Source organism: Mycobacterium sp., assembly GCF_049647605.1.
Classification (GTDB): domain Bacteria; phylum Actinomycetota; class Actinomycetes; order Mycobacteriales; family Mycobacteriaceae; genus Mycobacterium.
Map to the genome: position 1 here is coordinate 1 of NZ_JBARXZ010000031.1, position 57,671 is coordinate 57,671.

Here is a 57,671-nt window from a genome sequence, read left to right on the forward strand (position 1 = left end):
GCGACCGCTCCAGCGTCTCCAAAGTCTCACGCTCGGCCGCCGTCATCGACAGGGCCGCTGCTGGTGATGCGCTCACCCACGAAGAATACCGAACATGCAGTTAGCTATTTGCGTGACACACCACTAGGTGCACCTGCTACCCGCGTGAAGGCCGCCGACGTGACGTGTCCGGTGTTGAATGTCAGCGCCGGATCAGATCGCAATGTTGCGCAATGGATTTCACGACGCATCGCCCGTCGTTACGGGGCCCAGCATCAGATACACCCCGGGCTGCCGCACTGGATCATCGCGGAGTCCGCGGTCGAGACTGTTGCACCGCCCGTGCTGTCCTGGCTGGGGCGTACAGTCTGACGGGTGGCTAACCGCGACCACGGCGACCCCGGTGATGCGCCGTCCATTCCTCCCCCGCTGACCGAGGCCGTCAACCCCGTGCGGCCGTCGGCCGCCGAGGAAGCCCGCACCATCGCCGCCTCCACCAACACCGGGATCCTGGCTTCACTGACCGGCGACGGTGACCCGTGGGCATCGCTGGTGACCTACGGGCTGCTCGACGGCTCCCCCGTGCTGTGCGTGTCGTCGATGGCCGAGCACGGCCGCAACCTGGCCGGCGATCAGCGTGCCAGCATCGCCGTCGTCGCTCCCGCCACCGACACCGATCCGCTGGCCAACGCCCGGATCACGCTCGCCGGTGTGGTTTCACAACCGGTGGGCACCGAGCTCGAAGCCGCCCGCGCCGCCCATGTGGCCGCCGTCCCCGCGGCCAAGTACTACATCGAGTACAGCGACTTCGCGCTATGGGTGTTGCGCGTTGACCGTGTCCGCTGGGTCGGCGGTTACGGCCGGATGGATTCTGCTGTCGGCGCTGATTACGCTGCGGCCGAACCAGATCCGGTGACGCTGCACGCTGCCGGCGCGATTGCGCATCTGAATGCCGACCACGCCGATTCCCTGGCGTTGATGGCTCGAGCTCTTGGCGGCTTCCCCGATGCGACGGCGGCGCTGTGCACCGGGGCAGATCGCTACGGGTTGGATCTGAAGGTGACCACCCCGCGCGGGGTGGCCTACACCCGGGTGGGTTACCCGCAGCGGTTGGATGCCGTGGGTGAGATGCGTGCGGCATCAGTGGCTTTGGTGGAGGCGGCGCGGGCGGGCCGGTAGTCGTTCCACTCAGGCTGAATCCGCGTCTCCATGCTTTCGAGTGCGTCTCACTGATCGGGACGGTGCTCGGCCGAGGCGCGGAAGGCCTGCACCGGTGAGGCGGTGGGGTCTTCGGCAAAAATCTGGATGCCGATGTGGTTGGCTCCGGCCGTGAGATGCTCGTTGATCTGGGCGTAGATCGTTTCCGGGGAGCCGTGGGCGACCAGGGCGTCGATGAGTGTGTCGCTGCCTGATCCGTCGACATCCGCCTCGGCGAACCCGTGCCGCATCAGGTTGTTGGTGTAGTTGGCCAAGCCGAGGTAGAGATTTCGGACGGCGGAGCGGCCGATCGTTCGCGCCTCGCCATCGTCTTCGGTCAGCACTACCTTGTGCTCGGGAGCGAGGAAGGCATTGCTGCCCAGATTGTCTGACAACCCAGCTCTTCGAGTTGCGGGGCGTATTCGATACGGGGTGCGTCGCCCAGTGCGGGATTGAGCCACGCTCCGTAGGTGCCGAACTGCTCGTACACGTCAGTTGTCTCCTTCGGAGTCGCGCACCAACAGGCGCTGCGGTGATCGCGGCGGGGCCGGTGCCCTGTTCGGGGTTGATGCGGGTCGGACGGATGGTTCTGCGTCACAACCTGTTCCGGGTCACGTATTGGCCGCGGCCTGCTGTCATCCTGGCGGTGGGGTGGTACTGAAGATCGGCCAACAAATCTCTGTGGCGGTGAAGTTGTAGGGTTCCGAAGGCGTGGAGCCGAGGTAGTGTTCGCGGATCGGTCCCTGATCGCTGATCAGATGCTCGTTCACATGTATTCCCAGAGCCCCGTAACTGCGGTCGATGCCGTCGTGACCGCCGGAGTGGGTGAGCACCGCGAACTCGGCCTGAGGCAAGACCTCCGCGCGGACGCCCTCCGGAGGCTGCGCGGACTGCGGCGCGGGAACGAAGAGAGTCGCCGATCCCCGAGATTCGAGGAACAGCGCTCGGTCGTAGAGACCGCCCGGCACGAACCCGAGAGGTGCGCTTCCTGCCGTCGCGACTGCCTCCCGCAGCGTCCCCAGCGCCATCCCGAACCAGCTGTCGATCTCGGAGACCTCGATGATGGCGCCGACGGACCACACCGCGAACGCCGGCTTGAGCTGCAACTCCACGTGGGCGGGAGTGGTTACGGGAGAAAGCAGCTCGCGCAGCGCGCCAACGGCGTCACGTGTCTGCTGCAGCTGCTCCTCCATCTGTTCGAGATGGGTGGTGATGATCTCGGTGCGGGCCGCGGCGTCTTCTGTGCTCAGCAGCGCCTTGATGTCGGGAATGGACATGCCAAGCGATCGGAACCGGCGAATGATGTGGGCATGATCGACCTGGCCGGTGTCGTAGAAGCGGTAGCCGGTGTGAGAGTCGATGTGGGCTGGTTCGAGAATGCCGATGTCGTGGTAATGCCGCAGCGCCTTCCTGCTCAGGCTGGTCATCACCGCGAAGTCACCGATCGAAACCCGTGCGCCCATGGCGTCCTCCTCTGCGGTCTGTCGCCCGCCTATTGGCTAGGACCATCGTGCAGTTTCCCCCTAGGGCAAGGTCAAGATTGCGGGCGCGAGTTCAACAATTCTCCGGCCGGGGGTTGACCTTCCCCTTGGGGGAAGATCCACCGTGGGGTCATGACCACAGAATGGGACGCACTCCCGGACACCATAAAAACGTTCATGACCGCGCTCGACGCCCGAGAGGTGGACCGAGCGCTGGCCACACTCACCACCGATGCCGTGGTCACCGACGAAGGCCACGACTACAAGGGCCATGACAAGATCGGAGTCTGGCTCGCCACCTCGGTCAGTGAGTACACCTACACCACCGCATTCACCGGCGCGACCACCACCGACACGACCGTCGACGTCGGGCAGCACCTGGAGGGCAACTTCCCCGGCGGGGTCGCCGACCTGCACTACCGCTTCACCCTCGACGGCACTGTGATCAGCCGGGTGGTGATCGAGCCATGACGCGGCGTTGGTTCATCACCGGCGGCACGCCCGGCAACTTCGGGATGGCGTTCGCCGAGACCGCACTCGAGGCCGGCGACCGTGTGGCACTCACCTCCCGGCGCCCGCAGGAGCTGGACACGTGGGCGCAGCAGTACGGCGACCGCGTTCTCGTGGTGCCGCTGGAACTCACCGACGCCGCGCAGGTGCAGCGTGCGGTGCATGCCGCAGAAGAGCACTTCGGCGGCATCGACGTGCTGGTCAACAACGCCGGCCGCGGTTGGTACGGATCGATCGAAGGGATGAACGAGTCCTCGTTGCGGGCGATGTTCGAACTGAACTTCTTCGCCGTGCTGTCGGTGACGCGTGCGGTGCTGCCGGGGATGCGTGCCCGCGGCAACGGGTGGATCATCAACGTGTCCTCGGTGGCCGGGCTCGTATCAGCGCCCGGATTTGGCTACTACAGCGCGACGAAGTTCGCCATCGAAGCGATCACCGATGCCCTGCGCGACGAGGTGGCTGCGCAGGGCATCTCCGTGTTGACGGTCGAACCAGGAGCGTTCCGCACGAACGCCTACGCCGGCTTCGCCAACGAGCCGGTAGCGGAACCGATCCCGGAGTATCACGACATGCTGGAGCAGGTCCGCACCGCCTTCGTCGAGATGGACGGGACGCAACCCGGCGATCCGCACCGCGGCGCCCGTGCGGTGATCGCGGCGATGGCTCAAGATCCGCCGCCCCGCCGGCTGGTCCTGGGAAACAGCGGCTACGACGCCGTCATCGATACGCTGGAACAGACCCTAGCCGACATCCGGACCAACGAAACTCTCTCTCGCAGCGCGGATTTTCCTGCCCACTCGGCACGCTGAGCGACACACACCCAACCCGGCCCGCCGATCTCAGTGCGCAAGCTGACCGTGGTCGGGTGTGGCGCACGGCCCCACCAGGTAGGTCTCGATCATCGACCCTTCGACGGCCGGCGCGTGGTGGACCACTCAGGTGCCGACGGTTCTGAATGGGCAGTTACACACGTGCGCCCAAATCAGCGCCCAGACACTGCCGATAGCAAGGCCTCGATGGTCCGGGTGGCTGGGACCGCCAGGCCGTGGCGGTCGGCAGCCCGGACCACCGCACCCGTCAGCCCCTCCCATTCCAGTTCACGCTTGCCCCATCGATCCACCAGCATCGAGGTCTTCGCCTCGTCGGCAAGCTTGTCGAGCCAGGCAAGAGTTTCGGCCACTGTCTCGGCCGGCAGCGCGGCACCTTCGGCGCGGCCCACTTCCGCAGTTTCGTCGAGAAGCAAGCGAGTCAGCTTGTTGATCAGCGGATCTCGCAACACCTCACAGGTGCGTCCGGTCAACGCTGTCAGGGGGTTCACGCTCGCGTTCGCCAAGAGTTTGCCCCAGGCCGCGGTAGTGAAGTCCTTCTCCTGCTCCACCTCGAGATCAGTCGGTGAGAACAAGCTCGCCACCTGCTGACCGGCTGCGGTATCCGGCACCACGATGTCGCGGCCCGTCCGCCGGACGATCACCTCACCACCGGGAGCCCGGTCGAGGTTGAGGTAGATCAGCGCCGGCACCACCACCCCCGGTGTCGACCCACTCAGTCGCTCCTCGTGGTCGATCCCGTTCTGAGCGGCGATCACAATGGTCTCAGCTCTGCTGAGGCGCTTCAGCCATTCGGATACACCGGCGCTGTCCTGAAGTTTTGTCGCCACGACAATCCAGCGCACCGTTGACGCCACCTGACTGGGGTCAGTGACATGCAGGCACTCCGCGATTTGTCTTGTTCCATCGGGCCTCATCACCGCCAAGGGGCGGTCGGCGACAAAGTAGGGGTCGCAGGCCAGCACTGAGAGACCCGCGTTGGCCAGCGCTACGGCCAAGGCCGTCCCCACTGCTCCGACTCCTACTACCGCAACGTCGACCTGTGCGTTCGCGTCCATAGTTGCCCTTTCCCGACGGTCGCAATATTGTGACACCAACCACACTAATTGTGACACAATACAGCTGGCCGACGAGGAGCGACGTTGCACAGCAAGACCGAGATCCCAGATCTCTCGCGTCGGCGCAAGGTCCGGCGGCGGGTGACACGATGGTCAGATCTGGAGCCTTACCTAGGTTTTCGACGCCCTAGCGGACTGTGGCAACGTCGCCCCCTGGATCGGGCGCAGACCATCGGCGATCTACGTGAGGTCGCCCGGCGCCGACTGCCAAAGGCTGTCTTCGACTTTGTCGACGGCGGTGCCGAACAGGAAATCAGCATGCGGCGCGCGCGAGCCGCCTTCGACCGGGTCGAGTTCTCACCGCGTGTGCTCCGCGACGTCAGTTCGGTGGACACCTCAGTGACGATCCTCGGCGAGAGCTCCGCGCTGCCACTCGTCCTCGCCCCGACCGGACTGACCCGGATGCTGCACCACGAAGGCGAGATCGCGGTGGCCCGGGCGGCCGCACGCGCAGGTATTCCATACACCCTCTCGGCGATGGGCACCACGTCCCCGGAAGAGGTTCACCGGTGCGCACCGCTGGCGCGTCAGTGGTTCCAGACGTACCTCTGGAAAGACCGGGATGCGACGTCGGCCTTGGTCGAATCAGCCATGAAGGCGGACTTCGAGGCCTTGGTCCTCACCGTCGATACTCCGGTCGGTGGCGCACGCATGCGCGATGTGCGCAACGGGCTGACCCTGCCGCCATCCCTGAGTCTCCGCACGTTCGCCGGGATGGCGATCCGCCCGGGCTGGTGGATGAACATCCTGACCACCGATCCCCTGAAGTTCGCGTCCATCACCGGATTCAACGGAACCGTCGCAGAACTGATCGCGCAGATCTTCGATCCCTCCGCCGGCCCCGGCGACCTCGCATGGCTACGGTCCCAGTGGTCGCGGAAGTTGATCATCAAGGGCATCCAGAGTGCCGAGGACGCCCGGATGATGGTCGACCTCGGCGCGGATGCGGTGGTGGTATCGAATCACGGCGGACGTCAGTTGGACCGCGCGCCGACTCCACTTGAGCTCTTGCCGGAGGTTGTTGCCGCAGTTGATGGCCGCTGCGAGGTCATGGTCGACACCGGCGTCCGCAATGGAGCCGACCTGATCGCCGCACGCGGCCTCGGCGCCTCCGCGGCCATGGTCGGGCGCGCCTATTTGTACGGACTGATGGCCGGCGGCGAGGATGGCGTCGACCGTGCAATCAACATTCTGCGCACCGAGACGGTGCGCACCATGCAACTCCTCGGGAGGAACACGCTCACCGACCTAGAACCGGGCAGCGTTCGAATCCGCTCTGCCAGTGCAGAGTAACGCGGCGGTCACGAGGTGCGTCGCGTGGCAGATCTGTACCGGCGGCACTGCGCATTGCGGCCCGAACGGCCGGGCGACTGTCTCCGTCGGGCCAAGTCATCGCGCTACCGCTTCCCTCCATTGATGACAGCACGATCCAGGGGCCCGGATTCAGCGAAGCTGTTCCACCCATCACAGTTGCTTAGATTCGTTGTTTGTGTCACATTACCGATCAGATTGCATCACAATACTGAAGACAGTGTGCCGAGGGTTTCCGCACTGGGCCCTGCGCTGACTTCACGGTTTGGTTCAGGAGAATGCCCATGACAAGAACAGATCCGGCCACCGCCCCGCGGCCGACCATGAAGCGGGTGGCGCTCGCGAGCTACACCGGCACAGCGATCGAGTTTTACGACTTCTACATCTACGGCACCGCCGCCGCGTTGGTGTTTCCGAAGATCTTCTTCCCCGCGCTCGGCGAAACAGCAGGAACGGTGGCGTCATTCGCCACCTTCGGAGTCGCCTTCATCGCCCGGCCGATCGGCGGCGCGGTATTCGGACACTTCGGAGACCGCTTGGGACGCAAGCGGACTCTGGTGGCAACGCTGCTCATCATGGGCTTGGCCACTCTCGGAGTGGGCTTGCTGCCCAGCGCAGCCTCCATCGGTATAGCAGCACCCATCATCTTGGTTCTGCTCCGCCTCCTGCAGGGCTTCGCCGTCGGTGGTGAGTGGGCTGGTGCGGCACTTCTGACCGCCGAGTACGCACCCCCCAAGAGTCGCGGAGCCTACGGTATGGCGACCCAGCTCGGTCCGTCCACGGCGTTCGTGGCGAGTTCACTGACCTTCCTGATCACCAATGTCACCCTCGGCGACGACAGCGAAGCGTTCATCGAGTGGGGGTGGCGTGTGCCATTCCTCTTCAGTGCCGTCCTGGTCATCATCGGCCTCTACGTCCGGGTGTCCATCGACGAGACACCGGCATTCAAAGCCGATGTGCAGCGCGCCAGCACTCCACTACCCGCCCCGTTCTTCGACCTGATGAAGAACCAGTGGAAGCGGGTCCTGCTCGGCACGGGCGCAATGACCGGCGTATTCGCGTCGTTCTTCCTGTCGGCGACCTACATGATGTCCTACGGCACAATGCAATTGGGCCACAACCGCACCGAAGTCCTGACCGTCGGCATCATCGGCGGCGCGGCCATGGCGGTCACCACGGTGATCTCGGCGATCCTGTGCGACGCCTGGGGCAGGCGGAAGCTCATTCTCATCGGCATGGGGCTGTCCGTGGCCTGGGCGCTGGTGCTGTTCCCGCTCGTGGACACCGGCAGCGTCTTCGCGTTCGGTTTCGGCGTCAGCGTGATGTTCCTGCTACTGGGTATCGCTTATGGCCCCGTGGGTTCATTCCTCCCCGAGCTCTTCGAAACGCGTTACCGCTACACCGGCGCCGCACTCTCGTTCAACCTCGCCGGGGTCGTCGGTGGTGCCGTGCCGCCATTGGTCGCCGGAGCCTTGGTGGCGAGCTTCGGCAGTATCGCCGTGGGCGTTCTCCTCAGCGGGCTGGTGTTCCTCAGCGTCGTATCAGTTGCGCTGCTACGCGACCGGCCCCAGACTTCACTGACCGACACCCATCCCGTGGAGCCGACGGCTGTCGACGAAGCACCGCGCTGACCCCGAGCGGTCGCAATCCCGGGTGGAAGACACAGCAGCGGTCGTGACTTCCACCCGGGATCTCGCCGCATCCCCCCACGTTCATGGTGAGATGCTGAGACCATGGCTCGACTCTCTGACAACCCCTCCGCATCCGACGAGGTCGCCAAGCAACTGCGACGAGAGATCCTCAACGGGGACATGCAGCCCGGCGATCGACTGCGGGAGGAGGACCTCAGCGCCCGCTTCCAACGCAGCCGCTACACCATCCGCGCGGCGATCAAGATCCTCACCGACGCCCGATTGCTCGAACATGAACGCAACCGCGGTGCCATCGTGCCCCGGCTCACGCGCTCCCGGGTTGACGAGGTCTTCGGCTACCGATCGGCACTCGAACTCGGCAGCCTTCGGATTGCACTGCAGCACAACGCTGATTTCAGTCGGGCAGAGCGGGCCTTCGACAAGATGGCTTCGCTGCCGCCCGATGTCGAGTGGCAGGAGCTCACCGAAGCCCATGGCCGCATCCATGCGGAGATCGTGGCAGCCTCGGCCAATTCGCGGTTGATCTCGGCCCACGCCGGCTGCCTGGACGAGCTGCGCTTGCTGATCGTAGTTCTGCGCCCCAATTTTGCGCTCGACCGCTTCGTCGAACTGCACCGGACCATGCTCGACGGTTTGCAGGTCGGCGGCGACACCGCGTTCGAGGCCCTCAGAATCGACTTGGAGGGCGATGGTTACCGCGCCATCTTGGCGGCTCTACATCAGCAGAAGGTCGATGCACGAGACGGGTGGCGCGACTGATCAGCCACGCCGCCCGCTGACCAGCAGCCTGGGCGCGGCTCAGGCTGCCAGACCTCGGCCGGAACCGCTTACTGCCGCACACGAATGACCTTCAGTGAAGCCACTATTGCCTCGGTGCCGATCAACGGATCAATCCCCCAGTTCCTGGCGTCGCGATGGACGTAAAATCGACATCTAACCCAAGTCGGGGAAGTTCGAGGGAGGCCTGCCATGGCGGGCACAATTCACCGGTTGGAGATCATCGCGGCGTCGTCGTTGGCGCCGCTGGCATTCGTGACGCTGGTGGCACCGAGCCAATCCAATGCCGCTGAGTGCGGCTGGGGCACGGTGTTGGATCCAGCCACCAACACCTGTGTGGCGGCGCCACTTCCGCCGCCTCCGCCACCGCCTCCACCGGTGTGGAACGGTGACCTCACTCCAGGCTTCGGCGTTGGGGTATGCATACCGATTCCGGTGCCGTTTGCACCGTCGGTGTGCGGTGGAATCTAGCCGGCCCAGCTCCGCAGCAACGCCCGGGTCCGAGCGCGCCCCTCCGGGGACGGGTCGAACGTCGCACCGACGAATTCATCCACCCCAGCAGCACGCAACGTCTCCAACCGTTCGGACACCTGGGCCTCGGACCCGATCAGCGCCGCGTCCTCGGGCCCGGCGAAGCCCTCGCGGTCCAGCATCGCCCGATACGACGGCAGCTGCCCGTACATCGAAAACTGCTGAGCCGCCAGAGCCCGAGCCCCCGCAACATCATCCGTGACACTCACAGGCAAGGCTGCCACCACTCGCGCAGTCCGCCCGACTTCCTCTGCCGCAGCACGAATCACCGGACCGATGTGCTCCCCCAACGTCGCGGGTCCCGTCATCCAGGTCACCGTGCCGGCAGTTCGCTTACCGGCCAGCTTCAGCATCTGCGGCCCCAGGGCCGCAATGTAGACATCCGGCGCCGGAGCATTCGGCACCATGACAGATCCACGGGTGGTCACCAGCTCACCCGTCGCATCGGCGGGCTGACCGGACAGAAGCGGCAGCAACCCGTCCAGATATTCATTCATCCGCCGAATCGGCTTACCCCACGAAATCCCCCACATGCCTTCGGTCACGGCGGCATGGGTCATGCCGATGCCGAGCGTGAAACGGCCTCCGGCAATCGCATTCAATGTCAGAACGCGTTGAGCCATCAGCATGGGATGTTGGTTCTGGATGGGCAGCACGCCGGTGCCCACCTCGATATCGGGCACCTCCCGCATCCCCACCGCCAAAGCGGTCAGCAGGTCCCGTTCGTAGGGCATTTGGGTGCTCCACACCCGAGCGAAGCCTTCCTCACGCAGCATCGCGAGCTGAGCGACGTAGGCGTCGATGGAGAACGGGTCACCGGTGTACTCGAGAACGCTGATCTGCATCTCTCCATGATGACTCACCTAGGCTGACACCATGGCGAAGCTGCCGGAAGAGTTCACCGAAGCCAAGGTCGCCCACCTGGCGACGGTCGGCCGGGACGGCACACCTCACCTGGTGCCGGTGGTGTTCGCGGTACTCCAGGACACCATCGTTACGGCCGTCGATGGCAAGCCCAAGTCCACCACCCGGCTCAAGCGCCTGGCCAACATCACAGCCAACCCGAAGGTCAGCCTGCTGGTCGACCATTATGACGACGACTGGACCCAGCTGTGGTGGATCCGCGTCGATGGCCAAGCCACCATCACCGACAACTCCGAAGCACTCCACGAGCTTCGAACCAAATACGATCAATATCAACAGGTCCCACTCGACGGCCCCGTCATCGAGATCTCCGTGGAACGCATCGCCACCTGGGGACTAGCCTGACGGGCATGTACGTTCCGCCGGCAAACCGCCTCGACGACGATCAGGAGATCCGCGCGCTGGTCGCCGCGGTGGGCACCGCCGACTTCGTGACCGTAGCCAACGGCGTGCCGGTCTCGACGCTGCTACCGATTCTGTGGGACAACGGCACCGTGATCGCTCACATCGCCAACGCCAACCCGCAGTGGCGCAGCATCACCGACGGTGACCCCGCCCTGCTGATCTGCACCGGGACCCAGGCCTACATCAGCCCGTCCTGGTACGCCGCCAAGGCCGAGCACGGCCGCGTCGTCCCCACCTGGAATTACAGCGCGGTGCACCTCACCGGAACCGTGACTCTGCACGAAGACCCACAGTGGCTCCGTGAGGCCGTCGACCGGCTCACGAAAGCTCACGAAGCCGGCCGGGAACAACCGTGGCAGACCACCGACGCACCCGAGCCGTTCATCGACGGCCAACTCAAGGGCATCGTCGGCATCGAGGTCACCGTCCACACCGTCGAGGCCAAAGCCAAACTGAGCCAGAATCGCTCGGAAGCCGACCAACAGGGTGTCATCAACGGACTGCGCGAAGACGGGGCAACAGACATGGCAGAAGCGATGGATGCGCGGTGACCCCGCCGGGATGTGAGCTGCAGGGCCGGGTTTGGCGGTCCGGAAAACTGCAGGAAGACTTCGACTTCGACCGTATCTCCGACTATCTCACCGAACCGGACACCCTGGTGTGGGTCGACATGTACGACCCCGACCACGACGCCCTGCAGGCGCTGGCTCAGGAATTGAGCCTCAATATCTGGGCGGTCGAAGATGCCGTCGCCCCCTCGGAACGCGTCAAGGCCACCGTCTACCCCAGCCACACCTTCTTCACGGTGTACGCCGTCGACATTGCCACACCCACCGACGAGCCAGAAGGCTTGCTGACCAAACACCGCATCTCGGCGTTTGTCCTGAAACAAGCCTTGGTGACGGTGCGTCTGACGCCGCGCTGGGACATCGACGAGGTGCTGCACCGTTGGGATGACCTCGGCGGCCAGCAGTACGGTGTCGGCGCGCTGGTGCACGGGCTGCTGGACGTCGTGGTGGACGGGCACTTCGACGCGGTACAGGTACTCGATGACGGCATCGAAAGCCTCGAAGACGCCCTGTTCGACCCGCCGAAACGCGACGCCAACATCCAGCGCCGCAGCTTCGCCCTGCGCAAAGACCTGGTGAACCTGCGCCGGGTGGTATTACCGATGCGCGAGGTGGTCAACACCATCCAGCACCACCGCGCCGAGAACCACCGCGCACCCGAACTGGACCCGCTGTACACCGATCTGTACGACCACGTCCTGCGTGCCTCGGAATGGACCGAATCACTGCGCGACATGATCACCACGGTGTTCGAGACCAACCTCTCCCTCCAGGATGCGCGCCTGAACACGGTGATGAAGAAGCTCACCGGCTGGGCGGCCATCATCGCGGTGCCGACGGCCATCACCGGCTTCTACGGGCAGAACGTTCTCTACCCCGGATTCAACAGCGCGGCAGGGTTTGTCGTCAGCTCGGCACTGATCGTTCTCCTAGTTGTCGTTTTGTATGTGATGTTCCGTCGCCGAGACTGGCTCTGAGGTTCGCTAAGGTGCCCGGCATGGCGTACACCCGCTATGTAGCGCTCGGCGACAGTCAGACCGAAGGGCTCTGGGACGGTGACGACAACACCGGCCTGCGGGGGTTCCCCGACCGGTTGGCGGCCCGGCTGAACGTTCTCTATCCCGGCCTGCAGTACGCGAACCTGGCGGTGCGCGGCCGCACCACCCGCGACGTCCTGGACAACCAATTACCCGCCGGGTTGGCCATGCGCCCCGACCTGGTGACGGTCTGCGTGGGCATGAACGACATGGTGCGCCCGGGCCGCTGGTTCGACACCGCACTGGTAGAGCTGGAGACGGTGTACACGCGGCTGGCCGAGACCGGCGCCACGGTGGTGACGACGACGTTTCCCGACGTGGCCAAGATCCTGCCGGTGGGTCGGGTGCTGTCGGCACGGCTGCAGCAGATCAACGCCGTGATCACCAATTCGGCCGCACAGCACGGCTTTGGGCTCGTCGATCTGTTCACCGCGCCATCGATGATGGATTCCGAAGTGTGGAGTATCGACCGCATGCACGCCTCGCCGTACGGCCACCAGCTGTTCGCCGACGCGGCCGCCGAAGCGCTGGAACTGCCTGACAGCAATCATGATTGGGCGATAGCCCGTGGCGCAGGACAGCAATCGGGAACCACCGAACGCATGCGTGCGCAGGCGCAGTGGACCCGCAACATGCTGGCGCCATGGATTTGGCGCACGCTGCGCAGCCGCCCACCCGGCCACGGCAAATCCGCCAAGCGTCCCGAGCTGCGAGGGCTGGACGAAATCCGGCGGTGATCTGATGCCGGCCAACGCATCCACAGCGCGCTTGCACGATTCTGCGTTGTAACAACAATCCCCAGTTCAGCGACGAGTTGGTAGCGAACCACTACCATCGGTGGTCCACCTCAGCGAAGGGATGGTCACGTGCGTACAACGCTTCGGTTCGCCCTCGTCGTCGCCGTCAGCGGCCTCGTCACCGCCACCAGTGCCTCCGCCACCGCGGCAGTACCCAGCCCGACGGTCACCCAGGTGGTACCCGCGGCAGCCGACGTCGTGGGCATTGCGCACCCGGTGGACATCACCGTCGCCGGCCCGGTGAACCGCCGCGCGATTGAAGACTCCATTCGGGTGCTCGATCCGAAAGGCATTACGGGTCAATTCGATTGGTTGGACTCCGACACAGTGCGTTTCACCCCGGACGAATACTGGCCCGCGCACTCCACCATTCGGCTTTCAGTCGGGAACACTCCCCTGAGTTTCAACACCGGGGCTGCTGTACTCGGTGTCGCCGATATCTCGGCGCATACGTTCACCGTCAGCATCGACGGCGTGGTGGCCCGCGAGATGCCGGCCTCGCTGGGCAAACCGAAATACCCGACACCGGTGGGATCGTTCACCGCACTGGCCAAGGAACGGGACGTGGTGATGGATTCACGCACCATCGGCATTCCGCTGGACTCGCCCGAGGGCTACAAGCTCGACGTCGACTACGCCGTGCGCGTCACTTGGGGCGGGGTGTACGTGCATTCAGCGCCGTGGTCGGTGGGCTCCCAGGGGTACGCCAACGTCAGTCACGGCTGCATCAACCTGAGCCCGGACAACGCGGCCTGGTACTTCAACACGGTGAGCGTGGGCGACCCGATCATCGTCAACGCCTAGCAGTACCGGCGCACCAAATGCCGCGAGGCTCAGCTCGGGCGTATTCGCCCAAGCTGAGCCTCACTCGGCTTCGTGAACAGAGCCCGCATCCGTTCCGTGGAGTCCGGCGCTCTGAATGGAGAATGTCTAGGCGGCCGGCGCAGTGCCGGGCACCCAGACCGAGGGATCCTGCGGCGGCAAGCTGGAGCACTGCGCCGCAACTGCCTCTGCTACCGAGTCCTGTGTGCTGAACAACGCGGCATATTCGGGGAAGAAGGAGGCGAGTTCGTTGACCTCGGCCTGCCGGTCAGCGGCGTCCTTCTGCAGGAACAAGTTCATGTGGTAGATCGCATGCTGCTGAACCCACGGTGTCTCTTCGCTGTACTTCCACACGATCGCGTCGTATACCGGCTGATCTGCAATCTTGGTCGCTGCCATCAGCTGATCCAGTGTGCAATGCGTGTCCAACAGCGCCTGGGGCACTACATTCGAATCCTCTGCCAGCGCCACCCCGGCACTCGACGAGAGCACCACAGCAGCACCCACCGCTGCGATTCCGATGAAACGCCCGGTCTGTTTTGCAATCTTCGCCATGGTCCTGGACCTTAACAGCTGCCAGTAAAGCAAGCTCGGCGTATCGCTGGAGCGCATCCGGGTAACTATGCGCTGAGGACGACGGCAGCGCGATAGACGATGGCGAGTTTGTCGTAGCGGGTGGCCGGTCCGCGCCACTCGCCCTGGCCTCGAAGTCCGGCCTCGCTTCGGTGACCCAATCCTGTCGGACCCTTCTGCTTTGATGGGGTATTCCTTTGATGGGGTATGTCTTCCACCGCAACACCTTTGACCGCTGCCGGGATGACTCCCGGTAAGCGGCTCGAGGTGTTGTTCGACGAACTGGCCGAGTTGACCGGACATCGCAATGCGATTGACGGCCGCATCGTGGAAATCGTCGCCGAGATCGACCGTGACGAGTTGTGGGGTGCCACCGGGGCGCGGTCGGTGACGGCGTTGGTGGCATGGAAGGTCGGAGTGTCTCCGACCACTGCGGCGACGATCACCGCTGTGGCGAGTCGGGCCGGGGAATTCCCGCGGTGTGTGGCCGCGCTGCGCGACGGGCGGGTATCGCTGGACCAGGTCGCGGTGATCGCCAAGCGGGCCGCCGACGGATCGGACGCGCACTACGCCCAACTGATCGAACACGCGACCGTCACTCAGATCCATACCGCCGTCGCCCTGGAACCACGCCCCGAACCCGAACCCGAACCCGAAGCTGCGCCAGACCCTGAAGCCGAACCCGAATCTGAATCCGAACCCGCGCCGGAGCCCGAACCGCCGGAACCCGAACCGACGCGGTCACTGACCAAAACCCCCGATGAGCAGGGCTGCACCTGGCACATCACCCTCCCGCACGACGAGGCAGCAGTCTTCGATGCCGCCCTGGCCTCGCATCAGGATGCACTGGTCGCGGCGTGGAAACGCGACCACGCCGACAGGCCATCGGAGACCACCCCGCCCTTTCCGAATCCGGTGAACGGGTTCATGAGCCTGATACAGGCCGGCTGGGACACCGACGTCTCCGCCCGACCCCACGGGCAACGCACCACCATCGTCGTCCACGTCGACATCGAGGCCAAGGTCGGGTCGCTGCATCTGGGTCCGCTGCTCAGCACCGCCGAACGCCAGTACCTGAGCTGTGATGCCACCTGCGAAGTGTGGTTCGAACAAGCCGGCCAACCCATCGGAGCAGGGCGGGAAACCCGCACCATCAGCCGCCGACTCCGCCGCGCCCTCGAACACCGAGACCGCTGCTGTGCGGTACCCGGCTGCGGTGCCACCCGCGGCCTCATCAGCCTCACCGGACCCGCCGAACACCTGCTCGTCACCGACGCGTCGGGCCGCAAGCTTGAATCCAGGTCCTTGACCCGACCCCCGACCACACCCCACCCAACGTTCCACCATGCCCCGGCCCCACCGGCGAACACGCCAACTGGTGGTGGTACCGACCATTCCAACCGAGGCCATCGACCGACGACAACCTACCCGAGGCACGCCCGGCATAGCCGACCTCGGGTCCGGGGTCACAGGATCGCACTTCGGGCGGCAAATCGCTGCGCCACCGACGAACTCACCGGTGAGATCACCAAGAGTTCACCGAGTGGACCTGCGCTGCTACCCAGACGATGGGATCATCCGTCAGATGGCCACTGAGAACCCACAGACCATCGCCTACCCCGCCCCCGGTGCGCGCTCCCGGCGCCGCGGCGAAGATGCGCTCGCTCCCCACGTGATCGTGCTGTTCGGTGCCACTGGCGATCTCGCCAAGCGGAAACTGCTGCCCGGCATGGCATACCTGGTGAAATCCGCTCTGGCCCCCAAGATCCGGGTGGTCGGCACATCTCTGGAGGATTTCACCGACGAGGAGTTCCGGGCATTGGCCCGGGAGGCCATCGAAGACTTCGGCAGCCACCAACTCACCGAAGACGAGTGGGCGACCTTCGCCTCACAGGTCAGCTACGTGCCGCAGGGCGCCGGGCCGGAGGCACTGGCGGCCGCAGTCGCCTCGGCCGAGTCTGAACTCGGCCCCGACGTGCAGCGCCTGCACTACCTGTCGGTGCCGCCGAAGGCCGCGCGGGCGGTCATCACCATGCTGCGCGACGCCAACCTCGTGGAACGTTCCCGGGTGGTGATGGAGAAACCGTTCGGCACCGATCTGGAAAGTGCGGTGGAGCTCAACGACTTTGTGCACCAAACGTTTCGGGAACGGCAGATCTTCCGTATCGATCACTTCCTGGGCAAGGAGGCGGCCCAGAACATCCTGGCGTTCCGGTTCGCCAACGGGCTGTTCGAGCCGATCTGGAACCGCAACTTCATCGATCACATCCAGATCGACATCCCCGAGACGCTCGGGCTGGATCAGCGCGCCAACTTCTACGAGAGCACCGGAGCCTACAAAGACATGGTGGTCACTCACCTGTTCCAGGTGATGGCGTTTGTGGTGATGGAACCACCGACCGCGCTGGAACCGCGGGCGATCAGCGAAGAGAAGAACAAGGTGTTCCGGTCGATGCTGCCGATCGACACCGCTCACGTAGTACGCGGACAGTACGCGGGCTACCGCGAAGAGCCTGGTGTCGCAAGGGATTCCGATACCGAGACGTTCATCGCACTCAAAGTCGCGATCGACAACTGGCGCTGGGCCGGCGTTCCGATCTATCTGCGGACCGGTAAGCGGATGGCCGAGGGGCAGCGCATCATCTCCATCGCCTTCAAAGAAGCGCCGCGCACCATGTTCCCGGCCGGATCCGGCGTGGGCTCGCAGGGACCCGACCACCTGACCTTCGATCTCGCCGACTCGTCGAAGGTGTCGTTGTCGTTCTACGGCAAGCGCCCCGGGCCGGGGATGAAACTCGAGAAGCTGTCCATGCAGTTCTCCACCAGGGAGACCGAATACTCCGACGACGTGCTCGAGGCCTACGAGCGGCTGATCCTGGATGCGATGCGCGGGGACCACACCTTGTTCACCACCGCCGAGGGCATCGAATCGCTGTGGGAGCGCTCGGAGCAACTGCTCGACGATCCGCCCCCAGTCAAGACCTATCCGCAGGGCACGTGGGGGCCGAACTCGATCCACCAGCTGATCGCCCCGAACAGCTGGCGGCTGCCGTTCGAACGCATCTGGCGGGAACGCAAAGACTGACCGCGTCGACCGGGCAGCACGGCGGCTGCCCGGTCGAACACATCTGGCGGAAAAGAAAGACCTGACCGCCCGGCAATGTGAACCTCGACACCCATTGACTAGAACGTGTTCTAAATTGGAAGGTGACCTGCCCCGACCACCGCCGCCCGGGAGTGCCATGAGCAGCGCCAGCTTCGATCTGTCAACCGTCTTCGCCACCGTCGCCGGCGCGATCCCCGATCACACGGCCGTGCTGTGGCGGGACCGCCGACTGACGTATGCGCAGCTGGACTCCCGCGTCGACGGAGTGGCCCACTACCTGAATTCGGTTGGGCTGGGCTGCCGTACCCACCGCGACGAACTGCAGGGCCACGAATCCGGGCAGGACCATGTGGGCCTGTATCTGCGCAACGGCAACGAATACCTCGAGTCGATGATCGCTGCATATCGGGCGCGAGTGGCCCCGTTCAATGTGAGCTACCGCTACGTCGAGGAGGAACTGCACTACCTGCTCAACGACTCCTCGGCCACCGCGTTGATCTATCACGCCGAGTTCGCGCCACGGGTCGCTGAGATCCGCGACCGGCTGCCCAACCTGCAGGTCCTGATCCAGGTGGCCGATCACTCGGGTAACCCGCTGCTACCCGGCGCGGTGGACTACGAGTCGATCATCGCGACCCCCGCGCCGGTCGAGGGTCTGCCGACACCGGACGGTGACGACCTCTACATCCTCTACACCGGCGGCACCACCGGGATGCCGAAGGGGGTGCTGTGGCGTCAGCACGACATCTTCATCTCCGCGATGGGTGGGCGGCCGTTCGGCAGTACCGCCGCCATGACGTCGTACGACGAGATCGCTGAGCGCGCCAAGGCGGCCGCCGGCGCGATGTCGATCCTGATGCTCCCGCCGTTCATGCACGGCGCCGCCCAATGGGCGGCGTACAACATCATCACCATGGGCGGCTGGATTGCCATCCCCGACGACGTCGAAAAGTTGCGTGCCGCCGACGTTTTGCGGTTGGTTGAGCGGGAGAAGGTGCTCAGCATCCCGGTGGTCGGTGACGCGATGGCCCGGCCGCTGATCGACGAGATAGAGACCGGCGACTACGACCTGTCGAGCCTGCTGTCGATCACCAACGGCGGCGCACCGATGTCACCGACGGTGCGCGAGCGCATCCGGGCCGCGCTTCCGAATTTGCTGCTGATCGACGCCGTCGGGTCCTCCGAGGCTGGGCAGCAGATGAACACGGTCGCCGGGGACGAAACGGGTACCTCACCGGTCTTCAACCCGCAGCCCGACACCGCCGTCGTCGCCGCCGACTTCAGCCGCGTCCTGTCCCCCGGCGAGGGTGAGGGTTGGCTGGCACGCCGGGATCTGATCCCGCTGGGATACCTCGGCGACGCCGCCAAGACGGCACGGACGTTCCCGACGATCGACGGGGTGCGCTGGTCGGTTCCTGGCGACAAAGCCCGCGCCCTCGATGACGGCCGGATCGAACTGCTGGGCCGCGATTCGGTGACCATCAACTCCGGCGGCGAGAAGATCTTCGCCGAGGAGGTGGAGCGGGCGGTGGCCGCACACCCGCACGTCTACGACGTGGTCGTCGCCGGCCGCGCCTCGGAACGCTGGGGCAGTGAGGTTGTCGCCGTCGTCCAACTGGTCGAGGGCACCGAGGTCACCGACGACGAGCTGATCGAGGTTTGCGGGCGCATGATCGCGCGTTACAAGATCCCGAAAGAGTTCATCCGCACTCCGAAGGTGATGCGCTCCCCCGCGGGAAAGGCCGACTACCGGTGGGCCAAAGCGATTGCGGAGGACGCCGCCGCCCTCTGACAAAGCTGCCCTTTGACAAAGCCGCACTCTGACACTGCCGCACGACACCACCGGTGGTCGTCCGGAATCGACAGGCGGACACCGCCGCAATGTCATCAGGACCGGCGGTAGACACCCTTCCCGGTGACCAGCGGCATGTCCAGCGCGGTCCGGATACCGGCCGGCGCGGCCACCACGTCGGGGATGGCGTTCACGATCCGCCCGGCCGCGATCTGGATCGCCGCATAGTTGTGGTCACCGCGGCTGCTGCTCGGGCAGATGTCGACGGCGTACGACGGTTCACCGGTGATCTCGACACGGTAGGAGCCGCCGGCCTGCGCCGGCTGCGCCCAATCCGGTCGCAGATCACCACGCACCCGGGTGACGTGTTCGACCACCACCACAGCTCTGCCGTCGACCATGCCGTTGATCTCGAAGCGCATGGCCGCCACGGTGCCCTTGGCGATGACACCGCTGGCCACCTCGATGTCCTCTGGCGCCGGCTCCAGCTCGTAGTTCTCGGTGATCTCGTCGATCTCGACGCCCAGCCCGGCACCCAGCATCCGGATGGCGGTTCCCCAAGCGGCACCGAGGACACCCGGTAGCAACAGCAGGCCCGGCTGGTCGATCGGATTTCCGAAGCCCATGACCGCCGACATCACCTCGGTGCCGTCGTAGGACGCGTAGTCGGCGATCTCCATGGTGCGGATCTGTTCGATCCGCTGGCAGGTACCGGCGAGGGCAAACGGCATCAGGTCGGTCGCAAATCCCGGGTCGACACCGGTGATGAAGACCGTCGCATTCCCTTGCTGTGCAGCGGATTCCACGCGCTCGATCACCTTGCCGGGCACCACACCCCAGGGGAACTGCAGGCCGCCGGGAGCAGACCCGACCACATTGACCCCTGCGGCCAGCGCCGCCACGACATCCCGGGTCGCCTCGACCGGCCGGGTGTCGCCCATCGCGGTGTACACCAAACAGTCCGGCCCGGTGGCCAGTGCCTCGTCGAGTCCCGCGGTGGCAGCGATACCGGTGACCACGTCGAGGCCGGCCAACTCGCCCGCGTCGACACCCACCTTCTCCGCCGCAGAGACCCCTACTGCGGTGAGTTCGAAGCGATCGTCCTCGATCAGCTGGGTCAAAGCGATCCGGCCACAGTTTCCGGTGCCCACGAGTGCGACGCGAATAGCCATTCAGAGAGTATGCGGGCTTCGCGGAAAAATTGAAACATGTTCTAGTTTCAGATCGGGGGTGCGGTAGCCTGAGCCCCCATGGGACGCGTGGACGGAAAAGTTGTACTGATCAGCGGCGGAGCTCAGGGGATGGGCGCCGCACACGCCAGGATGCTGGTGGCCGAGGGCGCCAAGGTGGTGATCGGCGACATCCTCGACGAGAAGGGCGAAGCGCTGGCCGCCGAGCTCGGGGACTCCGTGCGCTACGTCCACCTCGATGTCACCGACGCCGAGCAGTGGGAGGCCGCGGTCAACACCGCCGTCGACAACTACGGCTCTCTCACCGCCCTGGTGAACAACGCCGGCATCGTCGCCCTGGGCAAGATCGGCAAGTTCGACATGACCAAGTGGCAGAAGGTCATCGACGTCAACCTGACCGGGACGTTCCTCGGCATGCAGGCCGTCGTGGAGCAACTGCGGGCAGCCGGCGGCGGATCCATCATCAACGTCTCCTCCATCGAGGGGCTGCGTGGCGCGCCCATGGTGCACCCGTACGTGGCGTCCAAGTGGGCGGTCCGCGGGATTTCCAAGTCGGCGGCCATCGAACTGGGCAAGGACAACATCCGGGTCAACTCGATCCACCCGGGCTTCATCCGTACGCCGATGACCAAGCACTTCCCGGACGATATGGTGACGGCCCCGCTCGGCCGTCCCGGTAAGCCCGACGAAGTCGCCACGTTTGTGGTGTTCCTCGTCAGCGACGAGTCGTCATTCGCCACCGGCTCGGAGTTCGTCATGGACGGCGGACTGGTCACCGACGTGCCCCACAAGGACCTCTTCTGAAGTCAGACGGGCCGCTCTCACGAGCGGACGACCCTGCTTCGAGAGCCGACGCCGGCCCAGCCGGACAAACTGGCAGCACGCGTCAACAGATTGCGCTCTGCGACGCCCGCGAACTCCGCTGAACGGCGCCACCCCGTCGGCGAGCGGTTGCCGTAAGAGCAGTCACGGTGTGCCTGCCGGTCGGTCACACGCAGCCCGGCACCGCCGCTTCGGCAAACTCCGACCCGTTCCTTTTGCAAATAGTGCGCCGCACGCTTCGCCACCAGCGGAAATATTGAATCCATTGCGATGTGGGCGGTGGACGCCACGGCGGTGCCCATATCAGTCGGACCCGAGGGAACTGGCCGCAATTCTTTGCGTCAGCGTCAATGTTCGTCACGCAGGAACGCCAGTCAGCTAACGCGGAGACTCGGCTAACTCGTTCGCTCGCCAAAACGGCCACCGAGGCAACCTCGAGCAATTTACATATTCCGGCCCTTTGTCCACTTACATCTGAGTAAATTTCCGCGGATCACGTTCACATGCGTCCCGAGGAGAATTCATGCATGTTGCAGCCCGGTCGTACCTAGCAACGGGAATCGCGCTCGTTGGAGCCGGCGCCATCGCGATCAGCCCGCTGTCGCCGGTGAGCTCGCAGTTGCCCGACATCACGGTGCCGGCCATCTCGTCGGTGCCCGTTGCACTGTCCTCGCTGACCAATCCCATCGAGCTGTGGGTTCAGGTCCTCACGGGTGCCGTCGACAACGCCGGAACCCTGGGGCAGGACTGGCTCTCCGACCCCGCACCGCTGCTGCGCCAGTTCATCACCAACCAGATCGGCTACCTCGAGACCCTCTCCACCGCCGGCGGCGACGTGGTGACGGGATTGGTCAATTACCTGACGCCGAGCAATCCCTATGGCCTGGTGGCAGGACTGCAGAATGCGTTCGGCGAGCTCGCCGCCGGTGATATCGCTCAAGGTGTCTCCACCTTGCTCACCGCGTTGATCACCGCCCCGATCGTCGGCGCCATCGGTATCCCGCTGCTGGGGTCCGGCCTGTTGGAGATCCCGGTCACGATCGCCCAGAACGTCACCGACGCCATCACCGCCGCGCTCAGTTTCAACACCGCGCTGCCATTGCTGTTGGGCACACTCGGGCCCGTGCTGGGGCCCCTGAATTCACTGGGTACCACAGGACAGGAGATCTACGACTCGCTCGCCGCCGGCGACATCATCTCGGCTCTCACCGCGGTGGTCAACATCCCGGCGGTACTGACCGGCGCAGCGCTCAACGGATTCACGGGCGTTGACGGAACCTTCTTCCCGGGCCTGCTGAGCTACGACGCCGCCGGGTTTGCCGGGGGCCTGGTCCAATCGATGCTTCTGACCATTCCGCGCGCCCTCGCCGCCGCCATCGGCGCCTCCCCACCAGCCGGCAGGACCGCCGGCGACGAAGTGTCGGCCCTGACCACCGATCCCGCTGCGACGGTGACCCTTGACATCGCCGCGGCCAAGATGGTTGCCGTATCCGACTCCGCAGCCGATTCAGCTCCCGAAGCCGCAGCCGGTCCGGCGACCGACTCGTCAGCCGATTCGGCTCCCGAAGCCGCGGCACCGGAACCAGCCGGCGCAGCACCGATCGCTCCGGTCACCGATGACCAGACCCCGGCCGTCGACGAAGCCACCGACGAGACCTCCGAGGAAGCGGCAACCGACGACGCCGAGACCGAGGCGACCCCTCGGGACGAGGAGAGCGACACCCCGTCCAGAGGCAACGCCGGGAATGCCGGCTCCGGAAGCAACGATTCCGGCAGCAGCAGTTCCGACAACGGCAGTTCCGACAACAGTGGCAGCAGCAACAGCGGCGGCAAGAAGGAGCGCGCCAGCAAGAGCAGCAGCAAGAGCGCCGGCAAGGACGCCGCGTAACCCACCGTCGACAGCCGGCCCCCGCCCTCCGGTGGGGGCCGGTTCTGCGCGCTGATCCGACAAAATTTGGCCGCTCCTCAGCTGATCCTGGGAGGTCCGCGCAACCGTCGACCCGAGATCGTGAGACTTGGTACCGTTCCCCCACGACCGAATCCAGCTGTACGAGAGCACTCCCCCGTCTGGCACCCGCCAGACGTAGTGCTGACCGCACAGGACACAGGAGGGGGGTCCTAGAGTGATGGTTTTCGGGCGGTGGTGGCGCCAATCCGACCACTTCTATTGGTTGACAGCACTTTTGGCCTCGCGTGGCATGCAGCCGATGACGTGCCGGTTCGTGGCGGCTGCCGTGCTAAGCCTCACCGTGGCCAACGTCGCGATGCTGTGGAGCCCGGCTGGGCCTCAGGGCACCACAGCCCGGGTGACGGCCACGGTTGTTGCGGCGCTGTGCACCGCGATGGCGGCGTTGTGGTTGTCGCCGAGGTGGCCGAGCAAGGCCGCATCCATCACGTTTGTGGCCGTCGTCGGCGGGTGCCTCGCAGCATCGTCGCTGGTGCAGACGAATCCGGTCGCCGGTTTGGTGGGCTGCACCGCTTTTGCTGCGCTCGGCGGCTACGTCGCGTTTTTCCACACCCCGCGACTCGCGTCGCTCATTCTTGCCGTCGCAGCCGTCACGTCGGGGGTGCTCGCGACCCGACTGGCCGCCGAGACCGACCTGGTGTTCGCCGTGTGCGCGCTGCTCTTCCTGGCGATGATCAACGTCTCGGTCCTCATCGCCTGCCGGGCGGTGATACACCTGCTCGGTGTCAATGTGCTGGCCGCCGATATCGACCGCCTCACCGGGTTGCTCAACCGGGATGCCTTCTACCGGGCCACCGGGGCGTTGACCTCGGCCCGGGGCCGGGTCGACGACCGGTACCTGGTGGTCCTGTTGGTCACCATGGACAACTTCAACCTTCTCAAGAGCACGCTCGGCTCGACCGCCTGCGATCGGGCGCTGGTCGCAGTAGCGCAGACGTTGCGGGAAACCACCCGCAGCAACGCCGTCGTCGGCCGCATCGGTGACGCCGAGTTCGTCATCGCCGACACCTTCGCTTCCACGGACTCCTCACCGCTGGTGGAACGGGTCCGCGGGGCGATAGCCTCCACACCGCCTCGGTTGACTGCCAGCATCGGAGTGGTGTGTACGCCGCTGGCAGCGCTGTCCGATTGTCCGCCGGAGGAGCTGCTCGACGAACTCATCGAGCTGGCCGGCGGTTCGATGGCCGACGCCCGGCGCGGCGGCGGCAACCAGGCGCGCTACACCGTGTGCCCGGCACCCGCGGCGCTGGATCCGGGGAATCGGCTCGAGACCGACGACCAGTGGTGAGGTTGATACCTCAGCTGAAACACATCCGGCCCCTTCATACGTGCTGAGTATCATCGAACGGTGAATCTCGACGAATTGCGCTGGTTCGTCGTGCTGGCCGAGACCGAACATGTCACCGACGCCGCTGCCGCTCTGCACATCAGTCAGCCCACGCTCTCCCGGGCCCTCGGCCGACTCGAAGACGAGGCTGGCGCACCCCTGTTCAATAGGGTGAACCGCCGTCTGACCCTGAACGCCTACGGCCGAATCCTGCTCGAGCACGCGCGGCGTTCCACCGCCGAGATCGACGCCGCAATCGAGCGGATCGCGGCGCTGCGCGACCCGGACACCGGCACCGTCAGATTGGCGTTCCTGCATTCGGTGGCCAGTTGGTATGTGCCGGAGCTCCTTCGGCGCTTCCGCGACGGGGCACCGAACGTGCAGTTCGACCTCTTCCAGGGCGCCGCCCACACGATCGTCGGGCACCTGGTCACCGGACGGGCCGACCTGGCGATCACGTCACCACGCCCCACCGGATCCGAATTCGGCTGGCACCGGCTCTATGAGGAGCGATTGTGCCTGGCAGTCCCACGCGGACATCGTTTTTCCGAGCGCACCAGCGTCGACCTGAGTGATATCGCGGCGGAACCGCTGGTGGCCCTGCCGCCCGGATTCGGGCTCCGTCAGCTCACCGACGAGTTGTGGGCAAAGGCCGACATCGCACCCCGGATCGTGTTCGAAGCCATGGAGATTCCCGCGGTGGAAGGACTGGTCGCCGCAGGATTCGGTGTCGCGGTGGTACCACAGCCGCGCCCCGGCCGCAGCGAACCATTGTGCGAATACGTCACGCTGTCCGATCCGGGCGCGCAGCGGCAGATCGGCCTGGTGTGGGCAACAGAGCGCGAGCTCCCGCCAGCTGCCTGGAGATTTGCGGAGTTTGTCAGGTCGCCCATCGAAATCATGCTCACCTCGCATGGTGACGATTAATTTCATGCATTGGACACATTGAACCCGCCCTCTTAGCGTGGGCCGAGTGTCCGTGGAGTTCCAGTCGTCGAGCAGCGCGCCCGGATGGGTCGGCCACTCCAGAGGCTCCACGGAGTACCGCCGCCTCCTGGCCGCGCTGTTCTGCGCCGGCATCGCCACCTTTGCGCAGCTGTACTCGCCACAAGCAGTGTTGCCGCAGATCGCTCAGCAGCTGGGCATCGGCGCCGCCCAAGCCGCCCTGACGGTGTCGGCGGCCACCATCGGGCTGGCGCTGGCGGTGCTGCCCTGGTCGGTGGTGGCGGACCGGGTGGGCCGAGTCCGGGCCATGTCGGTGTCGGTCACCGCCGCCACCGCACTCGGCCTGCTGGTGCCGTTGGCGCCCACCTACCAGATACTGCTCGGTGGCCGATTCCTCGAAGGCCTGGCACTCGGCGGCGTTCCGGCCGTTGCGATCGCTTACCTGTCCGAAGAGATCGAGCGACGCCATTCCGCACGTGCCGCCGGTATCTATGTGGCGGGAACGACAATCGGCGGGCTCTCGGGTCGGCTGGTCGCCGGACCGATCGCCGAGACGGTGCACTGGCGGATGGGGATGTTCGCCGTGGCGGTGCTGTGCGCTCTGGCCGCCGTCGGCTTCATCGCCCTGGCTCCACGGCCGCAGGGGTTTTTGCCGACAACCGGGCGCGCCATCAGCAACCTGGCCCACCGCCTGGCCGCCAATCTGCGGTCGCCGCGACAGCTGGCCCTCTACTCACAGGCGTTCCTGCTGATGGGCGGATTCGTCGCGCTCTACAACTTCCTCGGATTCCGGCTGACCTCGCCCCCGTTCAACCTGCCGCAGGAACTCGTCAGCCTGGTGTTCCTGGCATATCTCGCCGGCACCTGGGCCTCTTCGCAGGCCGGCGCACAGGTGCGCCGCTTCGGCCGCAGGACGGTGCTGCTGGTGTCGATCGGTGTCATGACCATCGGCGTGGCGATGACGCTCAACGATCACCTCGCGCTGGTGTTGGGCGGTCTGGTGGTCGCCACCGTCGGCTTCTTCGGCGCCCATGCGGTCGCATCCGGCTGGACCGGTATCGACGCCGAGACCGGCAAAGCGCAGGCGTCATCCCTGTACAACCTGGCCTACTACGCGGGGTCCAGCGCCGTGGGGTGGTTCGGTGGCATTGCCTTCGATGCGCTGGGTTGGCCCGCCGTCGCCGGCACTGTGCTGGTGCTCGTCGTCATGGCAGGAGCCGTTGCCGCCGTGGTGTTACCGCGCAACTGATTTCGGTCAGCCGATCCCGAATTGTGCGTACAGCGACTGAGTTCGCCACCAGATCGAGGCGATGAACACCACCAACAGGGCCACGACCAGACCGGCTTGCAACAAGGTTCGACGGTCCCGCGGCGCGTAGACGAAGCCGGCCGCCACCAGCCCGCCCGTCACCAGCCCGCCGAGATGACCCTGCCAGCTGATGTTGTGTGAACTGATCAGTGGAACCACCAGGGTGAACGCCACGTTCAAGCCGATCAGCGTGACCACCCAGCGCACATCGAGTTTGAGACGCTTGGCGATCACGAACGTGGCACCGAAGAGCCCGAAGATGGCCCCGGAGGCGCCGGCCGTCGCGGTGTTCAGCGGTGAGAGCAGATACACCAGAACCGAACCGCCGAGTGCGCTCAAACCGTAGAGCGCACCGAAGCGCAGCCGTCCCAACAGCAGTTCCAGCTGCGGGCCCACCACGTACAGCGCCCACATGTTGAAGAGGATGTGCATGATGCCGTAGTGCAGGAACGCCGAGGTCACGAGTCGGTAGAGCTGACCGTCGGCGACCGCGGGCGGCCACAGGACCAGTTGTCGCTCCAGGTCCGGTGAGGCCATCTGCAACAGGAACGCCAGAACGTTGATGGCGATCAAGGTGTAGGTCACATAGGGCACCGCGGTGCCCGGCCGCTTGCCACCGAACTGACCGACCGGCTGGCGCACCGACTTGGCGCCTTCGTTCACACACTCGACGCACTGGTGCCCGACAGCCGCCGACCGCATGCACTCCGAGCAGATGAAACGGTGGCAGCGGGTGCAGCGGACGTAGGTCTGGCGGTCCGGATGGCGGTAGCAGGTGGGAACGCTCGCGGGCGCTGGCGGTGGGGTGCCGGGATAACTCATCGGCCTGCTCTCATGCTGCCCACAATAGTTGTCGTCGATTCCGGGCGTTCAAAGCCGCCACCGCCGGCAAGCAGTAGTGCTGCGCTACACGCCAACTCGGTCGTCGACCAGGGAAACACCCAAGAAGTGACAGCCCTAGACGTATCGGTTGCGTCCTGCGATCGCACCGGTAACCAGCTGAACGGCATAGACCACCAGGAACATCGTCCACGAAACCGTCCAGCCGCCGGTCACATCGTGGAGCAGACCGAACAGGAACGGGCCGGCGCCGGCAATCAAGTAGCCGAATCCCTGCACCATCCCGGAAAGCTGGGCGGTCTCATCCCCGGTCCGGGCCCGCAGCGCGATGACGGCCAGCGCCAGCGCAAAGACACTCTGCCCCACTCCGATCAGCACGCTCCACAGCACCGGTTGCGCCGCCGGAGCCAGCATCACCCCGACGATGCCGGCCACACCGAACACGCCGAGGCCGACGATCCACCCACTCTGACTGCCACGACGGGCCGCCAACGGCGAAACCACCAGGGCGATCGGCACCCCGATCAGCGCCGTCAAACCCACCAACATCCCGGCCTGCGCCTTGGGCACCCCGTGGGTGATGAAAACCTCTGGCAGCCAACCCATCACGATGTAGGCCATGAACGCCTGACAACCAAAGAACAGGGTGATGGTCCACGCCAATCGGTTACGCAGGAGCGAGCGCCGCGCCCCGGTCCGCACCGCCGATTTCACCCAGGCGCCGCCGTGACGACGCGACACCGGCACCCACACCGCAAACGCCGTGAGCGCCAACACCGCCCAGATGCCCAGCGCCGGTCGCCATCCCCCCATGGGGTCTTCGATACCTGGGGTCAATGCCGACCCCAGCGCCCCACCGGCTTGCAACGCGGCGGTGTAAATGCCCGTCATCAGGCCGATCCGGGCCGGAAACGACCCTTTGATCACAACCGGGATCAGCACGTTGATCAAGGCGATACCCGCACACACGACCAGGCTGGCGCCCAACACTGCGTGGGATCCACCGAGGGCGCGGACGGTCAGGCCGGCCGCTATCGTCAACAGCGACAACGAGATGGTGCGCCCCAAACCGATCCGGGCTGACAGTCGCGGAGCGGCCAGCCCGGCGGCGGCAAAACACAACGCGGGCAACGTCGTGAGGACTCCGGCCCAGGTGGCCGAGACGCCGAGGTCGGCACGGATCTCACCCAGCAGTGGCGCCACACTGGTCACCGCCGGTCGCAGGTTCAGCGCGGTGAGCACCACCGCGACGGCCAGAAACGCGCCCCCCGTGGCCGCCGACACCGGGGCGGTCCGGAACTCGGCCTCCCCGGCGAGACTCGAGGACAGGCCGTCATTACGGCCGGCATGTTTCATCGATGTTTCAGAACCCACGGCTGCTATCGTGGCATACATCCCATGATTGGATGAAAGGGCGTATCTGTGCCGTTGGTCACCACCCGCCGGTCTGGACTGGTCGAGCAGGTCATCGAACAGCTCCGTTCGTCGATCACCAGCGGCGAATGGCCCGTCGGTGCTCGCATCCCCAAAGAAGCCGAACTCACCGAAGGCCTCGGAGTGGGTCGCAACACCGTCCGCGAGGCGGTCCGCGCACTGGCCCACGCCGGAATCCTGGAGGTCCGACAGGGCGACGGCACCTATGTGCGCGCCACCAGTGAGGTATCCGGCGCCCTCCGGCGACTGTGTGGCAGCGAACTGCGCGAGATCCTGCAAGTACGCCGAGCCCTGGAAGTCGAAGGCGCCAGGCTGGCCGCCGCCAACCGCACCACCGACGAGCTCGCCGAACTTCGCGCCCTGCTGGCCAAGAGCCACGAGTACCTCAGATCGGGGGCCGATGAATTCGCCCGGGCCGACACCGATTTCCATCTCGCCGTCGTCCGGTGCTCACACAACACCATCCTGATCGAGCTGTACCGCGGCCTCCTGGAGACCATCGCCGCCGGCGTGGCCACCGCCACCGAAACACTGGGCGGGCCACTCGACCATGCCGACCTGGTCGAACACATCGCCGCCGGCGACCAACACCGAGCCGCCCAGGTGGTGGGCACCCTCGTTGACCACATGCTCGCCGGCATCGACAGCTGAGAACCGTCACCGCACGTTCCGTCTCGCACCGGGCGGACACCAGAGGCGGCGGTAGCCTGGACCCAGGCAACATCCCCGCCGAAGGAGCCGGCCCCATGAACACTCCGGCATCCACGGCCGACCTGGTGACCGCGATCTCCGCGGGCCCCGCCGGGCCACAGATCGGCGCATTCTTTGATGTCGACGGCACCCTGGTGGACGGCTTCACCGCGGTTCCACACGCAGGGCACCGGATCCGTGCGCGCCAAGCCAGAATCGGCGAGATATTCGGTGTCATCGAGGCCGCTACCCGATATCGCCTCGGCAGGATGGAGTTCGAGCGGCTGGTCGTTCGGGCCGCTGGTTATCTGCGCGGCGAGTCGTTGGCCGCCCTCGACACCCTCGGAGCCGACCTGTTCGACCGACGGATCGAGCGGCGGATGTTCACCCAGATGCGTGCAGTGGTGGCGGCCCATCAGCAACACGGGCACACCGTCGTCCTCCTCACCTCGGCGTTGACCATCCATGTCGAAGCGCTGGCCGGCTCGCTGGGCATCTGCCACGTGCTGTGCAATCACTTCGAGGTCGACGACCAGGGGCTGCTCACCGGGCAGATCCGCACGCCGATCATCTGGGGCCGGCACAAGGCCGATGCGTTGCACCGGTTCGGCCGGGAGCACCGGCTCGACCTGGCCGCCAGCTACTTCTACTCCGATGGCGACGAGGACCTGCCGTCGATGCGGCTGGTCGGCAATCCCCGGCCGGTGAACCCGCGTCGCGAGCTGGCCGCCGCCGCCGCCGAGCTCGGCTGGCCCGTGCTGCGGGTGAGCAACCGCACCAACCCCTCCGCGGGGGTGCCGGCGCCCTGACCGGCCGATCGTGGCACCCCGCTCTCAGTTAGCTCGTCTACTCTTGTGTGCTGTGTGGAGGATGAAATCGGCGGTATGGGTATCGGCACTGGCGCTGGCGGGTTTGTTCACGGCTGGTAGCGCCCACGCTGAGCCCGAGCCGACTCCGGAGCCGGCTGCGCCGAAAACCTCCATCGAGGCCAACGGCACCTACAACGTCGGCTCCGACATTGCCCCCGGCACCTATCAATCCCCCGGCCCGCTCGCCGACGGCGCCTGCTACTGGAAGCGAGTCGGCGGCACCGAGATCCTGGACAACGCCATGAGCAAGAAGGCGCAAGCCGTCCAGATCGAACCCACCGACACGGCGTTCACCACCAGTGGCTGCCAGCCCTGGCAGAAGACCGATTGCGCCCCGGGCTGTCTGCCCGCCCCGGCGTCACCGCTGGATGTGCTGAGCCAACTGGGCCGCGTGCTGACCGGCCCCAAGACGCCGCCGGCCCCGTCGGCCCCGGCTCCTGCAGAAGCACCTGCCACCCCCACCCCGTAACGCCATGTCCGAAGACGGCCGGATCGTGGTGCCCGCCGACCTCGACGCGGTCACGGCGATCAGCGACGAAGACCACTCCGGGATCGACAGCGCCGCGGTGGACCGGATCTGGGGTGCGGCCCGCCATTGGTACGCGGCGGGAATGCAACCGGCGATCCAGGTCTGCCTGCGGCACAACAGCCGGGTGGTGCTGAACCGGGCCATCGGCCACGGTTGGGGCAACGGACCCACCGATGCACCCGACGCGGAGAAGATCCCCGTCACCACCGAAACACCCTTCTGCGTCTACTCCGCAGCCAAGGCCATCACCACCACCGTGGTGCACATGCTCGTCGAACGTGGCGAGTTCGCGCTCGACGACCGGGTCTGCGACTACCTGCCCAGCTACACCAGCCACGGCAAGGACCGCACCACCATCCGCCATGTCATGACCCACAGCGCCGGGGTGCCGTTCGCCACCGGGCCGCGACCGGACCTCAAGCGGATGAACGACAGCGAATACACCCGCGAGATGCTCTCCCAGCTCAAACCCCTTTACCGGCCGGGACTGGTTCACATCTATCACGGCCTGACCTGGGGCCCGTTGATGCGGGAGATCGTCGCCGCGGCAACCGGTCGGGACATCAGGGAGATCCTGGCCACCGAGATCCTCGATCCACTCGGGTTCCGCTGGACAAATTACGGTGTGGCAGAAGTTGATCTACCGTTCGTGGCGCCCAGTCACGTCACCGGCAAGCCACTACCCCCGGCGATCGCGAAGGCGTTCAAGATCGCCATCGGCGGCACCCCGCAACGGATCATCCCGTTCTCGAACACGCCGGCGTTCCTCACCAGTGTCATCCCGTCGTCCAGCACGGTCTCGACCGCTGCCGAGCTGTCGCGGTTCGCCGAAATCCTGGTCAACGGAGGCGAACTCGACGGGGTGCGGGTGCTGCGGCCCGAGACGCTGCGCGCGGCGACCACCGAGGCCCGCCGGCTGCGCCCGGATCTGGCGACGGGGCTGATGCCGCTGCGTTGGGGTACCGGATTCATGTTGGGCTCCAAGCGGTTCGGCCCGTTCGGCCGCGACGCCCCGCAGGCCTTCGGACACACCGGACTGACCGAGATCGCGGTGTGGGCCGACCCGGCGCGCAATTTGGCCGCCGCGGTCGTCAGCAGCGGCAAGCCGGGCCGCCACCCCGAGGCGGGCCGGTACACCGCGCTACTGGACCGGATCACCTCAGACATCCCCCACGCCTGAACCCTCGTTCCGTCGCAGGAACCCCACCCCGGCCGAAGTTGACGATTGTCAATTTTTTATGGTGATGTGATGAGCGCCACATCTGACGAGGATCGGGTCGTCACCCTCGCGCGGCGGGTCGTGGCCGAACACGACCCCAGATCCGTTCCGGTCCACGAGTACCTCGGTGCCTGTTTTGATGCCGGACTGTCCTGGGTGCACTTCCCCGACGGGCTGGGCGGGCTGGGGGTGTCCCGCGGCCTCCAGGCCGTCGCCGACCGCATCCTGCAGGGCGCCGGTGGCCCGGTTCCCTTGGGACTCAACCCGATGGGTTACGGCATGGCCGCCCCCACCATTCGTGAGCACGCCCAAACCGATGACGTACGACGACGGCTGCTGCGTCCGCTGGCGACCACCGAGGACATCTGGTGCCAGCTGTTCTCCGAACCCGGTGCGGGTTCGGACCTGGCGGGTCTTGCGACCTCCGCGGTGCCGGAGGGTTCCGGGGAAGACACCGAATGGGTGATCAACGGGCAGAAGGTGTGGACCAGCCTGGCCCACCGGGCCCGCTGGGGCCTGCTGCTGGCCCGCACCGATCCCGACCTGCCAAAACACCAGGGGCTCACCTATTTTGTGATCGACATGCACGCCCCCGGCGTCCAGACCCGGCCGCTGCGGCAGCTGACCGGCCAGGCCGAGTTCAACGAGGTCTACTTCACCGACGCCCGCATCCCGGACAGCCTGCGCCTGGGTGCGGTGAACGACGGTTGGCGCGTCGCGATGACCACACTGATGAACGAGCGCAGCGCCCTGGGCGGCAGCGGTTCTCGCCGCGGAGCCGGCACCATCGCCGATGCCACCGCACTCTGGGCGTCCCGGCCCGGGCGCCAGACGCCGGTGCTGCGCGACCGGTTGACCCAGCTGTGGCTGCGCGCCGAGGCACAGCGGCTCACCGCGGAACGCTCGCGAGCCGCGGCCACGGTCGGCGGCCCCGGCCCCGGCCCCGAAGCCTCCATCGGCAAGCTGGTCGGTGCGGAGCTCAACCAGAACATCTACCAGTGGTGTATGGATTTCCTTGGCGCAGAGGCGATTCTGTACCACACCTATGATCTTCTGAACGAAGAGGACGGCGCGGATTGGCGGGGACCGGTACAACAGCGGTTCCTGCGCAGCCTCGCGAACACCATCGAGGGTGGGACCTCGGACATCATGCGCAACATCCTGGGCGAGCGGGTGCTGGGGTTGCCCGGCGATCTGCGGGCCGATGCCGGGATGCCGTGGAAGGAGATCCCCCGTGGTTAGTGCCGGTCAAGCCCCATTCACCTTCAGCGCCGAGCAGCAGGAACTGCGTCGCGCGGTGCAAAAGTTCTGCGCCGACAACTTCGACGAACAGTCGGTGCGCCGGCTGATGGAGTCCACACCGGCCTACGACGCCCACGCCTGGACACGGCTGGGCTCCGAGCTCGGCGTACTGGGGCTGGCAGTACCCGACGACGACGGCGGGGCCGGCGGCACCCTGGTGGACCAGGCGGTGGCCGTCGAAGAGCTCGGCGCCGCCCTGGCCTGCGGGCCGGTGTTCGGCACCGTGTTCTTGGCGATTCCCGCACTCGTGGCGGCAGCACCGAGCCCGGCACGTGAGACCCTGCTCGCCGACCTCAGCGAAGGCCGTCGCACCGCCGCATTTGCCGTGCCCGAACGCGCCGGAGATTTCGACCCGGGCGCGATCACGGTCAGCGCCACCGAATCCGGCGACGGGTTCACCGTGTCCGGCTCCATCGAGGCAGTTGTCGACGCCGGTGCGGCCGACGTACTGCTGGTCGCGGCGACTGGGCCCCGCGGCGCGGCGCTCTACGCGGTCGACGGCACCACCACCGAGCGCACCGAGCTGGTCACCCTCGACCTGACCCGGCCGCAGGCGTCGGTGCGGTTCACCGACTCCCCGGCTCGACTTGTCGCCGGGCCCGACGAAGCCGAACGGGTGATCACCAACGCGCTGCGGGTCGGTGCGGCGCTGCTGGCGGTGGAGCAGGTGGGTGTCGCCGCCCAGCTGCTCGATGTGGCTGTCGACTACGCCAAAACACGCCTGCAGTTCGGCCGGCCGATCGGATCCTTCCAGGCCGTCAAACACCGGCTCGCCGACATGCTGGTCGAGGCCGAACACGCCCGTTCGACGGCCTATCACGCCATCTGGGCGCTGACCGACGGCTCCGATGATCCCGCGCTCGCGACCAGCATCGCCCAAGCGACGTGTTCGGCTGCTGCAGCCCGGATCGCCGCCGACTCCATTCAAGTGCTCGGAGGTATCGGGTTCACCTGGGAACACCAGGCTCATCTGTACTTCAAACGCGCCACCACCGATGCGGCGCTGCTGGGTTCTGCTGAGCAGCACCGTGATCGGGTGGCAGCACTGACCGTTGATGTGGCCTCACCGGACCGGGCCCCGACGGTGGCCACCGGGGCGAGTCAGTTCCGGATGCCCCGGTAGATACCGCGGCGCACGATCCACGGCTGTAGCACCCGATTGACGGACCACAACGGGAAACGCAATGCCTGGCCCGACGGAGCGAACACCTCGAGCCCGTCCGGCTGCACGCCCAGCACCGATCCCCAACGACGCCTCGGCGGCCGGTAGTCGCGAAGCCGCCGGCCCGCGAGATACGCAATCACGTTGCCTGCCAACAGTTTGTCGGCGCGGTTGCGCGCCGAGCTGCGCAGCGGATCGGTGGCCGCCACATCGCCGATCGCGAACACGCCGGGGTGGCCGGGAACCTGCAGGTCAGCGTGCACCCGCACAAAGCCGTTGTCGTCGAGGAGGTCACCGGGCAGCCAACCGGTGTTCGGCCGGACCCGGCCGATCGTCCAGAGAACCGCAGCTGCCGTCGCCGGTGGTTGCCCAGTACTCCAGTGCACCGGCTCGTCGGTGATCCGGTCGAGCCGGAACCCCTCGGGAATCACGGCCCGGTGGCCGGGATGCAACACCACCCCGGCATCGATCAACCGGCGCCGCACCGAGGTCCAGGTCCGGGGGTGGTGCTCGAGCAGCGCACGCTCACCCGGGTAGTAGAGGTGAATCGCCTTCTCCGGCCAGGTGATTGCCACATTGGCAGCGCTACTCACCGCGGCTGCTCCCCCACCGACCACCATCACCGATTCGGATGCCGCCAATCGGGTGTGGACCCGCTGCAGGTCTTCGCCGACGTCGGTGGCGTGCTGCATTGCCGGTGAGCGCCAGAAGCCGTTGGTGACCCCGGTGGCGATGACGAGGACGTCGTAGTCCTCCCGGGTCGTCGTTGCGTCGGCATGAACGACCGTCACTGATCGGGTGTCGAGGTGAAGTCCGGTCAGCACCCCGTGCACGGTGCGGACGCGATCGAGCCCCCGGAACCGGTCGAACGGGATCCAATAGTCGCGGGCCCAGTCGTCGGGCCGGGCCAACCGCACCCCCAACTCCTGACCGCTCACCAGTGCCGGTTTCGCCGAGATCCCCACCACGTCGAGATGCCTGGCCAGCCGGATCGCCGTCAGCACCCCGGCATCACCGAGCCCGGCGATCACCACCCGATGACGGCTCACCGCGGCGACTTCCGTGGCGGCCGGGGCACAAATCGTGGAACCCGGTCGATCACGTCCTGATACTCGGGCCGCCGCGCCAGACTGCGCGTCTCCATCATCGGGATGCTGGCGCCGAGGAACATGGCGAGCATCGCCACCGCCCCGAGTATCAGCCACCACCAGCTTGCGGGCGCGACCGCGATACCGAACAACGCCAGCGCCAACCAGAAGGAGAACTCGCCAAAGTAGTTGGGGTGTCGCGACCAGCCCCAGAGGCCGCGGTCCATCGTCTGTCCCGGTCGGTGCTGCCGGACAAACCGGTGCATCTGGACATCGGCGATCAGTTCCAGCACGACCGCGCCGACCCCGAGGACAAACGCGATCACGGTGAGCCACCCGAGGTCTGGGCCGGGACGGGTGACGACGACGTAGGCCGGGATCATCGCCAGGAAAACCTGCAGTGTCGGGATCAGATGGATGGCAACCAGATCCGCGACGAATTCGAACCGGCCCGCACGGTCTCGGAACATCGGGTAGCGCCAGTCTTCATGGTGCAGACCAGGAAACGTGTACACCCAGTTTGCAGTCAACCGCACCGACCACAGCAAGACCACGGCCGCCAACAGCCAGCACCGTAGCTGGTCGAATCCCACTCCACCCTGAATCCACCAGTAGATCAGCAGCAGCGGCGGTGCCACGCTCCAGTAGGCGTCATAAAAGCTGGAGTTGCGAAAGATTCGAGAGAATGCGAACACCACCACGGTGGCAAGCAGGTCGGCGATCAACGTATCGAGCCACAGCATGCCGGTTTTCGGCGCCCACACCAGCCATGCCGCGGCCGCGAGGATCGCCACGGAATAGGCGGCGGCGATCAACGCCAGCGATGCCGCTTTGCTCATTGCTCCAGTCAATGGTGATCACCATTTCTTCATGAAGTTCTCCATGAGGTCGGAGAGCTCCGTGCCCCGAGCGGTGCGCTCAGCACGGCAGTGGCCTCCGAATGAACCCGATCGACCGAACAGTAACACGTTCCAGTTTCTGCATCGTTGCGATTTGCGCGAACTTCATCAACTCCGCTTTCGGCACCGTTCGGGACACTTTCGGCCCCAATCGGGACAGCTGCCACGCCACGAATCACCCGATCAGAACGCCGTTTTGAGTGCGCACCCGAACACGCCGCAACGAGCCACCCGCTATGCTGTCGGCAAACAAGTTGCGGATGTTCGCTCTGTTCGGCGTCTGCAATCCCCAGACCAGGACACAACGATGACCGACACGGACGCGACAGGCAGGCGGCGGCGCCTTTTCCCGCTCTCCATCCCGATCTCCGTGGTGGCCGCTCTGGTCGTCGGGTGTACCAGCGAAACCTCCGAGGCAGGATCAGAGGAACCGCCGGACGGTTCGGTATCGCTGTCGGTACTCGCCTTCACATCCTCCGCGTCCGGCTGGAACGCCAGCATCCCCGCGTTCACCGCCACCGACGGCGGCGCCGGCATCACGGTGAAGACCACCTACGGGCCGTCCCCCGAACTGGCCGACATGGTTCGACAGGGCGACCCGGCCGATATCGTCTACCTGGCCGATCAGCCGAGCGTCAACAGCCTCGTCCTGGAGGAGAAGATCGCGCCGGATTGGGATACCGGACCACACGGCGGCCAACCGTTCGGGTCGATCACGACCTTGGTGGTACGCGCGGGCAATCCGCTCAACATTCACACCTGGAATGACCTCCTGCGCCCCGGTATCCAGGTGATCGCCGCCAATCCGGTGCTGTCCGGATCCGGGAAATGGGGTTTGATGGCGGCCTATGCCAGCGCCAGTGACGGTGGCCAGAACGAGGAGGCCGGGGTCGACTATCTGAACAAGTTGATCCTCGAGCACGTGGTCGTCGGTCCGACCACGGTGACCGAATCCATCGATCTGTTCCTCGCCGGGACCGGTGATGTGCTGATCGCACCGGAGAACAGCGCCCTCGCCGCCGAGGGCCACTCGGCGGCCATCGAACGGGTGGTGCCTCCTCAGACACTCAAGATCGACAGCCAGGCCGCCATCGTTGCCGCAAGCCGGCATCCGGACGAAGCCAAGCGTCTGCTGGAGTTCCTGTACACACCAGAAGCGCAACGCCTTTGGGCCGAAGCCGGCTTCCGTCCGGTGTTGCCGGACGTCGCGCAGGAGTTCGCAGCAGACTTCCCGGCACCGCGGAGGCTGTGGACCATCGAGGACGTCGGCGGCTGGGCCGTGGTCGGCCCGAAGTTCTTCGATCCCGAGAACGGGATCGTCTCCCGGATCTTCGAGCAGGCCACCGCCTAGCGGCATTCGCCCACCGTTTGCCCTGGAGCAATGTTGCGCCAGTAGTTTTGTGGGCTGTGACGGGGGCCCTGGAAATGCCGATGGCGTTACCCGAAGTCATGGATCCGATGTACTGGCTCGGCATGGATGGGCCGTTCGGATCGGCGGTGCTGATCGGGGTCATCGTCATAGTCTTCGTCGAGACCGGACTGCTGTTTCCGTTCCTGCCCGGCGACAGCCTGTTGTTCACCGCCGGACTCATTGCCGCGCAGCCGAACTCCGCCGTCGATCTCTGGACCGTCGGTCCGTGTGCCGCTGTCACCGCGGTGGGCGGTGGACAGCTCGGTTACGCACTGGGCCGGCGCATCGGGCCGTCGCTGTTCCGGAAGCCGGACGCCCGGTTCTTCAAACAGCGTTATCTCATCGAATCACACGATTTCTTCGAACGACACGGCGCCAAAGCCCTGGTGATCGCACCGTTTGTGGGCGTGGTCCGGACCTTCACCCCCGTGGTGGCCGGGATCGCCGGAATGCGCTATCGAGTGTTCTTGGCCTTCAACATCATCGGAAGCAGCGCCTGGGGGATCGGTCTCACCACCATCGGCTTCTTCCTCGGCAACGTCGATTTCGTGGCCCGCCATCTGGAGTTGATGGTGCTGACCATCGCGCTGCTGTCCTGTCTTCCCGTCGTGATCACGGTGGTGCGCGCGACCGTGCTCAGCCGGTCACGCCGCTGAAAGACGCCATTCGGCAGGTTGATCCCGCCCGGACGTAGGCGCAGATCGCCTATGTTGTCCCGCTGTCGCTGCCGGTCTCCTCCCCGGTCGGCGTCAACGCCACGCTGCGCGCCCGGGACGCCGGACCGGCCGGAGAGGTGCCACCGGTCGGTCGCCGTCGCACTGCCCGGCCCACCGCCCGGCGGATCCCCGGTTGTTCGGGTTTGCGCATGAACTCGCCGATGCGGCCCTCCCGGTATCGCAAGGGCGCACCGATGAACTCCCCCATCACCACACCACTACCGATCGCCAGCGCGGTCGCGCCCGCGGCCAGCATCTGCGCCAGCCCGTCGTCGAACCGCTTGTCGACGGCAAAGGCGAACACCGCCTGGAACACCGCCAGTCCGGGGAGCAGCGGGGTGATGCCTGCCGTCGCGGTGACCAGTGCCGGCGCCTGCCTGCGGATCGAGATGAGGGTGGCGAACAGGCCGACGCAGACCGCGGCCGCCCCGGTGGCCAGCACCTGGCCGAAACCCATCGCGCCGAAACCGATGGACACCGACGACGCGAGCGCGGCTGCGACGCCGGCCGTCGCCGCCGAACGCAGGGAGCCGTAACTGGCGATGGTCAGGCAGATACCGGCCAGCGCGGCCCCGACGATGGCGACGGCGATCGTCTCGGGCCGGCTGGGGATCACGAAGGTCTGGCCGACGTCGACATGCAGTTCGATCTCGACGCCGGCGGCAGTCACCAGTTGCAGCGCGGCCAGGATCCCGACGACGATCCCGGCGGTCAGGAACAACGCATCGCCGAGCCGGGCGAGCGCGGTGATCATGTATCCGGTCAGGGCATCCTGCATCGACCCGACGATCGTCATGCCGGACAGCAGCACCACGATTCCGGTGGCCACCACAGCGGCCAGACCTTGCCCGGTGAACTGGTACACCGCCACCGCCACCAGCGTCGCGATCGTGGCTCCGACGGCGTGCTGGAAGAAGAACGGGGTCTTCATCCGGTTGAGCATCCGACCCACACGGTCGATCACCGCGGACGTGAGAGCGGCGACCACACAGGTCAGCGGCGAGCCGCCCAGCAGCATCGCGATGCCCAGCGCAAATCCCGTCCAGCCGAGAGTGGCCAACCATCTCGGGTACGGGTGGGGCTGCTCGGTCAACTCGTTCATCGCCTCGTGGGCTTCGCTGACCGAGACACCACCCGCGGTGATCCGCTGGATCAGCTGATCGAGTTGGGACAGGCGGGTGTAGTCGATCGAGCGGGTCCGCACCGATCGCACGATCGTGACCGGCGGGCTGTCGGCGGTGGGCAACGCCGAGACGATGATGGTGGTGAAGGTGATGTCGACAACGCAGTCGGTGAGCTGGAAGGCCTGGGCGACGTCCTGGGCGGTGGCGACGACGTCGGCGGTGCCGGACCCCGAGGACAACATCACCTCGGCCAGACGGATGGTGAGGTCCAGTACGTCCCGGGTGTGCCGGTCGCCCATCCCGCCGGCAGTGCGGCGGCGCTGGCCGGCGACGGGCGCCGGGTCCCGGCTGCCCTTCAGCGCGGCTCGTAAACCGCGGCGAATACCCACTCTGCGGCTTGATCCTTCGTTGTCCATCAGCGAGCACAATAGGGCGCGGTCGCGCGCCACCGAAGCGCCATCTCAGTCCCGGGGCTGGAGGTGACCGGCGATCCAGTCGGCGGCGGTTTTCACCAGACCGGACTGCCGGTAGCTGGTGTGGGCGTCGACATCGCGGCCGGCCGAACAGATCGGGTCTCCGGTATTGCACAGGTCAGCTGTTCGCCCGCCATATACCGGGCTCATCATCGTCAGCGGCATACCCACCCGCGCCGACGGGTTGCCGAACACGGCAATGGCCGCGATGTTGGGCGCCACCGAGCCGGGCAGCGGGGCGGTGAAACCGAGCCCCGGCACCGGAGAGGTGGTGACCACATCCATGACCGCGGCGCCCTGGGAGTAGCCGCCCAGAACGATCTTGGTGTCGGGGCAGCGTGCGGCGGTGGCTTGGATGCGTTTGCTCGCATCATTGGCGCCGGCGGCGATCTGCAGGAAATCCCACGAAGCGGGGTACCTGACTGCGTACGTCCCGATCGATTTGCCCTTCACCAGCGGCTGCAAGGTCTCGACGAGGGCTTGGCCCACTTTTCCGAGGCCGGGGACTTCATCGGTGCCGCGCGCGAAGACGACTTCGATGTCTGGGCACTGGGGGGCGGCTGCGGCCGGCGCGGCGACGCCGATCACGCCGGCGCCCAGGACCGCGACCGTGGACAGTCCCGTGAGCAGCCGCGCCGCCGTTGACCGACGACCGGCTCGGCGGGCAGCACTACCGGTGGGCACGGCCGTCTCCTCAACATGGAGTGGAATCAGTGGGGGCGATCAGCGGGTCTCAACCAACTGTACCCATTGTTTACTTTTACCACTCCTTCAACAACACGCAGGTAGAAGGTTTGCCTCAGTGCTCCTCGCGGCTCCGCTCATCGACGGCGACACCGCCGGTCTCGAAGTCACGCGCCCGCTCCTGCCCTTCCCTGCTGCCACTGAACACGCCGGAGGCCGCCTTGGACCGGCCGTTCCCGCGCGGTGTCCCGTGGTGGACCGAAGCGCGCTGCGGCGGCCGCGAGGCCATCTCTTCGAACCGCTGATGTGGAAGTGCTCCGCGGTTGGCACGTTGCAACCAGTCGACCAGGCCCTCCCGCACGAAGCACCGCAGATCGAACAGAGCCCCGGCGTTGGGGGCACTGACCAGCATCCGCACCCGGACCACACCACCGATTGCGTCGGTGACCTGGAGAACACCTGCGCGACCGTCCCACAGCTCGCTCTGCTCGAGCCGACGCTGCAGTTCGACCCTCATCTCCTCGAGGGGAACGGTGAAGTCGACGTCGATTTCGACGGTGCCCAGCAGTTCGGTCGCGTTGCGGGTCCAGTTCTGGAACGGCGTGGTGGTGAAGTACGCGGTGGGCAACACCAGCCGGCGTTGATCCCAGCACTGCACCACCACGTAGGTGAGGGTGATCTCCTCGATCCGGCCCCATTCGTCCTCGAGAACCACCACGTCACCCACCCGGACGGCGCCGGAGAAGGCGATCTGCATCCCGGCGAACACCGATCCCAGGGATGTCTGCGCGGCCAGACCCGCGACCACCGACAGCACCCCAGCGGAGGCGAACAAGGTGGTGCCGATATTGCGGAAGGCCGGGAAGGTCATCAGCACGGCAGCCATACCCAGGACGACGATGACGGCGATGACCAGCCGTCGTACCGTCGTCACCTGGGTACGGACCCGCCGGCGCTGCCGGTCGGCGTCGGTCACCTCCTCGTCACCGCCGCCGAAGGTGGCGATCACGCGTCGCTCGGCCACCCGGACCAGACTTGCCATCAGCCAGGTGACGGCGGCGATCAACAGGATGACCAGCGTGTGATCCACCCACGCCCACCAGCCGGCGTTCGAGTCGGCGAACCGGCGCATCGCGATGTTGGTGGCCAGCACCACCAGCAGCACCCGGACGGGCCCGCGGGTCAGCACGGCGACGTCGAGGATGGATTCGCTGCGGCGGCCTATTCGACGCAGCAGCCACGGCACGATCAGGCCGAGTAGATAGCCGACGGCCATGGCACCGGCCACCCAGGCCAGCATCACGACAAGCGATGTTGCAGATTCGAGCTCGAGCTCTTCGGGCATCGTGGACTCACGGCTCCCGTGGATCGGGGTCAGGGGGTCTGTTCCGACCGTACGGCACTCCGAGGGCATCCGTCACCTTCGGGTGAGCACCCCGGCGCGCGGGACACATTCCAATTTGGTTCAGTCAGTGGATATTTCGGGACGGATTCGGCCGAGAAACCGGCGGCGCCAGAAGACCGGCCCCAGCGAGCGCGGTTCGCGCCGGCGCAGGCCTGGCTGCGCATCCGCCACCGACAGCGGAGATAATCGACCGGTTGTGTCGATGAGCCCGGGCTGAGCGCCCCGGAAAGGGGCCTGCAGTGCTGGCGGTGTTGGAAGCCTTCGCCGTGATCGCCATCATCGTTGGGGTGGGTGCCACGGTGGGCCGCAGCGGGGTGCTCGGTGACAACGCCCGGATGGTGCTCAACCGGGTGGCCTTCCACATCGGCGTGCCGGCGCTGCTGGTGGTGACACTCTCGGATTCGACCCCTTCCCAAGTGTTTTCACTTCCGGTGGTGGTGTCGGCGGTCGCCGCGTTGCTGATGTTTGTGCTCTATTTCGGCTATGCCGTCGGCATCCGGCGACGCGGCCGCGGTGACGCCACCATCGGTGCCTGGGCGGTATCGTGGGTGAACTCGGCCAACCTCGGTATCCCGTTGAGCGCCTACGTGCTTGGTAGCACCACCGAGGTGTCGGTGCTGTTGGTGTTCCAGACGGTGGTACTGGTCCCGCTGGGGGTGGCCATCGTCACCTCCGAAGGCCGCGACGGCAGCTCGGTCCGGTCTCAGGTGCGGGAGTTCCTCACCAACCCGATCATCGTCGCCAGTGCCATCGGCGTGGCCCTTGCCCTCACCGACATCACGCTGCCCAGAGCCATCCACGAACCGCTGAGCCTGCTGGCCGACCTCGCCATCCCGACCGTGCTGCTCGCCTTCGGGATCGCGCTGGTGACGCAGTCGGCGCGTCCCGAGGGGAACAACCGTGTGGACGTGATCCTGACGGCGACGTTCAAGGTGATGCTGATGCCGGCCCTGGCCTACGTCCTGGCCCGCTGGGTGTTCGGCGCCTCCCCAGAACAGGTGGCCGTGGTGACCGTGCTCGCGGCGTTGCCCACGGCGCAGAACCTCAACACCTACGCCTCGATGTTCCAGCGCGGCGAATCGCTGGCCCGCGACGTCACGTTGATCACCACCCTGGCCTCGGTGCCGGTCATCGTGTTCCTGGCGTTCGTGATGGAGCTCTAGGCTCAGCCGTCACGCCTGGCGTCCAGCAGCGCAAGCAGTTTCGCAGTGGTGGCCCAGTTCCGGATGGTCATCTGCCGGTACTCGGATCGGCCGACGATCTTGCTCATCTTGCTCTTGGTGCGCTGCGCGCTCAGCCGGGCGAAGTACACCACCCCCGGCCCCGGCCACGCCTGATCGACACCCTCACGTAGTTCGACGAAGCCCATCACCTGTTTGCTGGTCAGCGGCTCCTTCAGGAACACGCAGTCGCAATGGTGGTCATCGGGCTGCTCGCCGAATACCGCTGGAGCACCGGCGATCACATTGCGAAGTTGCTGATGGGACCGCACCACCACCGTCAACGGCACACCGAACGACTTCTCCAGAGTGCCTTCGATCCCGGCCTCCAGCGCCGCCCGGGGCGCGTCGGTCTCGAACAGCACATTGCCGGACTGGATGTAGGTGGTGACCGCACGCAGTCCGTGGGCCTCCATGGCGGCCCGGAGGTCGGTCATCGCCACCGGGTTGCGGCCGCCGACATTGATCCCGCGTAAGAGCGCGACGTACCGCGTGCTGCCCATGCCCGCACGTTACCGGCCGATGACCCCTCCCACCCGGGAGCGCCGGAGAACACCGCAGCTGACCGGCGCCTCAAACGCCGTCGATCCGAATCCGGAACATCGCCGGCCAGTTCTTTCCCGTCACCAAGAACTCCGGGCCGTCCACATGGGCGATCCCGCTGAACACCTGGGCGACTGAGCGATCACCGAAATGCCACAGCCCTGACATGTCGGCGATCAGGTTGATCTTCCCGGTCGCCGGGTCGATCCGGGCGATCTCGTCGCTGGGCCACAGACTCGCCCACACCTGCCCGTCGACACATTCGAGTTCGTTGAGTCCGGTCACCCGGGCACCGTCACGGGTGACGTCCACGGCGCCGGTCACGGCGAAGCTGTCCAGATCCCGGAACTGCAGGCGGCCGGTCCCGTCGCTCATCACGAACCGGTCCCCGTCCCGGCACAGACCCCAGCTCTCGCCGGTCACCGGGATCTCGCGCAGCGGGGTCAGTGCCGCCTTGTCCCACACGATTGCCACCCCGTCCTGATAGGTGAGCTGCCAGAGGGTGTCGTCGACGACAGTCAGACCCTCGGAGAAGTACTCACCCGGCAGCGGCACGGAACGGCGCACCGTGCCGGTGGTCGGGTCCACCTCACGCAGCTGCGACCGGCCGATCAGGCCCGTCGCTTCGTAGAGGATGTCCCCGTCGATCTCGAAGGCCTCGGTGTACGCGTCCGGATCGTGCGGAATCTCGGCCAGCACCACCGGATCGACCACCGGGACGGCACCCGGTTGGGCCGACGCGACGGGTGTCGGCGCGACCACCAGGAACAGCGAGGCGAATCCGGCAAGGGCTCGAACGGCGACCGATCGTCGTAGGACCATGCCACGAGTTTTACCTGTTCGGATGACAGTCCCGCCGACGGAGGCCACGAATTAGGTGATCATCATCTCAACCGACTACTCTTTTTTGCGGTTCTGTCTGTTCAGAACGGCATTCATGCTCGGCAATTCACAATATGGATTCAGAAAGAACAGTCATGCCCATTGCACCCCTGGTCAGGCATGCGTCTGCTCTCCGCAGACGACGCACCATCCCACGTGCTTGCTTCACCACCGTCGGGCAGTGCTTCGACATCGAGGTCAGCCGCGACGCCTCCGGCTGGGAGATCCGGATTCCCGAGATCGACGCCGTGACCTATGCCCGCCGCCGATCCTCGGTCTCGGTCGCCGCCCGCGAATGTATCGCCGGGCACACCGGAATTCCGATCGGCTACATCGCCGTCATCGTCCGCGACTGACACACCTCACGGGGTGATCGCGTCGATCGCCCGGTAGATCCGCTTCTCACTGACCGGCATTGCGGTTCCCAGCTGCTGGGCCCACAGGCTCACCCGTAGTTCTTCGATCATCATCCCGATGTCCGCGACATCCTTGGCGGCCGCCCGCATCGGCGAAAGCGCCTGTCGCAATTCGTCGTAGGCATCCGCAACGGCGCCCACTCGGTGCATCCGTTCCCGATCCGCCGCCAGCCCGTGCGGCAGCCGCTCCAATCGGCGGACCACTGCGGTCAGGTATCGCGTCAGGTCCCCCAGGCGCGCCGCACCGGTACGGGTGACAAATCCGGCCGGCAGCAGCGCGGCGAGCTGCGCTTCGATGTCCGCGACGGCCTCGGCCTGCGCGGAGGTGGGCCGGTCCGGCAGCGCCAGCCGAGCCTCCTGGGCGGCCACCAACACCCGCTGCACCTTCTGCATGATGTCCAGCGTGGTCGGCACCAGCTTGGTGGTCACCCGGGCAGCCAGCGTGTCGAACTCCGCTCGAGTCCACACCGGCGCGCCGGCCACCACTGCGACGGCCGCGTCGGCACAGTCGTCGATCAACGCCGCGAGCGACCCGTCGGGGTTGGCGCCGAGTTGCAGGCGGGCACGCGGATCAAGAGCTCTCTCAACGTTTTTCACCGGCGACGGTAACGCCATCCGGAGCAGCCGGCGAAGGCCCGGCGACATGGCGGCCCGCTGCTCACCTTCGGTGGCGAACACCCTCAGGTCGACGGCCGCACCGGCGTCCACCAACGCCGGATAACCCCGAACGGTGTGAGCGCCACTGGTGCGCGCCACCGTTTGCGGTATCGCGTCGAGGTCCTGCGGCCAGGCGGTCATACCGGTCCGCTCCAGCCCTCCCGCAACGGCTTCCGCAACGGCCTGCCGGATCGGGGCGGCAAGCTGGTTCTGCAGCGCGTCGAGGTCTTTGCCGCGTCCCACTTCGGTGCCGTCGGCCTTTTCCACGGCGAAGGTGACCCGCAGATGCGCCGGCAGCTTCTCCAAGTCGAAGGCATCGATCGGGACGAGTATCCCGCTGCGCCGCTTGAGTTCTCGCTGAAGGCTCTCGAGAAGGACCCCCTCGTCGGGGGCCAGATCGGGCAGGACCGCGCGGGCGGTGTCCGGTGCCGGTACGAAGTTGCGGCGCAACTCCTTGGGCAGCGACTTGATCAGCGCGGTGACCAGCTCCTCGCGCAGTGCCGGTACCTGCCAGGCGAATTCGTGACCACCGAGATTGGCCAGTACCTCGACGGGCACATGCACCGTCACCCCGTCATCGGCCGCGCCCGGCTCGAATCGGTAGGTCAGCGGTAACGTCATGTCGCCCGAACGCCAGGTGTCCGGGCGGTCCTGCGCGTCGTCGGCGCCGCGAAGCAACTCGTCGCGGGTGAAGGTGAGCAGCTCCGGGGTCCGGTGACGCTGCTTCTTCCACCACCCGTCGAAATGCCGGACCGATACCACGTCCTCGGGGATGCGTGCATCGTAGAGGGCATAGATTTCGTCGTCACCGACCACCAGATCGCGGCGCCGGGCGCGCTCCTCGATCTCTGCCAGATCTTCGAGCAACTTGGTGTTGTCGCGGTAGAAGTGGTGCCGGGTCTGCCAGTCCCCCTCCACCAGGGCGTGCCGGATGAACAGCTCGCGCGCCAGTTCCCGGTCGACGTCGGCATAACCGACGCGCCGCCTGGGCACCAACGGCAGACCGAACAGGGTCACCCGTTCGAAAGCCATGACCGAGCCGCGTTTGGCGTCCCAGTGCGGTTCACTGTAGGTGCGCTGCACCAGATCCCCGGCGACCTTCTCCAGCTCTTCGGGTTCGACGCGGGCCGCGGTGCGCCCGTACAGCCGGCTGGTTTCCACCAGCTCGGCCACCACGACCCATCGTGGCGGCCGCTTGGTGAGCACCGATCCCGGGGCCAGCACAAAGCGAGAATTGCGCGCCCCCAGGAAATCTCGGGTCTCCCCTTCGCGCACGCCGACATGGGAGAGCAGCCCCGCGGTCAGCGCACGGTGCACACTGGCCACGTCGGCGGGCTCGTCGGATTCGGGGGCTTCCCGGATACCCAGATCGCGGGCGATGCTGCGCAGCTGCCCGGTGAGATCCTGCCATTCCCTGATACGTAGATAGTGCAGGAACTCATCGCGGCACATCCGCCGAAAAGAACTGCCGGAGCGTTCTTTTCGCTGGTCACCGAGATAGCGCCACAGGTTCAGATAGGACATGAAATCCGAATGATCGGCGGCGAATCTGGCGTGCTTCTGCCGCGCCGCCTCCTCCTGTTCGGCTGGACGCTCCCGTGGATCCGGAATCGACAGGGCCGCCGCAAGCACCAATACCTCACGGACGCAGCCCTCGTCGTGAGCGGCCAGGATCATCCTGCCGATCCGCGGGTCCAGTGGCAGCTGCGCCAATCGGCGGCCCACCTCGGTCAGCGCCCCCTGCCGGTCGAATGCTCCGAGTTCCTGCAGCACCTGCACGCCGTCGCGAATACTGCGACCGTCCGGTGGATCCAGGAAGGGGAAGGCCTCGACATCCCCGAGCCCGAGTGCGGCCATCTGCAGGATCACTGCGGCCAGGTTGGTGCGCAGGATCTCCGGATCGGTGTAGCGGGGCCTGGATTCGAAATCCTCTTCCGAGTACAGCCGGATACAGACGCCTGGGGCGGTACGGCCCGAACGACCGGAGCGCTGCGCAGCCGATGCTTGTGAGATCGGTTCTATCGGCAGGCGCTGCACCTTGGTGCGACGGCTGTAGCGGGAGATGCGGGCGGTCCCCGGGTCGACGACGTAGCGGATCCCCGGCACGGTCAGTGACGTCTCGGCAACGTTGGTGGCCAGCACGATTCGCCGCCCGGCATGCGGCTGGAACACCCGCTGCTGTTCGGCGGTGGGCAGCCGGGCATACAGCGGCAGGACTTCGGTGGTGTGCGGGTTGAAACCCGGAACGCCACGCAACGCCTCGGCGGTATCCCGGATCTCGCGTTCCCCGGACAGGAACACCAGCACGTCGCCCGGCGGCTCGGCTTCGAGTTCGGCGACCGCGTCCACGATCGCCTCCGTCTGATCACGTGTGACGGTGCGTACGATTTCGTGGTCCGGATCGTCGGGATCGGCAGCCTCTGTCGGGGAGGATCCGGCCCCCACTGCCACTTCCAGCGGCCGATAGCGGATTTCCACCGGGTAGGTACGCCCGGACACCTCGACGATCGGGGCGCCGCGGAAGTGCGCGGCGAAGCGGGCCGGTTCGATGGTCGCCGAGGTGACGATGACCTTCAGGTCGGGCCGCTGCGGTAGCAGCTCACGCAGATAGCCCAGCAGGAAGTCGATGTTGAGGCTGCGTTCGTGGGCCTCGTCGAGGATCAACGTGTCGTAGCGCAGCAGTCGGCGGTCCCGCTGGATCTCGGCGAGCAGGATGCCGTCGGTCATCAGCTTCACCAGGGTGCGGTCGCTGGCCTGGTCGGTGAACCGCACCGTGTAGCCGACGGTCTCCCCGAGCGGGGTGCCGAGTTCGTCGGCGATGCGCTGGGCCACGGTGCGTGCAGCCAGTCGGCGCGGCTGGGTGTGGCCGATGGTGCCGAGAATGCCCCGCCCGAGTTCCAGACAGATCTTCGGCAGCTGGGTGGTCTTACCCGAGCCGGTCTCGCCCGCGACCACCACCACTTGGTTGTTGTTGATCGCGGTCGCGATCTCGTCGCGGAGGCCGCTGACCGGCAGATCCGGATAGGTGATCTGTGGAACGGCCGCCAGTCGCGTCGCGACCAGCGCCTCACCTGCGGCGACCTGCTCGATGATCGGAGCGAGCTTGGCGGGATCGTCGGTCCCGCGCAGGTTGCGCAGCCGACGGCGTAGCCGGGCCGCATCCCGGAAGGTCAGTCCATCCAGCCTTGGGTAGAGCGCATTGCTGGACTTCTCGGACACTCCGCAAAGGATAGGCGGGTTCCGGGTGGTCACGGCAACCGGATATCGGGCGGTGACCCGAAACCGGCGCTCCGGTGCCCCTGCTGACCGGGGGACGTCGCCGTCCCGGAGCATGGTTACCGACCAACGTCCCTGGTACTGGAGGCCGGTGCTGCGGGGACCAGATGGTCCTCGGGGCCGGCGGGGCCGGACGCGCCGAGATCAACCCCTTTGGTCTCCGGCAGCACCGCGGTCACCGCCAGGCTGACCGAGATCAGCAGCGCCATCATCACCCCGACGGCCCCGGGCCCGAATGCGTCGACCAGCGGTCCGGCGATGATCGGTGGCACCGCACCGCCGACAATGCCACCGAGGTTGAACGCCAATCCGGCTCCGCTGTAGCGGTATCGGGTGGCGAACAGCTCCGGCAGGAATGCGGCCATCGGGCCACTGGCGATGCCGAGGATGGCGTAGGTGCCGACAATCGCCATCCCGAACAGCACGGCGGAACCGGTGTCCAGCAGTGGCATCACCGCAACCGACCACGGCACCGCCAGACTGAAGCCCACCAGGATGGTGCGCCGCCGCCCCACCCGATCGCACACCAGCGCCGAGCCCGCGGTGAACAACAGCATCGCGATACCGCCGAGCACCCCGACCGAGAGCACCAGTTCCCGGGGGTGGCCCAAGATGGTGGTGGCGTACCCCATCAGGTAGGTGCCCCCCATGAAGCTGAACGTGAAGATCCCGACCATGCACCCCGAAGCCAGCAGCGTCTGCCGTAGCTGGGTGCCGAACAACTCCGACAACGGCAGCGGCGTGGACGGCTCCCGGCGTTGCGCGGTGAAAACCGGGGTCTCGTCGATACTCATGCGGATGTACAACGCGATCACCAACAGCACCGCGCTGAACAGGAACGGCACCCGCCAGCCCCAGGACATGAACGTCGGGTTCGTTTCCCCCACCGTCACATTGACCAGCAGGAACACCAGGTTGCCCAACACCAGGCCGGCCCCCACCCCGAGCTGGGTGAACATCCCGTATCGACCGCGCTGATCGCTCGGCGCATACTCGGCGCTCAGCAGTGCCGAACCCGCCCACTCACCACCGACGGCAAAACCCTGCAACAACCGCAGCACCATCAGCAGCAATGGCGCCGCGATACCAATGGAGTCGGCGCCCGGCACCAGCCCCACCGCCACGGTGGCCAACCCCATGATCATCAGCGTCGCCACCAGGGTCCGCTTACGCCCCAACCGATCACCGAAGTGCCCGAACACCGCCGCGCCGACCGGTCTGGAGAAGAACGCCACCGCAAATGTCGACAGTGACGCCACCGTGGCGACCATGGGACTCAGGTTCGGGAAGAACACCGTCGGGAAGATCAGGGCCGCGGCGGTGCCGTAGATGAAGAAGTCGTAGTACTCGATCGCGGTGCCGACAAAACTGGCCAGCGCCACGCGCCTCATCGGCGCCCTGCCCGAACGGCTCATCCACTCCCCTGTACTCCGGCGGCATCCGATGCCGATCGCCACGCGATATTGTGCCCGGCCGCGGGCGATACTGGGTGAATGGCGGAACTGAATGTCCTCGGCGAGCCCCTGGAACCTTGCGGCACCGACCCGCTGACGGGGTTCTACCGGGACGGCTGTTGCTCCACCGGGGAGCAGGATGTCGGTCGCCACACTGTCTGCGGGGTCGTCACGGCGGACTTCCTGGAGCATCAGCGCTCGATCGGCAACGACCTGTCGACACCCATGCCGCACTACCGGTTCCCGGGTCTGGTTCCCGGTGACCGCTGGTGCTTGACCGCGGCCAATTGGCTACGCGCGCAACGCGAGGGGCGTGCCTGCCCGGTCGTCTTGGCAGCCACCCATGAACGCACCCTGGAACTGGTCACTCTCGACGAGCTGCGCGAACACGCTGTCGACGTGCCCGATGATCCGAGGGGGCTGTAGTCCTCAGGCCGGGCCGGTGATGTTGCCGCGGCGCACGTCGTCTCGGCATTCGAGGCGGCTCTTCCCGGTCTGCTGCACGCACACCCGGACCTGCTGTTCGATATCCGCCGGGTACACCTCGTCTGTCGGCCCCGGGGTGACCGTCGGACTGGGCACAGTGCCTTCGTAGAGCGACCACACCGGCGCGTCGATGCTCACCAGGTGCGCGCAGTAGGCCTGGGCGCCCTGGACGCTTTCGCCCGCCGCGCCCAGAGGTTCACAGTCGGCGCCGATGATGACAACGGGCAGATGCGGCACTCCTGTCGGCGCAGCCCCGGTCTCCTGCGCAGCTCCTGTCGGCGGCGCCCCTGGTGTCGGTGAATCGGCGCTCGGGGCCTCCGGCTGGCGCGTCTGCAGCACCACAAGGGTCGCCACCACCGCCGCCACCAGCACCACCGCCGCGGTTGCGGCCACCCACACCATGTTTCGCCGCGGTGGCCGCTTCGTCCCCGTCGGGCCGGACGGAAACGCGAGTTGGGTGGCCTCGATGTCGCCTGTGGTGTCGCCGAGTCGCTGTTCGAGCGCCCGAGCGAACTGTCGGCAATTGGCGAACCTGTCGGCCGGCGACTTCGCCAGAGCTCGGGTCAGGACCGGCCCCAGCGCCGACAGCTCAGGTCGGCGCTCGGAAATGTCCGGCGGCTCCGAACTGATGTGCTGGCTGATCACCACCGCCTGATTCCCGTGATGGAAAAGGGCTTTGCCGGTCAGTAGCTGAAAAGCGGTCGCGGCCAGCGCGTATTGATCGGCCCGGCCGTCGACCTCACCGCCCATCAATTGCTCCGGGGCCGCATAGGCCACGGTGCCGACGGCGACATCGGTGGCCGTCAACTTGCTGGTGTCATCAGCCCAACGGGCGATCCCGAAGTCCGCCAAGTAGATCCGTGGGCTCTCGGAATCCGGCTCGGTCAGCAGGATGTTGGCGGGCTTGATGTCGCGGTGCAGCAGCTGCCGTTCATGGGCATAGTCCAGGGCGTCGGCGATCCCGTTCACGATCTTGACCACGAGCTCGGCGGGCATGCCGTTCGGGTAGTGCTCGGTGAGCAGTTTCCCGGCGTCGGTGCCGTCGATGTAGTTCATCGCGATCCACAGCTGCCCGTCGGCCTCGCCGCGGTCGTGCACGCTGACGATGTTCGGATGCGTCAGCCCCGCGACGATGTCGGCCTCGCGGATGAAGCGCTGCCGGTACTCCTCGTCTTCGGTGACCGAACTGCGCAGCACCTTGAGCGCGTCCCGGCGTGGCAGCCGCGGATGCTGACCGAGGTAGACCTCTCCCATGCCGCCGGCACCGAGCGTCGACACGATGGCATACCCGGCAAAGACCTGACCGACCTCTAACGGCATGCGGGTAACCACCTCCTCACGCTGTCTGGCTACCTGTTGACTGCGGCGACGCCCCGTAAACCTCGCGGGTGCCGCCGGTGCAGAACATAGATGCTCATCTTGTCAGTGGCTAGGGGTGGCGACGAGTCCGGCCGGACGTTGATCGACGGCCATGCCGTCGTCAGGAATCGTCCGTAGGGTGGTTTCTCGTGTCCGGGAAGCGCAAGGTCGGTTTCAACACCACCGCACGCTGGTAATACCCACCTGGAACGCTGACGTCTCGAGCTTGCGCGAAAGGGATTCATGTCTGCACCGGCAGAGTCGGACCGCGATGACCAGTACCGCCAGGGTCTCGGCGACAGTCTTGGGGACAGCAGTGTCGATGACAGCGCTCATGACGAGCAGCCCAACGAGCCGACCGAGATCACGTTCGACGAGTACCTGCATCCAGCGCGCCCACGCTCGCTGAGGTTCCGTCCGCGGGTCAAGGCGCCGTTCACCCGCCGCTCGCTGGCCCAGGACGGTCCCCCCACCGGCGTCAACCCCGCATACGTGTCGTGGTTGCTGTCGCAGTCGATGTTGTCGGACGCCAACGAGATCAGCCAGCAGTTCTCCGGGCAGGGCTCGATGTGGCAGAACCCCTACGCCACCCCCAGCCCCCGTGGTGCCGTCGAAACCGCCGCGGTGTGGTTCACCGCCTACCCGCTGTCGCTGATCACCCGACCCGGCGAGTCATTCCTCAAGGCCATGGCCGACGAGGAGATGTGGAAGGCATTCGCCGAGATCGGCATCCAGGGAGTGCACACCGGCCCGGTCAAGCGAGCCGGCGGTATCTGGGGTTGGGACCAGACCCCCAGCGTCGACGGCCACTTCGACCGCATCAGCACCCAGATCGATCCCGCATTCGGGACCGAGGACGAGTTCCGGCAGATGTGCGGCACGGCCGGTTGGTACGGCGGCACCATCATCGACGACATCGTTCCCGGTCACACCGGGAAAGGCGCCGACTTCCGGCTGGCCGAGATGAAATACGCCGACTACCCCGGCATCTATCACATGGTCGAAATAGACCCCCGCGACTGGGAGCAGTTGCCCGAGGTCGCTCCCGGCGCGGACTCGGTCAACATCGACACCGCGACCGAGGAGTGGCTGGACAAGGCCGGCTACATCATCGGCCGGCTGCAGCGGGTCATCTTCTTCGCCGAAGGCATCAAGGAAACCAACTGGAGCGTCACCCGCCCGGTGATGGGCATCGACGGCGTGGAGCGTCGCTGGGTGTACCTGCACTACTTCAAGGACGGTCAACCGTCGATCAACTGGCTGGACCCGTCGTTTGCCGGCATGCGCCTGGTCATCGGCGACGCCCTGCACTCGCTGGCCGACCTGGGTACCGGCGGGTTGCGGCTGGACGCCAACGGGTTCCTGGGCGCGGAGAAGACCGCCGCCGAAGACAGCACCGCCTGGTCCGAAGGTCACCCCCTGTCGGAGGCGGCCAACCATCTGATCGCAAGCATGGTCCGCAAGGTCGGCGGGTTCACCTTCCAGGAGCTGAACCTCACCATCGACGACATCCGTGAGATCGGCGAAGCCGGAGCCGACCTGTCCTACGACTTCATCAACCGTCCCGCCTACCAGCACGCGCTGGCCACGGCCGACACCGAGTTCCTGCGTCTGACCTTGCGTACCACCCTGGAACACAAGGTGGACCCGGCCTCGCTGGTACACGCCCTGCAGAACCACGACGAGCTCACCTACGAATTGGTGCACTGGTCCAACGGGCATCGCGACGATATCTTCACCTACAAGGGCGCCGAGGTCACCGGCGAGCAGCTCGGGGCGTCCGTCCGCGCCGACCTCACCGAGAAGCTCACCGGTGAAAATGCCCCTTACAACCTGGTTTTCACCACCAACGGGATCGCGTGCACCACCGCAACAGTGATCGCGGCGACGCTGGGGATCACCGACCTCGACACCATCGACGATCTCGACCGGATCCGGCGTGCCCATCTGCTGCTGGCGATGTTCAACGCGCTGCAGCCCGGCGTTTTTGCGCTGTCGGGTTGGGACCTGTGCGGGATGCTCACCCTGCCACCGTCGCAGGTCGCATCACTTCTGCAAGGTGGCGACACCAGGTGGATTCATCGTGCCGCGCACGATCTGATGGGAGTCAACCCCGATGCCACCATGTCACCGGCCGGAATGCCGCGCGGTAGAAGCCTTTACGGCTCCTTGCCGGATCAGCTTACCGACGAGACCAGCTTTGTCCGGCAGCTCCAGGCCATCCTGCGGGTACGCGCCCACTACGGCATCGCCACCAGCAGACAGATCGACATCCCAGAGGTGTCCCACCGCGGCCTGCTGGTGCTGGTGCACGAGCTCGCCGATGAAGGCCACTACCAGCTGACGGTGCTCAACTTCGCCAACGAGGAGGTGGCGGGCACCGTGCGTTCGGACACGCTGCCGCCGGGTGGCGTCGTGTCGGACATGTTCACCGGCAAGCAGATCGGCACCGTCGACGACCTGTTCAGCTTTTCGGTGGAAATGCCTGCACATCACGGGATGTCACTGTTGGTGGAGGCTCCCGGCGAAGGCCCGGTGCCGGCATGAGCGTCACCCGCGACGGCGCGTTGACCCTCGATGGCAGATTCGCCCGCGAGCTGCCCGAGCTGGCGGTGCCCTGGCAAGCCGAACCGGCACCCGACCCGAAACTGTTGGTGGTCAACAACAAACTCGCCGACGAACTCGGACTCGACCCGTTGTGGCTGGACAGCCCCGACGGCATCGGGCTACTGGTCGGCGTAGCCGTTCCCGCGCATGCCAATCCGGTGGCGCAAGCCTATGCCGGTCATCAGTTCGGCAATCTGGTGCCGCGTCTCGGCGACGGCCGCGCCCTGCTGCTCGGTGAACTCACCGGCCGCGACGGGCGGGAACGGGACCTCCACCTGAAGGGGTCGGGGCGCACCCCGTTCGCGCGCGGTGGCGACGGCTTGGCCGTGGTCGGCCCGATGCTGCGCGAGTACCTCGTCAGCGAAGCCATGCACGCCATGCGGATCCCGACCACCCGCTCACTGTCCGTCGTGGCCACCGGTAGGCCCGTGCAGCGCGAAACTCAGCTTCCCGGTGCAGTTCTCGCGCGGGTGGCCAGCAGCCATCTGCGGGTGGGCAGCTTTCAGTATGCCGCCCTGACCGGCGATTTCGAGCTGGTCCGGCGGTTGGCCGATCACGCGATCGCCCGGCATCACCCAGCGGCCGCGGACGCCGAGAACGCCTATCACGGGTTGTTCGATGCCGTCATCGCCGCGCAGGCCACCCTGGTGGCGCGCTGGATGCTGGTCGGGTTTGTGCACGGGGTGATGAACACCGACAACACCACCATCTCCGGTGAGACCATCGACTACGGTCCGTGCGCATTCATGGAGTCCTACGATCCCGAGACGGTGTTCAGCTCGATCGATCAGTGGGGGCGGTACGCCTACGGCAATCAGCCGGCGATCATGGGCTGGAACCTGGCGCGTTTTGCCGAAACTCTGCTGCCACTGTTGGACGACGACCCGGACCGGGCGATCAGCCTCGCGCAGGAGTCGCTGAACGGCTACCGCGTCCGCTACGAATCGGCATGGTCGGCCGGCATGCGATCCAAACTCGGTTTGCCAGAAGGGCTTTCCGACGAGGTGTCGACGGCCTTGATCGACGAGTTGCACGCCCAGCTGGCGCTCAGCCGTGTCGACTACACCTCGTTCTTCCGGCAGCTGGGCCGCGCCGCCCGCGGTGATGTCGAACCGGCCCGGGGGTTGTTCGTCGATCTGGCCGCCTTCGACGGCTGGCTGGCCCGGTGGCGCGCCCTGGACCCCGACGCCGAGATGATGGATGCGGTGAACCCCGTCTACATCCCGCGCAACCACCTCGTCGAGGAAGCGCTGACCGCTGCCACTGCCGGTGATCTGGCGCCCGTCGAGCAGCTACTGGAGGTGCTGGGCGCACCGTTCACCGAACGTCCGGGCTTGCAGCGGTACGCCGAGCCGGCGCCCGACGGTTCTGCCGATTACCGCACCTTCTGCGGCACCTGACCCGGTTTTCGCGGCAAGAACCTAGTCCGGGCGCACGGTGCTCAGGCAGAACGGGTGCCCGACCGGATCCAGCAGCACCCGCCACTGCCCGGGTGCCGGCTGCCCCGGGACTTCGACGGCGCCGATGGCCAGGGCCGCCGCCACGGCGGCATCCAGATCGTCGACCCCGAGGTCCAGGTGCATCTGCTTGTGCTGCGGTCCGCCGGGCCAGGACGGCGGCTCATAGGAGTCGACGCGCATCAGCGTCACCATCGGTCCGGTGCCGGCCAGCGAGATGACGCCGCGGTCGGAGGTGGCGAACACTTCCTCCAATCCGAGCAGATCGCAATAGAACTGCACCACTGCGTCGGGGTCGGGGCAGTCGATCGAGATCGAGGCCAGATATCCCACCGGTGTCGGGGCCATGGCCATCAGCCTAGACAGCGCCATGGACCCGCCGTGCCCGCGCAGCGTCGCCGAACGTCACTCCCGTTCGCCGTACTCGTCGAACCAGTAGGCCAGCTTCCCACGCCGGCTGACGGCCCGCAGCCGGCGCTCCGCGGCGGCCCGGGTCTTGCTG

The 57,671-nt window shown here is 66.3% G+C and carries 52 protein-coding genes and 1 pseudogene (1 of these 53 running past the window's edge); 33 read left to right on the forward strand and 20 right to left on the reverse strand.

Going from position 1 to position 57,671, the window contains the following annotated elements:
- Positions 1-354: 354 nt before the first annotated feature.
- The gene (locus WBB07_RS04600; RefSeq protein WP_526305189.1) at positions 355-1,158 is read left to right on the forward strand and encodes a HugZ family pyridoxamine 5'-phosphate oxidase; all 804 of its coding nucleotides are present in this window, start codon (positions 355-357) and stop codon (positions 1,156-1,158) included.
- 47 nt (positions 1,159-1,205) lie between these two features.
- Here WBB07_RS04600 and WBB07_RS04605 read toward each other — a convergent pair whose 3' ends face one another.
- Both WBB07_RS04605 and WBB07_RS04610 read right to left on the reverse strand, forming a co-directional pair.
- Positions 1,206-1,571: an LLM class oxidoreductase gene (locus WBB07_RS04605; RefSeq protein ID WP_526305191.1), complete on the reverse strand. Its 366-nt coding sequence runs from the start codon at positions 1,569-1,571 to the stop codon at positions 1,206-1,208.
- Positions 1,572-1,811: 240 nt separating this feature from the next.
- Positions 1,812-2,639 (reverse strand): MerR family transcriptional regulator, encoded by an 828-nt coding sequence (locus WBB07_RS04610; protein WP_526305193.1) that lies wholly within the window; start codon positions 2,637-2,639, stop codon positions 1,812-1,814.
- A gap of 150 nt (positions 2,640-2,789) precedes the next feature.
- On the opposite strand from WBB07_RS04610, the gene WBB07_RS04615 reads away from it, so the two are divergent.
- Complete coding sequence (locus WBB07_RS04615; RefSeq protein ID WP_526305195.1) at positions 2,790-3,128, forward strand: nuclear transport factor 2 family protein; 339 nt, start codon at positions 2,790-2,792, stop codon at positions 3,126-3,128.
- The gene (locus tag WBB07_RS04620; RefSeq protein WP_526305197.1) at positions 3,125-3,976 is read left to right on the forward strand and encodes an SDR family oxidoreductase; all 852 of its coding nucleotides are present in this window, start codon (positions 3,125-3,127) and stop codon (positions 3,974-3,976) included. The genes WBB07_RS04615 and WBB07_RS04620 overlap by 4 nt, the downstream gene beginning before the upstream one ends.
- A 173-nt stretch (positions 3,977-4,149) precedes the next feature.
- Here WBB07_RS04620 and WBB07_RS04625 read toward each other — a convergent pair whose 3' ends face one another.
- Entirely contained in the window at positions 4,150-5,052 is a 903-nt protein-coding gene (locus WBB07_RS04625; protein ID WP_526305198.1) for a ketopantoate reductase family protein, read from the reverse strand.
- A gap of 84 nt (positions 5,053-5,136) precedes the next feature.
- On the opposite strand from WBB07_RS04625, the gene WBB07_RS04630 reads away from it, so the two are divergent.
- The 4 genes from WBB07_RS04630 to WBB07_RS04645 all read left to right on the forward strand — a co-directional run bounded on the left by WBB07_RS04630 (position 5,137) and on the right by WBB07_RS04645 (position 9,323).
- Positions 5,137-6,405 carry an alpha-hydroxy acid oxidase gene (locus tag WBB07_RS04630; RefSeq protein WP_526305200.1) on the forward strand — a complete coding sequence of 423 codons (1,269 nt, stop codon included), beginning with the start codon at positions 5,137-5,139 and terminating at the stop codon, positions 6,403-6,405.
- A 302-nt stretch (positions 6,406-6,707) separates the two neighbouring features.
- A complete protein-coding gene (locus WBB07_RS04635) occupies positions 6,708-8,054 on the forward strand; it encodes an MFS transporter (protein ID WP_526305202.1) in 1,347 nt (448 codons plus the stop codon).
- A 102-nt stretch (positions 8,055-8,156) separates the two neighbouring features.
- Positions 8,157-8,834: a GntR family transcriptional regulator gene (locus tag WBB07_RS04640; RefSeq protein WP_526305204.1), complete on the forward strand. Its 678-nt coding sequence runs from the start codon at positions 8,157-8,159 to the stop codon at positions 8,832-8,834.
- Positions 8,835-9,044: 210 nt separating this feature from the next.
- Complete coding sequence (locus tag WBB07_RS04645) at positions 9,045-9,323, forward strand: hypothetical protein (RefSeq protein WP_526305206.1); 279 nt, start codon at positions 9,045-9,047, stop codon at positions 9,321-9,323.
- Here WBB07_RS04645 and WBB07_RS04650 read toward each other — a convergent pair.
- On the reverse strand, positions 9,320-10,228 hold the full coding sequence (locus tag WBB07_RS04650; protein WP_526305208.1) for a TIGR03564 family F420-dependent LLM class oxidoreductase: 909 nt from the start codon (positions 10,226-10,228) through the stop codon (positions 9,320-9,322). The two genes, WBB07_RS04645 and WBB07_RS04650, sit on opposite strands and share 4 nt — an antisense overlap.
- Before the next feature lie 31 nt (positions 10,229-10,259).
- Here WBB07_RS04650 and WBB07_RS04655 point away from each other — a divergent pair, with 31 nt between their 5' ends.
- From WBB07_RS04655 to WBB07_RS04675, 5 genes are all read left to right on the forward strand, one after another.
- Entirely contained in the window at positions 10,260-10,652 is a 393-nt protein-coding gene (locus tag WBB07_RS04655) for a TIGR03668 family PPOX class F420-dependent oxidoreductase (RefSeq protein WP_526305210.1), read from the forward strand.
- Positions 10,653-10,657: 5 nt separating this feature from the next.
- Positions 10,658-11,263: an FMN-binding negative transcriptional regulator gene (locus tag WBB07_RS04660; protein ID WP_526305212.1), complete on the forward strand. Its 606-nt coding sequence runs from the start codon at positions 10,658-10,660 to the stop codon at positions 11,261-11,263.
- Positions 11,260-12,258, forward strand: coding sequence for a magnesium transporter CorA family protein (locus WBB07_RS04665; RefSeq protein ID WP_526305214.1), 999 nt, complete (start codon positions 11,260-11,262; stop codon positions 12,256-12,258). Before WBB07_RS04660 ends, WBB07_RS04665 begins: the two co-directional genes overlap by 4 nt.
- Positions 12,259-12,278: 20 nt before the next feature.
- Positions 12,279-13,055: an SGNH/GDSL hydrolase family protein gene (locus tag WBB07_RS04670; RefSeq protein ID WP_526305216.1), complete on the forward strand. Its 777-nt coding sequence runs from the start codon at positions 12,279-12,281 to the stop codon at positions 13,053-13,055.
- A 129-nt stretch (positions 13,056-13,184) separates the two neighbouring features.
- Positions 13,185-13,919 (forward strand): L,D-transpeptidase, encoded by a 735-nt coding sequence (locus tag WBB07_RS04675; RefSeq protein ID WP_526305218.1) that lies wholly within the window; start codon positions 13,185-13,187, stop codon positions 13,917-13,919.
- Between the two features lie 126 nt (positions 13,920-14,045).
- Here the strand turns inward: WBB07_RS04675 and WBB07_RS04680 are convergent, their stop codons facing one another.
- Entirely contained in the window at positions 14,046-14,492 is a 447-nt protein-coding gene (locus WBB07_RS04680) for a DUF5078 domain-containing protein (RefSeq protein WP_526305220.1), read from the reverse strand.
- A 225-nt stretch (positions 14,493-14,717) separates the two neighbouring features.
- Here WBB07_RS04680 and WBB07_RS04685 point away from each other — a divergent pair.
- From WBB07_RS04685 to WBB07_RS04695, 3 genes and pseudogenes are all read left to right on the forward strand, one after another.
- A pseudogene (locus WBB07_RS04685) lies at positions 14,718-15,958 on the forward strand (DUF222 domain-containing protein).
- Between the two features lie 137 nt (positions 15,959-16,095).
- On the forward strand, positions 16,096-17,595 hold the full coding sequence (zwf, locus tag WBB07_RS04690) for a glucose-6-phosphate dehydrogenase (protein ID WP_526305222.1): 1,500 nt from the start codon (positions 16,096-16,098) through the stop codon (positions 17,593-17,595).
- A gap of 157 nt (positions 17,596-17,752) precedes the next feature.
- On the forward strand, positions 17,753-19,408 hold the full coding sequence (locus tag WBB07_RS04695) for an AMP-binding protein (protein WP_526305224.1): 1,656 nt from the start codon (positions 17,753-17,755) through the stop codon (positions 19,406-19,408).
- A 95-nt stretch (positions 19,409-19,503) separates the two neighbouring features.
- Here the strand turns inward: WBB07_RS04695 and WBB07_RS04700 are convergent, their stop codons facing one another.
- Positions 19,504-20,580, reverse strand: coding sequence for an NAD(P)H-dependent amine dehydrogenase family protein (locus tag WBB07_RS04700; protein ID WP_526305226.1), 1,077 nt, complete (start codon positions 20,578-20,580; stop codon positions 19,504-19,506).
- A 78-nt stretch (positions 20,581-20,658) separates the two neighbouring features.
- Here WBB07_RS04700 and WBB07_RS04705 point away from each other — a divergent pair, with 78 nt between their 5' ends.
- From WBB07_RS04705 to WBB07_RS04725, 5 genes are all read left to right on the forward strand, one after another.
- The gene (locus WBB07_RS04705) at positions 20,659-21,402 is read left to right on the forward strand and encodes a glucose 1-dehydrogenase (RefSeq protein ID WP_526305228.1); all 744 of its coding nucleotides are present in this window, start codon (positions 20,659-20,661) and stop codon (positions 21,400-21,402) included.
- Positions 21,403-21,943: 541 nt separating this feature from the next.
- The gene (locus WBB07_RS04710) at positions 21,944-23,308 is read left to right on the forward strand and encodes a hypothetical protein (protein WP_526305230.1); all 1,365 of its coding nucleotides are present in this window, start codon (positions 21,944-21,946) and stop codon (positions 23,306-23,308) included.
- A 319-nt stretch (positions 23,309-23,627) separates the two neighbouring features.
- Positions 23,628-24,674: a GGDEF domain-containing protein gene (locus tag WBB07_RS04715; RefSeq protein WP_526305232.1), complete on the forward strand. Its 1,047-nt coding sequence runs from the start codon at positions 23,628-23,630 to the stop codon at positions 24,672-24,674.
- A gap of 60 nt (positions 24,675-24,734) precedes the next feature.
- The gene (locus WBB07_RS04720) at positions 24,735-25,640 is read left to right on the forward strand and encodes a LysR substrate-binding domain-containing protein (protein WP_526305234.1); all 906 of its coding nucleotides are present in this window, start codon (positions 24,735-24,737) and stop codon (positions 25,638-25,640) included.
- Between the two features lie 46 nt (positions 25,641-25,686).
- Positions 25,687-26,907, forward strand: coding sequence for an MFS transporter (locus WBB07_RS04725; RefSeq protein WP_526305236.1), 1,221 nt, complete (start codon positions 25,687-25,689; stop codon positions 26,905-26,907).
- 6 nt (positions 26,908-26,913) lie between these two features.
- Here the strand turns inward: WBB07_RS04725 and WBB07_RS04730 are convergent, their stop codons facing one another.
- Both WBB07_RS04730 and WBB07_RS04735 read right to left on the reverse strand, forming a co-directional pair.
- Positions 26,914-27,789: a rhomboid family intramembrane serine protease gene (locus WBB07_RS04730; RefSeq protein ID WP_526305238.1), complete on the reverse strand. Its 876-nt coding sequence runs from the start codon at positions 27,787-27,789 to the stop codon at positions 26,914-26,916.
- A gap of 135 nt (positions 27,790-27,924) precedes the next feature.
- A complete protein-coding gene (locus WBB07_RS04735; protein WP_526305309.1) occupies positions 27,925-29,163 on the reverse strand; it encodes a CynX/NimT family MFS transporter in 1,239 nt (412 codons plus the stop codon).
- A gap of 66 nt (positions 29,164-29,229) precedes the next feature.
- Between WBB07_RS04735 and WBB07_RS04740 the strand changes: the two genes are divergently transcribed.
- The 6 genes from WBB07_RS04740 to WBB07_RS04765 all read left to right on the forward strand — a co-directional run bounded on the left by WBB07_RS04740 (position 29,230) and on the right by WBB07_RS04765 (position 34,973).
- Positions 29,230-29,892 carry a FadR/GntR family transcriptional regulator gene (locus WBB07_RS04740; RefSeq protein WP_526305239.1) on the forward strand — a complete coding sequence of 221 codons (663 nt, stop codon included), beginning with the start codon at positions 29,230-29,232 and terminating at the stop codon, positions 29,890-29,892.
- A 95-nt stretch (positions 29,893-29,987) separates the two neighbouring features.
- On the forward strand, positions 29,988-30,740 hold the full coding sequence (locus WBB07_RS04745) for an HAD family hydrolase (RefSeq protein ID WP_526305241.1): 753 nt from the start codon (positions 29,988-29,990) through the stop codon (positions 30,738-30,740).
- Positions 30,741-30,801: 61 nt separating this feature from the next.
- Entirely contained in the window at positions 30,802-31,269 is a 468-nt protein-coding gene (locus tag WBB07_RS04750) for an Rv1352/Rv1906c domain-containing protein (RefSeq protein ID WP_526305243.1), read from the forward strand.
- Between the two features lie 4 nt (positions 31,270-31,273).
- The gene (gene lipE, locus WBB07_RS04755; RefSeq protein WP_526305245.1) at positions 31,274-32,509 is read left to right on the forward strand and encodes a lipase LipE; all 1,236 of its coding nucleotides are present in this window, start codon (positions 31,274-31,276) and stop codon (positions 32,507-32,509) included.
- A 69-nt stretch (positions 32,510-32,578) separates the two neighbouring features.
- Complete coding sequence (locus WBB07_RS04760; RefSeq protein WP_526305247.1) at positions 32,579-33,790, forward strand: acyl-CoA dehydrogenase family protein; 1,212 nt, start codon at positions 32,579-32,581, stop codon at positions 33,788-33,790.
- Positions 33,753-34,973, forward strand: coding sequence for an acyl-CoA dehydrogenase family protein (locus WBB07_RS04765; protein ID WP_526305249.1), 1,221 nt, complete (start codon positions 33,753-33,755; stop codon positions 34,971-34,973). Before WBB07_RS04760 ends, WBB07_RS04765 begins: the two co-directional genes overlap by 38 nt.
- Here WBB07_RS04765 and WBB07_RS04770 read toward each other — a convergent pair.
- On the reverse strand, positions 34,952-36,061 hold the full coding sequence (locus tag WBB07_RS04770; protein WP_526305251.1) for an FAD-dependent oxidoreductase: 1,110 nt from the start codon (positions 36,059-36,061) through the stop codon (positions 34,952-34,954). The genes WBB07_RS04765 and WBB07_RS04770 overlap by 22 nt on opposite strands.
- Positions 36,058-36,939, reverse strand: a complete 882-nt coding sequence (locus tag WBB07_RS04775; RefSeq protein ID WP_526305253.1) for a DUF1295 domain-containing protein — start codon at positions 36,937-36,939, stop codon at positions 36,058-36,060. The genes WBB07_RS04770 and WBB07_RS04775 overlap by 4 nt, the downstream gene beginning before the upstream one ends.
- Positions 36,940-37,306: 367 nt before the next feature.
- Between WBB07_RS04775 and WBB07_RS04780 the strand changes: the two genes are divergently transcribed.
- Positions 37,307-38,350 (forward strand): extracellular solute-binding protein, encoded by a 1,044-nt coding sequence (locus WBB07_RS04780; protein WP_526305255.1) that lies wholly within the window; start codon positions 37,307-37,309, stop codon positions 38,348-38,350.
- Positions 38,351-38,418: 68 nt separating this feature from the next.
- Positions 38,419-39,066, forward strand: a complete 648-nt coding sequence (locus WBB07_RS04785; protein WP_526305311.1) for a VTT domain-containing protein — start codon at positions 38,419-38,421, stop codon at positions 39,064-39,066.
- Positions 39,067-39,115: 49 nt separating this feature from the next.
- Here WBB07_RS04785 and WBB07_RS04790 read toward each other — a convergent pair whose 3' ends face one another.
- The 3 genes from WBB07_RS04790 to WBB07_RS04800 form a co-directional block, all read right to left on the reverse strand.
- Positions 39,116-40,666, reverse strand: a complete 1,551-nt coding sequence (locus WBB07_RS04790) for a threonine/serine exporter family protein (protein ID WP_526305257.1) — start codon at positions 40,664-40,666, stop codon at positions 39,116-39,118.
- A gap of 45 nt (positions 40,667-40,711) precedes the next feature.
- Positions 40,712-41,341 carry a cutinase family protein gene (locus tag WBB07_RS04795; protein ID WP_526305313.1) on the reverse strand — a complete coding sequence of 210 codons (630 nt, stop codon included), beginning with the start codon at positions 41,339-41,341 and terminating at the stop codon, positions 40,712-40,714.
- A gap of 181 nt (positions 41,342-41,522) precedes the next feature.
- Positions 41,523-42,752, reverse strand: coding sequence for a mechanosensitive ion channel family protein (locus WBB07_RS04800; protein ID WP_526305259.1), 1,230 nt, complete (start codon positions 42,750-42,752; stop codon positions 41,523-41,525).
- A 299-nt stretch (positions 42,753-43,051) separates the two neighbouring features.
- Between WBB07_RS04800 and WBB07_RS04805 the strand changes: the two genes are divergently transcribed.
- The gene (locus tag WBB07_RS04805) at positions 43,052-43,975 is read left to right on the forward strand and encodes an AEC family transporter (RefSeq protein WP_526305261.1); all 924 of its coding nucleotides are present in this window, start codon (positions 43,052-43,054) and stop codon (positions 43,973-43,975) included.
- 2 nt (positions 43,976-43,977) lie between these two features.
- Here the strand turns inward: WBB07_RS04805 and WBB07_RS04810 are convergent, their stop codons facing one another.
- Positions 43,978-44,535: a DUF1697 domain-containing protein gene (locus WBB07_RS04810; protein WP_526305263.1), complete on the reverse strand. Its 558-nt coding sequence runs from the start codon at positions 44,533-44,535 to the stop codon at positions 43,978-43,980.
- A gap of 70 nt (positions 44,536-44,605) precedes the next feature.
- The gene (locus WBB07_RS04815) at positions 44,606-45,397 is read right to left on the reverse strand and encodes a glutaminyl-peptide cyclotransferase (RefSeq protein ID WP_526305265.1); all 792 of its coding nucleotides are present in this window, start codon (positions 45,395-45,397) and stop codon (positions 44,606-44,608) included.
- Between the two features lie 209 nt (positions 45,398-45,606).
- On the opposite strand from WBB07_RS04815, the gene WBB07_RS04820 reads away from it, so the two are divergent.
- The gene (locus tag WBB07_RS04820) at positions 45,607-45,813 is read left to right on the forward strand and encodes a long chain fatty acid-CoA synthetase Faa4p (protein WP_526305315.1); all 207 of its coding nucleotides are present in this window, start codon (positions 45,607-45,609) and stop codon (positions 45,811-45,813) included.
- Positions 45,814-45,819: 6 nt separating this feature from the next.
- Here WBB07_RS04820 and hrpA read toward each other — a convergent pair whose 3' ends face one another.
- Both hrpA and WBB07_RS04830 read right to left on the reverse strand, forming a co-directional pair.
- The gene (gene hrpA / locus WBB07_RS04825) at positions 45,820-49,749 is read right to left on the reverse strand and encodes an ATP-dependent RNA helicase HrpA (RefSeq protein ID WP_526305267.1); all 3,930 of its coding nucleotides are present in this window, start codon (positions 49,747-49,749) and stop codon (positions 45,820-45,822) included.
- A gap of 116 nt (positions 49,750-49,865) precedes the next feature.
- Positions 49,866-51,197 carry an MFS transporter gene (locus WBB07_RS04830; protein ID WP_526305317.1) on the reverse strand — a complete coding sequence of 444 codons (1,332 nt, stop codon included), beginning with the start codon at positions 51,195-51,197 and terminating at the stop codon, positions 49,866-49,868.
- A 102-nt stretch (positions 51,198-51,299) separates the two neighbouring features.
- Between WBB07_RS04830 and WBB07_RS04835 the strand changes: the two genes are divergently transcribed.
- The gene (locus tag WBB07_RS04835) at positions 51,300-51,686 is read left to right on the forward strand and encodes a DUF2237 family protein (RefSeq protein ID WP_526305269.1); all 387 of its coding nucleotides are present in this window, start codon (positions 51,300-51,302) and stop codon (positions 51,684-51,686) included.
- A gap of 3 nt (positions 51,687-51,689) precedes the next feature.
- Here WBB07_RS04835 and WBB07_RS04840 read toward each other — a convergent pair whose 3' ends face one another.
- Complete coding sequence (locus WBB07_RS04840; protein ID WP_526305271.1) at positions 51,690-53,066, reverse strand: serine/threonine-protein kinase; 1,377 nt, start codon at positions 53,064-53,066, stop codon at positions 51,690-51,692.
- A gap of 282 nt (positions 53,067-53,348) precedes the next feature.
- On the opposite strand from WBB07_RS04840, the gene treS reads away from it, so the two are divergent.
- Together treS and WBB07_RS04850 are read left to right on the forward strand one after the other, a co-directional pair.
- Positions 53,349-55,652 carry a maltose alpha-D-glucosyltransferase gene (gene treS / locus WBB07_RS04845; protein ID WP_526305273.1) on the forward strand — a complete coding sequence of 768 codons (2,304 nt, stop codon included), beginning with the start codon at positions 53,349-53,351 and terminating at the stop codon, positions 55,650-55,652.
- Complete coding sequence (locus tag WBB07_RS04850; RefSeq protein ID WP_526305275.1) at positions 55,649-57,112, forward strand: protein adenylyltransferase SelO; 1,464 nt, start codon at positions 55,649-55,651, stop codon at positions 57,110-57,112. Before treS ends, WBB07_RS04850 begins: the two co-directional genes overlap by 4 nt.
- Positions 57,113-57,133: 21 nt before the next feature.
- Here WBB07_RS04850 and WBB07_RS04855 read toward each other — a convergent pair whose 3' ends face one another.
- Both WBB07_RS04855 and WBB07_RS04860 read right to left on the reverse strand, forming a co-directional pair.
- Positions 57,134-57,517 carry a VOC family protein gene (locus tag WBB07_RS04855; RefSeq protein ID WP_526305277.1) on the reverse strand — a complete coding sequence of 128 codons (384 nt, stop codon included), beginning with the start codon at positions 57,515-57,517 and terminating at the stop codon, positions 57,134-57,136.
- A gap of 57 nt (positions 57,518-57,574) precedes the next feature.
- Positions 57,575-57,671, reverse strand: partial view of a potassium/proton antiporter gene (locus WBB07_RS04860; protein WP_526305279.1) — the 3' portion only. It continues 1,400 nt past the right edge of the window; only the last 97 of its 1,497 coding nucleotides appear in the window; its start codon lies beyond the right edge, outside the window; its stop codon occupies positions 57,575-57,577.

Bases quoted from the DNA above. Each gene is read 5' to 3' on its own strand.
- WBB07_RS04610 (WP_526305193.1), bottom strand. From the start codon at position 2,639: ATGGGCGCACGGGTTTCGATCGGTGACTTCGCGGTGATGACCAGCCTG.
- WBB07_RS04615 (WP_526305195.1), top strand. From the start codon at position 2,790: ATGACCACAGAATGGGACGCACTCCCGGACACCATAAAAACGTTCATG.
- WBB07_RS04620 (WP_526305197.1), top strand. From the start codon at position 3,125: ATGACGCGGCGTTGGTTCATCACCGGCGGCACGCCCGGCAACTTCGGG.
- WBB07_RS04625 (WP_526305198.1), bottom strand. From the start codon at position 5,052: ATGGACGCGAACGCACAGGTCGACGTTGCGGTAGTAGGAGTCGGAGCA.
- WBB07_RS04635 (WP_526305202.1), top strand. From the start codon at position 6,708: ATGACAAGAACAGATCCGGCCACCGCCCCGCGGCCGACCATGAAGCGG.
- WBB07_RS04640 (WP_526305204.1), top strand. From the start codon at position 8,157: ATGGCTCGACTCTCTGACAACCCCTCCGCATCCGACGAGGTCGCCAAG.
- WBB07_RS04645 (WP_526305206.1), top strand. From the start codon at position 9,045: ATGGCGGGCACAATTCACCGGTTGGAGATCATCGCGGCGTCGTCGTTG.
- WBB07_RS04650 (WP_526305208.1), bottom strand. From the start codon at position 10,228: ATGCAGATCAGCGTTCTCGAGTACACCGGTGACCCGTTCTCCATCGAC.
- WBB07_RS04655 (WP_526305210.1), top strand. From the start codon at position 10,260: ATGGCGAAGCTGCCGGAAGAGTTCACCGAAGCCAAGGTCGCCCACCTG.
- WBB07_RS04660 (WP_526305212.1), top strand. From the start codon at position 10,658: ATGTACGTTCCGCCGGCAAACCGCCTCGACGACGATCAGGAGATCCGC.
- WBB07_RS04670 (WP_526305216.1), top strand. From the start codon at position 12,279: ATGGCGTACACCCGCTATGTAGCGCTCGGCGACAGTCAGACCGAAGGG.
- WBB07_RS04680 (WP_526305220.1), bottom strand. From the start codon at position 14,492: ATGGCGAAGATTGCAAAACAGACCGGGCGTTTCATCGGAATCGCAGCG.
- zwf (WP_526305222.1), top strand. From the start codon at position 16,096: ATGGCCACTGAGAACCCACAGACCATCGCCTACCCCGCCCCCGGTGCG.
- WBB07_RS04695 (WP_526305224.1), top strand. From the start codon at position 17,753: ATGAGCAGCGCCAGCTTCGATCTGTCAACCGTCTTCGCCACCGTCGCC.
- WBB07_RS04700 (WP_526305226.1), bottom strand. From the start codon at position 20,580: ATGGCTATTCGCGTCGCACTCGTGGGCACCGGAAACTGTGGCCGGATC.
- WBB07_RS04705 (WP_526305228.1), top strand. From the start codon at position 20,659: ATGGGACGCGTGGACGGAAAAGTTGTACTGATCAGCGGCGGAGCTCAG.
- WBB07_RS04710 (WP_526305230.1), top strand. From the start codon at position 21,944: ATGCATGTTGCAGCCCGGTCGTACCTAGCAACGGGAATCGCGCTCGTT.
- WBB07_RS04715 (WP_526305232.1), top strand. From the start codon at position 23,628: ATGACGTGCCGGTTCGTGGCGGCTGCCGTGCTAAGCCTCACCGTGGCC.
- WBB07_RS04730 (WP_526305238.1), bottom strand. From the start codon at position 27,789: ATGAGTTATCCCGGCACCCCACCGCCAGCGCCCGCGAGCGTTCCCACC.
- WBB07_RS04735 (WP_526305309.1), bottom strand. From the start codon at position 29,163: ATGAAACATGCCGGCCGTAATGACGGCCTGTCCTCGAGTCTCGCCGGG.
- WBB07_RS04745 (WP_526305241.1), top strand. From the start codon at position 29,988: ATGAACACTCCGGCATCCACGGCCGACCTGGTGACCGCGATCTCCGCG.
- WBB07_RS04750 (WP_526305243.1), top strand. From the start codon at position 30,802: ATGAAATCGGCGGTATGGGTATCGGCACTGGCGCTGGCGGGTTTGTTC.
- lipE (WP_526305245.1), top strand. From the start codon at position 31,274: ATGTCCGAAGACGGCCGGATCGTGGTGCCCGCCGACCTCGACGCGGTC.
- WBB07_RS04760 (WP_526305247.1), top strand. From the start codon at position 32,579: ATGAGCGCCACATCTGACGAGGATCGGGTCGTCACCCTCGCGCGGCGG.
- WBB07_RS04765 (WP_526305249.1), top strand. From the start codon at position 33,753: ATGCCGGGATGCCGTGGAAGGAGATCCCCCGTGGTTAGTGCCGGTCAA.
- WBB07_RS04775 (WP_526305253.1), bottom strand. From the start codon at position 36,939: ATGAGCAAAGCGGCATCGCTGGCGTTGATCGCCGCCGCCTATTCCGTG.
- WBB07_RS04780 (WP_526305255.1), top strand. From the start codon at position 37,307: ATGACCGACACGGACGCGACAGGCAGGCGGCGGCGCCTTTTCCCGCTC.
- WBB07_RS04790 (WP_526305257.1), bottom strand. From the start codon at position 40,666: ATGGACAACGAAGGATCAAGCCGCAGAGTGGGTATTCGCCGCGGTTTA.
- WBB07_RS04800 (WP_526305259.1), bottom strand. From the start codon at position 42,752: ATGCCCGAAGAGCTCGAGCTCGAATCTGCAACATCGCTTGTCGTGATG.
- WBB07_RS04810 (WP_526305263.1), bottom strand. From the start codon at position 44,535: ATGGGCAGCACGCGGTACGTCGCGCTCTTACGCGGGATCAATGTCGGC.
- WBB07_RS04815 (WP_526305265.1), bottom strand. From the start codon at position 45,397: ATGGTCCTACGACGATCGGTCGCCGTTCGAGCCCTTGCCGGATTCGCC.
- WBB07_RS04830 (WP_526305317.1), bottom strand. From the start codon at position 51,197: ATGAGGCGCGTGGCGCTGGCCAGTTTTGTCGGCACCGCGATCGAGTAC.
- WBB07_RS04835 (WP_526305269.1), top strand. From the start codon at position 51,300: ATGGCGGAACTGAATGTCCTCGGCGAGCCCCTGGAACCTTGCGGCACC.
- WBB07_RS04840 (WP_526305271.1), bottom strand. From the start codon at position 53,066: ATGCCGTTAGAGGTCGGTCAGGTCTTTGCCGGGTATGCCATCGTGTCG.
- treS (WP_526305273.1), top strand. From the start codon at position 53,349: ATGTCTGCACCGGCAGAGTCGGACCGCGATGACCAGTACCGCCAGGGT.
- WBB07_RS04850 (WP_526305275.1), top strand. From the start codon at position 55,649: ATGAGCGTCACCCGCGACGGCGCGTTGACCCTCGATGGCAGATTCGCC.
- WBB07_RS04855 (WP_526305277.1), bottom strand. From the start codon at position 57,517: ATGGCCCCGACACCGGTGGGATATCTGGCCTCGATCTCGATCGACTGC.